At 29.4% G+C, this 57,671-nt stretch carries 56 protein-coding genes (1 of these 56 running past the window's edge); 13 read left to right on the plus strand and 43 right to left on the minus strand.

The genetic code is table 11. The features are described from left to right. Window positions 1-80: 80 nt before the first annotated feature. Genes ACFQ0S_RS03440 through idi form a run of 3 tightly spaced genes read right to left on the minus strand, consistent with a single transcriptional unit; the run spans window position 81 to window position 1,489 of the window. On the minus strand, window positions 81-539 hold the full coding sequence (locus ACFQ0S_RS03440; protein ID WP_379819052.1) for a peroxiredoxin: 459 nt from the start codon (window positions 537-539) through the stop codon (window positions 81-83). Next, window positions 539-949, minus strand: coding sequence for a 6-pyruvoyl trahydropterin synthase family protein (locus tag ACFQ0S_RS03445; RefSeq protein ID WP_379753878.1), 411 nt, complete (start codon window positions 947-949; stop codon window positions 539-541). The genes ACFQ0S_RS03440 and ACFQ0S_RS03445 overlap by 1 nt, the downstream gene beginning before the upstream one ends. 12 nt (window positions 950-961) lie before the next feature. Continuing rightward, window positions 962-1,489 carry an isopentenyl-diphosphate Delta-isomerase gene (idi, locus tag ACFQ0S_RS03450; RefSeq protein ID WP_379753881.1) on the minus strand — a complete coding sequence of 176 codons (528 nt, stop codon included), beginning with the start codon at window positions 1,487-1,489 and terminating at the stop codon, window positions 962-964. A 243-nt stretch (window positions 1,490-1,732) separates the two neighbouring features. Here idi and msrB point away from each other — a divergent pair, with 243 nt between their 5' ends. The 4 genes from msrB (at window position 1,733) to ACFQ0S_RS03470 (ending at window position 5,499) form a co-directional block, all read left to right on the plus strand. Then, window positions 1,733-2,293 carry a peptide-methionine (R)-S-oxide reductase MsrB gene (gene msrB / locus ACFQ0S_RS03455; RefSeq protein ID WP_379753884.1) on the plus strand — a complete coding sequence of 187 codons (561 nt, stop codon included), beginning with the start codon at window positions 1,733-1,735 and terminating at the stop codon, window positions 2,291-2,293. A gap of 70 nt (window positions 2,294-2,363) precedes the next feature. Then, window positions 2,364-2,915, plus strand: coding sequence for a peptide-methionine (S)-S-oxide reductase MsrA (gene msrA, locus ACFQ0S_RS03460; protein ID WP_379753888.1), 552 nt, complete (start codon window positions 2,364-2,366; stop codon window positions 2,913-2,915). A 129-nt stretch (window positions 2,916-3,044) separates the two neighbouring features. Then, a complete protein-coding gene (locus ACFQ0S_RS03465; RefSeq protein WP_379753891.1) occupies window positions 3,045-4,490 on the plus strand; it encodes an MBOAT family O-acyltransferase in 1,446 nt (481 codons plus the stop codon). A gap of 4 nt (window positions 4,491-4,494) precedes the next feature. Further along, entirely contained in the window at window positions 4,495-5,499 is a 1,005-nt protein-coding gene (locus ACFQ0S_RS03470) for a hypothetical protein (protein WP_379753893.1), read from the plus strand. 167 nt (window positions 5,500-5,666) lie between these two features. Here the strand turns inward: ACFQ0S_RS03470 and ACFQ0S_RS03475 are convergent, their stop codons facing one another. Beyond that, on the minus strand, window positions 5,667-7,247 hold the full coding sequence (locus ACFQ0S_RS03475; protein ID WP_379753896.1) for an NADP-dependent glyceraldehyde-3-phosphate dehydrogenase: 1,581 nt from the start codon (window positions 7,245-7,247) through the stop codon (window positions 5,667-5,669). 780 nt (window positions 7,248-8,027) lie between these two features. Here ACFQ0S_RS03475 and ACFQ0S_RS03480 point away from each other — a divergent pair. Beyond that, on the plus strand, window positions 8,028-8,810 hold the full coding sequence (locus ACFQ0S_RS03480) for a hypothetical protein (RefSeq protein WP_379753899.1): 783 nt from the start codon (window positions 8,028-8,030) through the stop codon (window positions 8,808-8,810). A gap of 7 nt (window positions 8,811-8,817) precedes the next feature. On the opposite strand, the gene ACFQ0S_RS03485 is transcribed toward ACFQ0S_RS03480, so the two are convergent. Next, window positions 8,818-10,389, minus strand: coding sequence for an NAD(P)/FAD-dependent oxidoreductase (locus ACFQ0S_RS03485; RefSeq protein WP_379753902.1), 1,572 nt, complete (start codon window positions 10,387-10,389; stop codon window positions 8,818-8,820). 158 nt (window positions 10,390-10,547) lie between these two features. Here ACFQ0S_RS03485 and ACFQ0S_RS03490 point away from each other — a divergent pair, with 158 nt between their 5' ends. Then, window positions 10,548-10,790 carry a hypothetical protein gene (locus ACFQ0S_RS03490; protein ID WP_379753905.1) on the plus strand — a complete coding sequence of 81 codons (243 nt, stop codon included), beginning with the start codon at window positions 10,548-10,550 and terminating at the stop codon, window positions 10,788-10,790. A gap of 6 nt (window positions 10,791-10,796) precedes the next feature. Here ACFQ0S_RS03490 and recQ read toward each other — a convergent pair whose 3' ends face one another. After that, window positions 10,797-12,992, minus strand: a complete 2,196-nt coding sequence (recQ, locus tag ACFQ0S_RS03495; protein WP_379753908.1) for a DNA helicase RecQ — start codon at window positions 12,990-12,992, stop codon at window positions 10,797-10,799. Between the two features lie 86 nt (window positions 12,993-13,078). Between recQ and ACFQ0S_RS03500 the strand changes: the two genes are divergently transcribed. From ACFQ0S_RS03500 to lptB, 4 genes are read left to right on the plus strand one after another with little or no spacing between them, the layout of a single operon-like run. Then, on the plus strand, window positions 13,079-14,044 hold the full coding sequence (locus ACFQ0S_RS03500; protein WP_379753911.1) for a KpsF/GutQ family sugar-phosphate isomerase: 966 nt from the start codon (window positions 13,079-13,081) through the stop codon (window positions 14,042-14,044). Beyond that, complete coding sequence (gene tatC, locus ACFQ0S_RS03505; protein WP_379753914.1) at window positions 14,044-14,856, plus strand: twin-arginine translocase subunit TatC; 813 nt, start codon at window positions 14,044-14,046, stop codon at window positions 14,854-14,856. Before ACFQ0S_RS03500 ends, tatC begins: the two co-directional genes overlap by 1 nt. Next, complete coding sequence (locus ACFQ0S_RS03510) at window positions 14,849-15,196, plus strand: carboxymuconolactone decarboxylase family protein (RefSeq protein WP_151106544.1); 348 nt, start codon at window positions 14,849-14,851, stop codon at window positions 15,194-15,196. Before tatC ends, ACFQ0S_RS03510 begins: the two co-directional genes overlap by 8 nt. A gap of 54 nt (window positions 15,197-15,250) precedes the next feature. Then, window positions 15,251-15,991: an LPS export ABC transporter ATP-binding protein gene (gene lptB, locus ACFQ0S_RS03515; RefSeq protein WP_379753918.1), complete on the plus strand. Its 741-nt coding sequence runs from the start codon at window positions 15,251-15,253 to the stop codon at window positions 15,989-15,991. A gap of 118 nt (window positions 15,992-16,109) precedes the next feature. Here lptB and ACFQ0S_RS03520 read toward each other — a convergent pair whose 3' ends face one another. Together ACFQ0S_RS03520 and ACFQ0S_RS03525 are read right to left on the minus strand one after the other, a co-directional pair. Next, window positions 16,110-16,973: a glycoside hydrolase family 25 protein gene (locus tag ACFQ0S_RS03520; protein ID WP_379753921.1), complete on the minus strand. Its 864-nt coding sequence runs from the start codon at window positions 16,971-16,973 to the stop codon at window positions 16,110-16,112. A 10-nt stretch (window positions 16,974-16,983) separates the two neighbouring features. Then, complete coding sequence (locus ACFQ0S_RS03525) at window positions 16,984-17,700, minus strand: CDP-alcohol phosphatidyltransferase family protein (RefSeq protein WP_379753924.1); 717 nt, start codon at window positions 17,698-17,700, stop codon at window positions 16,984-16,986. A 190-nt stretch (window positions 17,701-17,890) separates the two neighbouring features. On the opposite strand from ACFQ0S_RS03525, the gene ACFQ0S_RS03530 reads away from it, so the two are divergent. After that, on the plus strand, window positions 17,891-18,958 hold the full coding sequence (locus ACFQ0S_RS03530; RefSeq protein WP_449267403.1) for a putative type IX sorting system protein PorV2: 1,068 nt from the start codon (window positions 17,891-17,893) through the stop codon (window positions 18,956-18,958). A gap of 15 nt (window positions 18,959-18,973) precedes the next feature. Continuing rightward, window positions 18,974-20,101 (plus strand): lipoprotein N-acyltransferase Lnb domain-containing protein, encoded by a 1,128-nt coding sequence (locus ACFQ0S_RS03535; protein ID WP_379753927.1) that lies wholly within the window; start codon window positions 18,974-18,976, stop codon window positions 20,099-20,101. Here ACFQ0S_RS03535 and ACFQ0S_RS03540 read toward each other — a convergent pair. The 24 genes from ACFQ0S_RS03540 to ACFQ0S_RS03655 form a co-directional block, all read right to left on the minus strand. After that, the gene (locus ACFQ0S_RS03540; RefSeq protein WP_379753930.1) at window positions 20,081-21,478 is read right to left on the minus strand and encodes an exopolysaccharide biosynthesis polyprenyl glycosylphosphotransferase; all 1,398 of its coding nucleotides are present in this window, start codon (window positions 21,476-21,478) and stop codon (window positions 20,081-20,083) included. The two genes, ACFQ0S_RS03535 and ACFQ0S_RS03540, sit on opposite strands and share 21 nt — an antisense overlap. Before the next feature lie 54 nt (window positions 21,479-21,532). After that, on the minus strand, window positions 21,533-22,546 hold the full coding sequence (locus ACFQ0S_RS03545; RefSeq protein WP_379753933.1) for a glycosyltransferase family 4 protein: 1,014 nt from the start codon (window positions 22,544-22,546) through the stop codon (window positions 21,533-21,535). Beyond that, window positions 22,515-23,870, minus strand: a complete 1,356-nt coding sequence (locus tag ACFQ0S_RS03550) for an O-antigen ligase family protein (protein WP_379753936.1) — start codon at window positions 23,868-23,870, stop codon at window positions 22,515-22,517. The genes ACFQ0S_RS03545 and ACFQ0S_RS03550 overlap by 32 nt, the downstream gene beginning before the upstream one ends. Window positions 23,871-23,872: 2 nt before the next feature. Continuing rightward, window positions 23,873-24,946, minus strand: a complete 1,074-nt coding sequence (locus ACFQ0S_RS03555) for a glycosyltransferase (protein ID WP_379753939.1) — start codon at window positions 24,944-24,946, stop codon at window positions 23,873-23,875. Then, window positions 24,943-26,061, minus strand: a complete 1,119-nt coding sequence (locus ACFQ0S_RS03560; protein ID WP_379753942.1) for a glycosyltransferase — start codon at window positions 26,059-26,061, stop codon at window positions 24,943-24,945. Before ACFQ0S_RS03560 ends, ACFQ0S_RS03555 begins: the two co-directional genes overlap by 4 nt. Further along, window positions 26,061-26,576: a serine O-acetyltransferase gene (locus ACFQ0S_RS03565; RefSeq protein WP_379753945.1), complete on the minus strand. Its 516-nt coding sequence runs from the start codon at window positions 26,574-26,576 to the stop codon at window positions 26,061-26,063. Before ACFQ0S_RS03565 ends, ACFQ0S_RS03560 begins: the two co-directional genes overlap by 1 nt. A gap of 40 nt (window positions 26,577-26,616) precedes the next feature. Next, entirely contained in the window at window positions 26,617-27,765 is a 1,149-nt protein-coding gene (locus ACFQ0S_RS03570) for a glycosyltransferase family 4 protein (RefSeq protein ID WP_379753948.1), read from the minus strand. Next, complete coding sequence (locus ACFQ0S_RS03575; RefSeq protein ID WP_379753951.1) at window positions 27,750-29,159, minus strand: hypothetical protein; 1,410 nt, start codon at window positions 29,157-29,159, stop codon at window positions 27,750-27,752. The genes ACFQ0S_RS03570 and ACFQ0S_RS03575 overlap by 16 nt, the downstream gene beginning before the upstream one ends. A 264-nt stretch (window positions 29,160-29,423) precedes the next feature. Next, entirely contained in the window at window positions 29,424-30,257 is an 834-nt protein-coding gene (locus tag ACFQ0S_RS03580; protein WP_379753954.1) for a GNAT family N-acetyltransferase, read from the minus strand. Continuing rightward, the gene (locus ACFQ0S_RS03585; protein WP_379753957.1) at window positions 30,254-31,174 is read right to left on the minus strand and encodes a polysaccharide deacetylase family protein; all 921 of its coding nucleotides are present in this window, start codon (window positions 31,172-31,174) and stop codon (window positions 30,254-30,256) included. Before ACFQ0S_RS03585 ends, ACFQ0S_RS03580 begins: the two co-directional genes overlap by 4 nt. 21 nt (window positions 31,175-31,195) lie before the next feature. Continuing rightward, window positions 31,196-32,320 (minus strand): UDP-N-acetylglucosamine 2-epimerase, encoded by a 1,125-nt coding sequence (neuC, locus tag ACFQ0S_RS03590; RefSeq protein ID WP_379753960.1) that lies wholly within the window; start codon window positions 32,318-32,320, stop codon window positions 31,196-31,198. Next, window positions 32,317-33,297, minus strand: coding sequence for a glycosyltransferase (locus ACFQ0S_RS03595; RefSeq protein ID WP_379753963.1), 981 nt, complete (start codon window positions 33,295-33,297; stop codon window positions 32,317-32,319). The genes neuC and ACFQ0S_RS03595 overlap by 4 nt, the downstream gene beginning before the upstream one ends. 9 nt (window positions 33,298-33,306) lie before the next feature. Next, complete coding sequence (locus ACFQ0S_RS03600) at window positions 33,307-33,954, minus strand: acetyltransferase (RefSeq protein ID WP_379753966.1); 648 nt, start codon at window positions 33,952-33,954, stop codon at window positions 33,307-33,309. Continuing rightward, on the minus strand, window positions 33,951-35,024 hold the full coding sequence (locus ACFQ0S_RS03605; RefSeq protein ID WP_379753969.1) for a DegT/DnrJ/EryC1/StrS family aminotransferase: 1,074 nt from the start codon (window positions 35,022-35,024) through the stop codon (window positions 33,951-33,953). Before ACFQ0S_RS03605 ends, ACFQ0S_RS03600 begins: the two co-directional genes overlap by 4 nt. Before the next feature lie 3 nt (window positions 35,025-35,027). Beyond that, a complete protein-coding gene (locus tag ACFQ0S_RS03610; RefSeq protein WP_379753972.1) occupies window positions 35,028-36,071 on the minus strand; it encodes an N-acetylneuraminate synthase family protein in 1,044 nt (347 codons plus the stop codon). A gap of 12 nt (window positions 36,072-36,083) precedes the next feature. After that, window positions 36,084-36,749, minus strand: a complete 666-nt coding sequence (locus ACFQ0S_RS03615) for an acylneuraminate cytidylyltransferase family protein (RefSeq protein WP_379753975.1) — start codon at window positions 36,747-36,749, stop codon at window positions 36,084-36,086. Continuing rightward, entirely contained in the window at window positions 36,749-37,774 is a 1,026-nt protein-coding gene (locus ACFQ0S_RS03620) for a glycosyltransferase family A protein (protein WP_379753978.1), read from the minus strand. The genes ACFQ0S_RS03615 and ACFQ0S_RS03620 overlap by 1 nt, the downstream gene beginning before the upstream one ends. 123 nt (window positions 37,775-37,897) lie before the next feature. Then, window positions 37,898-38,761: a glycosyltransferase family 2 protein gene (locus ACFQ0S_RS03625; protein ID WP_379753981.1), complete on the minus strand. Its 864-nt coding sequence runs from the start codon at window positions 38,759-38,761 to the stop codon at window positions 37,898-37,900. Beyond that, the gene (locus tag ACFQ0S_RS03630) at window positions 38,746-39,534 is read right to left on the minus strand and encodes a glycosyltransferase family 2 protein (RefSeq protein WP_379753984.1); all 789 of its coding nucleotides are present in this window, start codon (window positions 39,532-39,534) and stop codon (window positions 38,746-38,748) included. Before ACFQ0S_RS03630 ends, ACFQ0S_RS03625 begins: the two co-directional genes overlap by 16 nt. A gap of 42 nt (window positions 39,535-39,576) precedes the next feature. After that, a complete protein-coding gene (locus ACFQ0S_RS03635) occupies window positions 39,577-40,797 on the minus strand; it encodes a glycosyltransferase (RefSeq protein ID WP_379753987.1) in 1,221 nt (406 codons plus the stop codon). After that, window positions 40,794-41,543: a glycosyltransferase gene (locus tag ACFQ0S_RS03640; RefSeq protein ID WP_379753990.1), complete on the minus strand. Its 750-nt coding sequence runs from the start codon at window positions 41,541-41,543 to the stop codon at window positions 40,794-40,796. The genes ACFQ0S_RS03635 and ACFQ0S_RS03640 overlap by 4 nt, the downstream gene beginning before the upstream one ends. Beyond that, entirely contained in the window at window positions 41,544-42,275 is a 732-nt protein-coding gene (locus ACFQ0S_RS03645) for an FkbM family methyltransferase (RefSeq protein WP_379753992.1), read from the minus strand. Continuing rightward, the gene (locus ACFQ0S_RS03650; RefSeq protein WP_379753995.1) at window positions 42,272-43,567 is read right to left on the minus strand and encodes an ABC transporter ATP-binding protein; all 1,296 of its coding nucleotides are present in this window, start codon (window positions 43,565-43,567) and stop codon (window positions 42,272-42,274) included. The genes ACFQ0S_RS03645 and ACFQ0S_RS03650 overlap by 4 nt, the downstream gene beginning before the upstream one ends. 9 nt (window positions 43,568-43,576) lie before the next feature. Further along, window positions 43,577-44,446 (minus strand): ABC transporter permease, encoded by an 870-nt coding sequence (locus ACFQ0S_RS03655; protein ID WP_379753998.1) that lies wholly within the window; start codon window positions 44,444-44,446, stop codon window positions 43,577-43,579. Window positions 44,447-44,671: 225 nt separating this feature from the next. On the opposite strand from ACFQ0S_RS03655, the gene ACFQ0S_RS03660 reads away from it, so the two are divergent. Next, the gene (locus ACFQ0S_RS03660) at window positions 44,672-45,409 is read left to right on the plus strand and encodes a tyrosine-protein phosphatase (RefSeq protein WP_379754001.1); all 738 of its coding nucleotides are present in this window, start codon (window positions 44,672-44,674) and stop codon (window positions 45,407-45,409) included. 102 nt (window positions 45,410-45,511) lie between these two features. Here the strand turns inward: ACFQ0S_RS03660 and ACFQ0S_RS03665 are convergent, their stop codons facing one another. The 11 genes from ACFQ0S_RS03665 to ACFQ0S_RS03715 form a co-directional block, all read right to left on the minus strand. After that, window positions 45,512-47,902 (minus strand): GumC family protein, encoded by a 2,391-nt coding sequence (locus ACFQ0S_RS03665; RefSeq protein WP_379754004.1) that lies wholly within the window; start codon window positions 47,900-47,902, stop codon window positions 45,512-45,514. A gap of 6 nt (window positions 47,903-47,908) precedes the next feature. Beyond that, a complete protein-coding gene (locus tag ACFQ0S_RS03670; RefSeq protein WP_379754007.1) occupies window positions 47,909-48,667 on the minus strand; it encodes a polysaccharide biosynthesis/export family protein in 759 nt (252 codons plus the stop codon). Window positions 48,668-48,778: 111 nt separating this feature from the next. Further along, complete coding sequence (locus tag ACFQ0S_RS03675) at window positions 48,779-50,644, minus strand: polysaccharide biosynthesis protein (RefSeq protein ID WP_379819056.1); 1,866 nt, start codon at window positions 50,642-50,644, stop codon at window positions 48,779-48,781. A gap of 157 nt (window positions 50,645-50,801) precedes the next feature. Then, window positions 50,802-51,947, minus strand: coding sequence for a DegT/DnrJ/EryC1/StrS family aminotransferase (locus ACFQ0S_RS03680; RefSeq protein ID WP_379754013.1), 1,146 nt, complete (start codon window positions 51,945-51,947; stop codon window positions 50,802-50,804). A 70-nt stretch (window positions 51,948-52,017) separates the two neighbouring features. Then, window positions 52,018-52,584, minus strand: coding sequence for a sugar transferase (locus tag ACFQ0S_RS03685; RefSeq protein ID WP_379754016.1), 567 nt, complete (start codon window positions 52,582-52,584; stop codon window positions 52,018-52,020). Between the two features lie 21 nt (window positions 52,585-52,605). Next, window positions 52,606-53,415, minus strand: a complete 810-nt coding sequence (locus tag ACFQ0S_RS03690; protein ID WP_379754019.1) for an NAD-dependent epimerase/dehydratase family protein — start codon at window positions 53,413-53,415, stop codon at window positions 52,606-52,608. A gap of 3 nt (window positions 53,416-53,418) precedes the next feature. Then, window positions 53,419-54,465, minus strand: coding sequence for an ATP-grasp domain-containing protein (locus ACFQ0S_RS03695; protein ID WP_379754022.1), 1,047 nt, complete (start codon window positions 54,463-54,465; stop codon window positions 53,419-53,421). Next, the gene (locus tag ACFQ0S_RS03700; protein ID WP_379754025.1) at window positions 54,462-55,091 is read right to left on the minus strand and encodes a sugar transferase; all 630 of its coding nucleotides are present in this window, start codon (window positions 55,089-55,091) and stop codon (window positions 54,462-54,464) included. The genes ACFQ0S_RS03695 and ACFQ0S_RS03700 overlap by 4 nt, the downstream gene beginning before the upstream one ends. 42 nt (window positions 55,092-55,133) lie before the next feature. Continuing rightward, window positions 55,134-56,294, minus strand: a complete 1,161-nt coding sequence (locus ACFQ0S_RS03705; RefSeq protein WP_379754028.1) for a glycosyltransferase family 4 protein — start codon at window positions 56,292-56,294, stop codon at window positions 55,134-55,136. Window positions 56,295-56,299: 5 nt separating this feature from the next. After that, the gene (locus tag ACFQ0S_RS03710; protein WP_379754031.1) at window positions 56,300-57,223 is read right to left on the minus strand and encodes a hypothetical protein; all 924 of its coding nucleotides are present in this window, start codon (window positions 57,221-57,223) and stop codon (window positions 56,300-56,302) included. A gap of 210 nt (window positions 57,224-57,433) precedes the next feature. Beyond that, window positions 57,434-57,671, minus strand: partial view of a polysaccharide deacetylase family protein gene (locus tag ACFQ0S_RS03715; RefSeq protein WP_379754034.1) — the 3' end only. The gene runs 719 nt beyond the window's last position; the window shows 238 of its 957 coding nt (coding positions 720-957); its start codon lies beyond the right edge, outside the window — the gene reads right to left on this strand; it ends in the stop codon at window positions 57,434-57,436.

The raw sequence follows: 57,671 nt of genomic DNA on the forward strand, positions 1-57,671 counted from the left end.
CGATTTCAAGATACTGAATTTCAGTATCTTGAGCAATATCTAATCAATATTTTTTACTTCAAATAATTACACCCAACGGGTTATACTATTTTTTTTATTGAAGCTAATGCTTTAGGAATATGTTTGGTAGCCATCAAACTATTATCAAAAATCAATTTTATGATACCATTTTTATCCGCTACATAAGTGACTCTACCGGGAAGTAACCCAAATAATCCCGAAGGAACTCCAAAAAGATTTCTGATTTTTTTATTAGAATCGGATAAAAGTATAAATGGCAATTTATACTGTTTTGCAAATTTTTGATGAGAAGCAACAGTGTCACTGCTAACCCCAATAACCTCAGCGCCTAAATCAGTAAAATCTTCATATTGATCTCTAAACGAACACGCTTGAGCGGTGCAACCTGGAGTATCGTCTTTAGGATAAAAATAAATTACTACAGGCTTTTTTCCAATTATAGATTGGCTTTCAAAAACAGTTCCGTTAGTGTTTATTGCCGTAAAATCAGGAATTCTATCTCCTACTTTAAGTACCATTATTCTCCTTTGTAGGTTACAAAATTTCGAGGTGTTTCATAAAGAACAACTTCTAATTCGAATTCTGATTTTATTTTTTTTCTAATTTTATTCCAAATTACAACTACAATATTTTCAGCTGTTGGATTTAGATTTTCAAATTCAAGAACATCAAGATTTAGGTTTTTATGGTCGAATGGGATTTCAACATCTTCTTTAATAATATCCGTTAAGAATTTTACATCCATAACATATCCCGTTTCTTTATCAATTTCGCCAGTTACACTAACGATTAGTTCATAGTTGTGACCGTGAAAATTAGGATTGTTGCATTTCCCAAAAATCAAATCATTTTGTTCAAAAGTCCAATCTTTTCTATACAATCGATGGGCAGCATTGAAATGAGCTTTTCTAGATATCGTTACTTTCATTAAAAGGTAGGTTTATAGTTTGTGGTCTTCAATAAAATGATAAAATTCGTCAAATATTATTTTGAACCAAACGGTGTAAATATCTGGATTCAAAATCATATCATCCTTTACATCTTGAATTTTCATCCATTTCCAATTTTCTACTTCTTCAGGATTTATAATTGGGCTATCGTTAAAATACCCAATCATTACATGATCGAGTTCATGTTCAGTCAATCCGTTGTCAAAAGGAGCTTTGTAAATAAAATGAAAAAGTTCTTTTAGTTCGGTTTTAAATCCCATTTCTTCAAACAATCTTCTTGTTCCCGCTTCTATATTTGTTTCACCATTTCGTTGGTGGCTGCAACACGTATTGGTCCATAACAATGGAGAATGGTATTTTTGATGTGCTCTTTGTTGCAACATGATTTCGTTATCCTTATTTAAAATAAAAACTGAAAATGCACGATGCAATATGGCTTTTTCATGAGCCTCTAATTTTGGCATTAGCCCAATTTGCTCATCAAGTTCGTTCACTAATATGACTTCTTCTTCTTTCATGATAATTTGTGATTGTCAAAAATACAAAAAAAGAAATGGTCTTTGAGTCCTTTTTTAATTTGTGAAAAGTTTAACTAGTGTTTGACAATCAATTAAAGGCATAGTCTTCTTAATTTTATAATTGATTTTTATAATAGTTAATAAACGTTAATGTTTATTTAAAAGCTGTTATTTTGTAAACTAGCATACATTTCGGAGCGTAATTCACCTGTACATTTGTAGTAAAATTAAAAACTAATATTTATGAAAAAAAGGGTGCTCATAATAACTATATTATCATCGTTGCCTTTGCTGATTTTTCAAGCATGCGGTCAAAATCAAATTAAAAAAGTAGAATCAATAAAATCTAATCCTATGGAAAATAAAATAAGTAAATCAGGAAATCCGTATTATTCTAGAACAAGTACTGAAAATGTAATTGTTTCTGATGCGGAATGGAAAAAAATATTACCTGAAGATTTGTATCAAGTGGCACGCAAAGCAAATACAGAAAGAGCTTTTACAGGTACGCTTTGGAATTCAGAAACTAAAGGAACCTATTATTGTGCAGTTTGTGGCAACAAATTATTTAGATCGAACCAAAAATTTGTAAGCAGTTGTGGTTGGCCTAGTTTTTTTGAACAAGAAAACAAATCAAGCATCGTTTTTAAAGACGACAACTCTTATGGAATGCAAAGAATTGAAGCGCTTTGCGGAAGATGTGACAGTCATTTAGGTCATCTTTTTGATGATGGTCCAGAACCTACTGGAAAAAGATATTGCATGAATGCTGTTTCTTTAGAATTTGACCCCGACACCAAATAAGATGAAAAATTTAATAATCCTTTGCATTATAGCAACAAGTATGTTTGGGCAAAAAACAGAAAAAAACAAAATGAAAACAGAACCTAATCTAGAAACCATAGTAATTGGCGGTGGTTGCTATTGGTGTGTTGAAGCTGTTTACGAAAATCTTATGGGAGTAAAATCGGTTGTCTCAGGATTTTCAGGAGGTACTGTTAAAAATCCAACTTATGACGAAGTTTCTTCCGGAAGAACTGGAGCTGCTGAAGTTGTTCAAATTACTTATGATGCTAACATTACAAATTTAAACGAAATTTTTAAAGTCTTTTTTACCGTTCACGATCCAACTACTTTAAACAAACAAGGTGCCGATGTTGGCACACAATACCGTTCAGTAATATTCTATAAAGATGAAAATCAGAAATTAGCCGCCCAAACCATTATAAATGCTTTGAAAAAGGCAAAAGTATATAAAAGTCCTATCGTTACCATATTAGAACCTTTTTCAAGATTTTATAAAGCAGAAGAATACCACCAAAATTATTATGAAAATAATAAAAATCAACCCTATTGTCAAATGGTTATTCAACCAAAAATTAAAAAGTTTGAAAAAGTTTTTAAAGACCGATTGAAAAGGAAATAGTTTTTCACAAAACCCGAAAATTACTTTCGGGTTTTTTTATGATAGTTTTGTCTTTATGAAACTAAATAATACATTTACAAAATAGGTTTCTTTAAATAAATATAAAAACTACAGTTAAAGTCTTTAAATATGCTTTTTAACTCCCCCACTTTTGGTATATTTTTTCTTTTAGTATTTATACTTTATTGGTTTCTAAACAAAGGCAGTCTTAAAAAACAAAATATATTACTTCTTTTGTCTAGTTATTTCTTTTATGCTTGCTGGGATTGGCGATTCTTGTTTCTTATCATTTTCTCAACTCTTTTAGATTACTATACAGGTATAAAAATATCCGAAGCCAGAAATCAAAATTATAAAAAGACCTGGCTTTGGCTTAGTATATCAATCAACCTTGGCTTTCTAATTGTATTTAAATATTATAATTTTTTTACTAGTTCTTTTGCTGAAGTTGTTTCTTATTTTGGATTTAAAGTAAATGCATTTACATTGAATTTAATATTACCTATTGGAATTTCATTTTATACTTTTCATGGATTATCCTATGTAATTGATATTTATAAAGAACGAATAAAACCCGAAAAAGATGTTGTTGATTATTCTGTTTTTGTCGGATTTTTTCCTCTTTTAGTTGCAGGACCAATAGAAAGGGCTACTCATTTACTGCCTCAAATCAAGAAAAAAAGGAATTTTAATTATGATTTAGCAGTAAATGGATTAAAACAAATAATATGGGGATTGGTTAAGAAAGTTGTTATTGCAGATCAATGTGCCGAATTAGCAAACCAAACATTTAATAATCCTACAAATTATTCAGGGAGCACATTATTATTAGGAGCTGTATTTTTTGCATTTCAAATCTATGGAGACTTTTCTGGATATTCTGATATCGCTTTAGGAACATCAAAACTTTTAGGAATTCAACTGCTGAATAATTTTGCGTTTCCTTATTTTTCGAGAGATATTGCTGAATTTTGGAGGCGTTGGCACATTTCGCTCTCATCATGGTTCAGAGACTATTTATATATTCCTTTAGGTGGAAGTCATGTTGAAACTAAAATAAAAATCAGAAATATTTTAATCGTATTTCTGGTTAGCGGTTTCTGGCATGGAGCAAACTTGACATTTCTAGTCTGGGGATTACTTAACGCAATTTATATTATTCCGTCTATATTTTTTAAAACAAACAGAATACATCTTGATGTTGTAGCTAAAGGAAAAGCTCTGCCTAGTCTGAAAGAATTAATAGCAATGTGTTTTACATTTAGTTTAACTGTTTTTGCCTGGATTTTCTTCAGATCAATTAATTTGGAACAGGCTTTTATAATTATTTCTAATATTTTTTCATCTAGTCTATTTATAATTCCTGAATTTCAAAGTGATATTACAAAACCCACAATTTTTCTAATAGTGCTATTTATGTTCATTGAATGGCTAGGAAGAGAAGAACAATTTGCAATAGCTAAATTAGGTTTGAAACTGCCTAGACTCATAAGATGGGGGTTATATTATGTATTAATAATTACAGTTTTATATTACTCGGGTTCAAAACAACAATTTATTTATTTTCAATTTTAATACTATGAAGCCCTTTATAAAAAATATATTATATTTTCTTTTATTGGGATTTATACCCATGGCTATTTTAACTTTTGGTTATGTTTACTTTGATCCATTTAAAGTAGTAAAATCTTATTCAAATTATTCCTATCCTTATGTAGTTCCTAACAAAGATTATATATCTACAGAAATGTTTCTAAAAAACAACTCTATACAAGATTATAACTCATTTGTATTCGGAAGTTCCAGAACTAATGCGTTTAGGCCTAGTGTGTGGTCAAATTATTTACCTATTGATTCTAAGCCTTTTGTTTTTGATGCATCAAAAGAGACGATTTATGGCATTTATACAAAACTTAAGTTTTTAGATTCACTAAAAACTACTAATTTAAAAAATGTATTAATTATATTGTGTAGAGATTATTCATTTGATTATGAAAAAAATTCTGAAGGTCATTTATTTATAAAACATCCTATAACCTCAAAAAAAAACAATATTGCTTTTCATTTTGAATTCTATAAAGCGTATTTAGATCCGAAATTCCTTTATTGCTTGTATGATTATACGCTTACCAAAAACTATAAATCATATATGAAAGGCTATATTGAATTTAGAAAAATTACTTATGACACCCTAACAAATGAAACCAACATTATTGATAAAGAACAGGAAATAACTCAAAACCCAAATGCCTATTATGCAAAAAGAGCAAGTGTTTTCTATGAAAGAGTAGGAGAAAAAACGGATACAATTAAAAGAATAAACAAGACAAATTATTTTATGCTCAAAGAAATCAAACGAATTCTAGATAAAAATAAAACAAAATATAAAATCGTTTTAAGCCCGCTCTATGAACAGATAAAATTCAATTCTAATGATTTATTTATTCTAAAATCTATTTTTAAAAATAATATCTATGACTTTTCAGGAAAAAATTATTTTACTCAAAAAAAAATAAATTATTATGAAGCAAGCCATTATAGACCATCAGTTGGAGATAGTATTTTAAAAATTATTTACAAATAATCCAGAGCTAAAAAAATTGAAATCTGAATTCATTAATTCAATTGTTTCTAATCCATTTTTTTTCTAAACCAACTTTTGTCTTTTTTTTAAAGTAATATAAAAAAGTTTTCTAAAATAAAAAAGCCATAAACGTTTCCGCTTATGGCTTTATAAAATTCTATTATAAATTATAAGATATAATCAGTATTGATAAAATTAGATTCTTTACTATTCAATAACGCTTGTAAAATTTCATTATTGTAGTCATTGTCTTTTGAAGCTACAAAAGTTCGAATAGAAAATGAACGTAAAGCATCGTGAATACTTAAGGTACCTACAGCAGAATCTTTTCTTCCTGTAAAAGGAAAAACGTCTGGCCCCCTTTGACAAGAACTATTTAAGTTTACGCGTGAAACAAGATTAACCAAGGTGTCAATTAGAGGCGCAATAGTTTTAATGTTTTTACCAAACAAACTTACTTGCTGTCCGTAATTAGACTCCGCCATGTCATTTAATGGCTCCTGAATATCTTTAAAAGTCATTATTGGAACAACTGGACCAAACTGCTCTTCATGATACACTCTCATGTTTTTATTCACTGGATATAGAACAGCTGGGAAAATAAAATTGTCAGAATGTTGACCTCCTTTTACATTAATTACTTTTGCTCCATGTTTGGTAGCATCGTCTATCAATTCTTGAATGTAAGCTGGTTTCTCTTTTTCTGGCAATGGAGTTAACGACACCCCTTTCTCCCATGGATTACCAAAAGTTAAACCGTCTACTTTTGCAGCAAAACGCTTGTTAAATTCGTCAGCTATTGACTCATGAACATATAAAACTTTTAATGCCGTACAACGCTGTCCATTAAAAGATAACGATCCTGTAATACATTCCTGAATAGCCAAATCTAGATCGGCATCTGGAAGAATAATTGCTGGATTTTTGGCTTCTAATCCTAATATCAAACGCAATCTGTTTTTATTTGGATGCTGATCTTGCAACGCAATTGCAGATTTACTATTTCCAATTAAAGCTAATATATCTACTTTTCCAGATTTCATAACTGGAGACGCTACTTCACGACCTCTACCATACAAAATATTAATTACTCCTTTAGGAAAACTGGTTTTAAACGCTTCTAATAAAGGTGATATTAATAAAACACCATGCTTTGCTGGTTTAAAAATTACAGGATTTCCCATAATTAATGCAGGAATCAATAAAGAGAAAGTTTCGTTTAATGGATAATTATATGGCCCAAGACATAGTACAACTCCTAATGGTCCTCTTCTTACCATAGCGTTTATTCCTTGCACTTTAGAGAAATGTGCACTTCTCGCATTTAATTCTTTATAACTATCTATGGTATCATAAATATATTCAACGGTTCTGTCAAATTCTTTTTCAGAATCTCCTAACGATTTTCCTATTTCCCACATCAGTAGTTTTACTACTTCAGCACGAGTGGTTTTCATTTGAATTACGAACTTTTCCATGCATTTAATACGATCAGCCACTTTCATCGTTGGCCACAATCCTTGACCATTATTAAATGCAGCATCGGCAGCAGCAACTGCTTCTAAAGCCTCCGTTTCACCCATAAATGGAATAGAACCTAATAAAGTTGGTTCGTATTTTTCAGTAGATGAAATTGTAGAGAATACTGGCGTTGTTTGCCCTGTCCATTTTTTTAGTTCGCCATTTACTAAATAGGTATCTTGAACAATTGGTGTTTTAATTTGAAATTCTTCTGGTATCGAAATCATTGTTAAAAATTTTTGCTAAAAATACAACTTTAAACATATAAATAGATGTCTTTTTTATGAGAATTTACTATATCGTTGTAGTTTTAAATTGTTAAATATTTGTATTAATTCAATTAAATGTGTAAAAAAAGAGGTTAAAATAAATAATGTGTGACAAAAATATAATTTAAATTGAGAATTAAATAAATGTGTTATTCTGCAGCTAAACTCTCAAAATAAGCCAACAAGCGTGATATAATTCCTCTTTTATTTGAAAGATAATCTTTTTCATTATAAGACTTTCTAATGCCCTAAATATCGAAACAAAAAAACATTTAAAACAAACTGTAACACTTCCTATAAAATCTAAAATATCTAAATTTTTCATCTATTTTTTAATTTTAAGTTAAAGAAGATTAACAAACTAACTATTGTTGGAGGACAAAGACCAATAAAAACTGTCTTTTGGAAATTTCCTTCAACTAAATAAATATATTCAGAAATGAAAATTAAAAGTATTACTACCATCAAGGTAAATATTTCCGATTTTTTAAATTTGTTAAACATAATTTGTTTTTTTAAAATTATCTCTTAACAGTTGTTAATCATTTAATTAACAATGTTTTTGTAAATTTACAAATAAAATTACATTTTGTTTACTTTTTTTTAATTTTTATTAAACAAAAAAATATGTCCAAATCAAAAAACGTGTTGTTTTTATTTTACAATTATTTTTTATCTGAAAAGTTAAAAAAAAAGAGCGAGGTCGTAATTGTTTACATTGCCATAATAAGCTTTCTAATGCATTTATTACTAATTGGTTTAGTAAATTTAAATGTTATCTCAGTAAATGATCAATCAAAATTGTTGACCAATCCGATTTCAGCAATTTATACGCCATTTTCATTTATCCTTATATATGAAGTGTATTTATTGCTATATTATTTACCCAGATCAACTTCAATATACATTGGGAAACAGTATGAAATAATTTCGTTAATTGTAATTCGAAGAATTTTTAAAGATTTATCTAATTTAGAATTTTCAACAAACTGGTTTTCAATAAAAAATGACATCTTATTTTCAGGTGATTTAGTTGCCATATTAATTATGTTTTTATTAATCTTTCTTTTTTATAAATTGGTAAAAGACGGGAGTATGAGTGAAATAGAAATAAAGAAACCCGAAATACTACAATTTATTGACTTAAAAAAGGCCATTGCTACCCTTTTGGTGCCCTTTTTTTTAATATTATCCATTTATAGTCTCGGTCATTGGATGTATGAAAGCTTCTTTTCTTTTAGTAAAATTGTCACTGATATAAAGGACATCAACAAAATATTCTTTGATGACTTTTTTACAATACTAATACTTGTTGATGTTTTACTCCTATTATTTTCTTTTTTACATTCAGACAAGTTCAATAAAGTAATTAGGAATTCAGGATTTATTATTTCAACTATCCTAATAAAACTATCTTTTGGTACGGAAGGAATATTAAATATTGTTCTTATTGTTGCAGCAATTGCATTTGGAGTAATTATTTTAAAAATACATAATTTATACGAAAAAATCGAAAAATAATTACTTTCTAACTTCTAAAAAGTTTTAACGTCTCTGCAATTTTCAAAGCACACTTCTCCCCATCAATAGCTGCCGAAATTATGCCTCCTGCGTAACCCGCGCCCTCACCACAAGGATATAATCCTTTTATTTGAACATGTTCTAAAGTTTCTGAATCTCTAGGAATTCGAACTGGTGATGAAGTCCTGCTTTCTGGTGCATGAAGTATAGCTTCGTTTGTTAAATACCCTCGCATCGATTTTCCAAATTCAGAAAAACCTTCTCGCAAAATTTGCGTTAAAAAACTTGGGAAAACTTGTCCCATTTCTACCGAAGTGGTTCCTGGAACATAAGAAGTTTTTGGAATAGAATTCGAGACTTTATTTTGGGTAAAATCGACCATTCGTTGCGCGGGTACTTTTTGAGTTTCTCCTGCCAAATTCCATGATTTTTGCTCAATAGTTTTTTGAAATTCCATTCCAGCTAATGCGCCATATTTAGCAAAAGGTTTAAAATCTTCTAGCTTTAATTCAATAACAATTCCTGAATTGGCAGTTGCTTGATCTCGTTTAGAAGGAGACCAACCATTTGTAACAACTTCTCCAGGACTTGTAGCACAAGGAGCGATTACGCCACCCGGACACATACAAAACGAATACATTCCACGACCGTTGACTTGTTTTACAATAGAATATGGAGCTGGCGGAAGCAACTCGCCTCTATAATCACAACTATACTGTATACTATCTATTAAGGATTGAGGGTGTTCTGCTCTTATTCCCAAAGCAAATGGTTTGGCTTCGATAAAAACCTTCTTTCTGTCTAATAATTCAAAAATATCACGAGCAGAATGTCCTGTTGCCAATATTATTTTTGAAGCAATAATTGTATCTCCATTTTGGGTAACAATTCCTTGAACTTCATTGTTTTTTATTAAAATATCTGTTAGACGGGTTTCAAATAGCACCTTCCCTCCCATTTCGATGATTTTTTCTCGAATATCCTGAATAATTTGAGGTAATTTATTCGTTCCTATATGTGGATGAGCTTCAATTAAAATATCTTCTGAAGCTCCAAATGCAACTAACAATTCTAGAATTCTAGTAACATCTCCTCGTTTTTTAGATCGGGTATACAGTTTTCCGTCAGAGTAGGTTCCTGCGCCTCCTTCTCCAAAGCAATAATTCGAATCTTCGTTAACAATATGATCTACATTAATAGCTTTTAAATCACGACGACGCCCACGAACATCCTTTCCCCGTTCAATTACTATTGGTTTCAAACCTAATTCAATTAATTGCAAGGCAGCAAAAAGTCCCGCTGGGCCAGCACCAACAATAATTACTTCTTGAGCATTGGTAACGTTCTTATAATCAGGAAGTTGTATTTTTTGTTCTATAAATACTTCGTTTTGCAAAAAAACCAATACCTTTAAATTGATTTTTATTGCTTTTTGACGAGCATCTACCGAACGTTTTTGAATAGTAATATGTTGAATTTCATTTGAAGTAACTTTTATTTGCTTAGCCAAATAGTCTTTAAGCAGTGACTCGTTTGACGCAATTTCTGGAGATACTTGAATAAGAAGTTCTTTCGGCATTTTATTTTTTTAATTCTTGATTTAGCAAATCGATTATTCGAATGATACTATCAGTATACAAAAGTACTATTTTGAATTGAATTTTGATTATTGAATTTAGAAACCATTTTCAAATTAGACTTTGTATCTTAGCAAATAAAAATCTTTTAAAACTAATAATGTCTAGAAAAATAAAATTAATATGGGATTTTCGCGGACCTGTTTCGGCAAAAACAGCTGAGCATCACGAAATTCATTTAAAACAGTATATCGAATCAGAGAAGTTACCAATAAATATAACTGGTTTTAAAATCTATGACGAAATGCATGCTATTACTTTTATGGTTGTAACCGATGAAAACATGATTCTGGTTCGTGACGCTTTGAAACCTCATCGTGGAGAACTATTTGAAGAAAAATAAACTACGTTAATTTGCCACTTCACTTATAAACTTAATTCGCATTAAACGCAATTCATCAATATCATAATCGCCATCAAATTCCTTTAGCGCTTCTTCTATATTGTCCGATTCTGATTCCATAAAAAAATCATGAATTTCTTCTTGTTGGTCATCATCTAAAATATCGTCTACCCAATATTTGATATTCAATTTAGTACCTGCATTTACAATCTGCTCCATTTCTTTTATAAGAGCATCCATATTCATGCCTTTAGCGGAAGCAATATCTTCTAAAGATAGTTTCCTATCGATATTTTGAATGATATATAACTTATTTGCCGAATTAGCTCCGGTTGATTTTACTACCAAATCGTCCGGACGAATAACATCATTATCTTCTACATAACGACTTATTAATTCTACAAATTCCTTACCATATTTCTTGGCTTTTCCCTCTCCAACTCCATGAATATTTCCCAATTCATCTAAAGAAATTGGATATTTTAAAGCCATATCTTCTAATGACGGATCTTGAAAAACCACAAAAGGAGGAACTCCTAATTTTTTGGCTACTTTTTTTCTTAAATCACGCAACATCGACATTAAAACCTCATCAGCTGTACCTGAAGATTTTGCTGCCGTTACTATAGCTTCATCTTCGGTTTCGTTATACTCATGATCTTCTGACATCATAAATGAAACAGGATTCTTTATAAAATCTAATCCTTTTTCGGTTACTTTGACAATTCCGTAGGTTTCAATATCTTTAGATAATAATCCGTCTACCAAAACCTGACGTATTAAAGCCATCCAATACCGCTCTTCGAAGTTTTTGCCTGAACCAAAAAACGGGTGCGTATCGGTTCTATACGCTTTAATCATTGCATTTACGCGACCAATTAAAGTATAAACGATTTCTTTTGATTTGTATAAATGCTTGGTATCGCGAACAACTTCTAATAATTTAACCACTTGATCTTTGGCTTCAACTTTAGTTTTAGGATTGCGAACATTATCGTCCATATCGGCACCATCTCCCGTTTCGCTATCAAATTCTTCTCCAAAATAATGCAACAGGAATTTTCTTCTTGACATAGAAGTTTCAGCATAAGCTACAACCTCTTGCAACAATGCAAAACCAATTTCTTGTTCAGCAACTGGTTTTCCCGACATGAATTTTTCTAATTTCTCGACATCTTTATAAGAATAATAAGCTAAACAATGACCTTCACCACCATCACGTCCGCCACGACCCGTTTCTTGATAATAACTTTCTAATGATTTCGGAATGTCATGATGAATTACGAAACGAACGTCTGGTTTGTCAATTCCCATACCAAATGCTATAGTAGCAACAACAACTTCAACGTCTTCCATAAGAAACATATCTTGATGTTTTGCTCTTGTTTTAGCATCAAGTCCAGCATGATAAGGCACAGCACTAATTCCGTTTACTTGCAAAACTTCGGCAATAGCCTCCACTTTTTTACGACTTAAGCAATATATAATGCCAGATTTTCCTTTATGCTGTTTGATAAAACGGATAATATCCGATTCTACATTTTTAGTTTTAGTTCGTACTTCATAAAAAAGATTGGGCCTGTTAAACGAAGCTTTAAAAGTAGTTGCATCAGACATGTCTAAGTTTTTTAGAATATCTTCTTGCACTTTTGGCGTAGCAGTAGCGGTCAAGCCAATAACTGGAACGTCGCCTAATAACTTAATAATATTTTTAAGGTTTCTGTATTCTGGTCTAAAATCATGCCCCCACTCTGAGATGCAATGCGCCTCATCGATAGCTACAAATGATATTGGCACATTTTGAAGAAAGTTAACATACTCTTCTTTAGTTAACGATTCTGGAGCAACATATAAAAGTTTGGTTAAACCTGATGTAATGTCTTTTTTAACCTGAGTGATTTCTGTTTTGGTAAGCGATGAATTAAGTACATGAGCGATTCCGTTTTCTGATGATAAGCTTCTAATAGCATCGACTTGATTTTTCATTAAGGCAATTAAAGGAGAAACCACAATTGCTGTTCCTTCTTGTACTAACGCTGGTAATTGGTAGCATAACGATTTTCCACCACCTGTTGGCATAATTACGAAAGTATTTTCTTTTGCCAATATCGCTTTTATAACCTGTTCTTGTAAACCTTTAAATTGGTTAAAACCAAAATATTTTTTTAGTTCTTTGTGTATGTCAATTTCGTTTGAATTCATTCTTTGTTAATGGTATTTTGTATAAATTTGCAACACATAAAGATACTAATTTCTTTTACACTTACAAATTTTATAACAATTCTGTTTTGATAACTAAAGAAAATATATTGGCTACAGCCAAAAAAACTATTTTATCTGAAAGCCAATCGATAGCGAAACTTGCTGATTTTCTTGATGAAAGCTTTATTAATGCAACCAAAACTATATTTGATTGTAAAGGCAGATTGATTGTAACCGGAATAGGAAAAAGTGCCATTATTGCCCAAAAAATTGTAGCAACAATGAACTCAACAGGAACGCCATCGCTATTTCTTCATGCCTCAGAGGCTATTCATGGTGATTTAGGAATGGTTCAAAGAGACGATGTTGTCATTTGCATTTCAAAAAGCGGCAATAGTCCTGAGATAAAAATTCTAATCCCTATTTTAAAAAATTTCGGAAATACCTTAATTGCCATCACAGGAAACATGACTTCCTTTTTAGCAAAAAATTCCGATTGTGTTTTAAATACCACTATTGACTCCGAATCGTGTCCTAATAATCTTGCGCCTACTAATAGCACTACCGCTCAGTTGGTAATGGGTGATGCTCTTGCTGTTTGTTTAATGGAATTGAGGCATTTTAAACCCGAAGATTTTGCAAAATATCATCCTGGAGGGGCATTAGGCAAAAAATTATTGCTTAAAGTATCTGCGATGCTAGTCAATTCTTTAAAACCAATGGTAAGCCCAGACTCTTCTATTAAAAAAGTGATTTTCGAAATTTCTGAAAAACGTTTAGGAGTTACAGCAGTTATCGACGACAATAAAGTAGTAGGGATTATTACTGATGGAGATATTAGAAGAATGCTAAGTTACAGAGATTCTTTTGCTGATTTGACCGCTAAAGATATTATGACAAGAAATCCAAAAATGATACAATCGACTGATATGGTTGTTGATGCATTTAATATCATGGAAGATTTTTCTATCACGCAACTTGTAGTTGTAGATAATGGTGAATACAAAGGCGTATTGCATTTGCATGATATTTTAAAAGAAGGTATTCTATAATGGCAAAAAAGCAATTAAAAGAAATGTCATTTTTAGATCATCTTGAAGACTTAAGATGGTTGCTCATTAGAATTACTATAGGAGTATTAGTAGTTTCTTGTTTATCGTATTTTATTATTGATTATGTATTTGACCAAATTATTTTTGGTCCCATTCATCCTGATTTTATAACCTACCGATTATTTTGTGAACTAACCACTTATCTCGGTGCAGATGACGGAGGAATGTGTGTCAAAGAAATGCCATTTATTATTCAGAGTACCGAAATGGGGGGTCAATTTTCTATATTTATTTGGACCTGTATTACGGCAGGATTCATACTTGGTTTTCCCTATATTTTATGGGAAATCTGGAAATTTATAAGTCCCGCTTTGTATGAAAAAGAAAAGAAAAACGCCGTTTGGTTTATTTTAACCGCTTCGATATTGTTTTTTACTGGTGTTTTGTTTGGCTATTATTTGATATTACCCTTATCTGTTAACTTTTTTGGAGGTTTTAATGTGAGTAGCGTTATTAAAAACGAATTCAATGTTGATAATTATATAGGTATGGTAAAAACGTCAGTGATTTCTTGCGGATTAATTTTTGAATTGCCCATCGTAATTTATTTCCTGACTAAAATTGGACTTGTAACTGCACAAACTTTAAGACAATACCGAAGATATGCTATCGTTATTATTCTAATTGTTGCAGCCATAATCACACCACCTGATATATTAAGTCAAATAATTGTATCTATACCACTTTTAGTGCTGTATGAAATAAGTATTTTTATCGCCGTGTTTGTAAATAGAAAAGAGAAAAATGTCTGATTTAGTAAAAGAATTCAATGATTATCGTTCTAAAATGAACGAAAAATTAGTAGCTGATAACAATAAAATCGTAAAGCGAATTTTTAATCTCGATACAAATGCTTACGCAGAAGGCGCTCTTGATGTAAAAACCAAAGAATTACTAGGATTAGTAGCTTCAGCCGTTTTACGATGTGACGATTGTGTAAAATATCATTTAGAAAATTGTCACAAAGAAGGCATCTCAAAAGAAGAAATGATGGAAGCCATGGGAATTGCAACTCTTGTCGGCGGAACTATAGTTGTACCTCATTTGCGTCGCGCTTACGAATTTTGGGAAGCTTTAGAAAATAAAGCGTAAAAAAATACAATTTCTAAAAAAATTGAATAACGAATTTTGAACCACGGACATAAAATGATATTAAGAGCAGAAAATTTAGTCAAAACTTATAAAGGAAGAAGCGTTGTAAAAGGCATTTCGGTAGAAGTGAATCAAGGAGAAATTGTGGGACTTTTAGGACCAAATGGAGCCGGAAAAACGACTTCATTTTATATGATTGTAGGATTGGTGAAACCTAATGCAGGAAATATTTATCTCGACGATTTAAATATTACCGATTTTCCTATGTACAAAAGAGCGCAACAAGGCATTGGTTATTTGGCTCAAGAAGCGTCAGTTTTTAGAAAATTGAGTATTGAAGACAATATTTTGAGCGTTTTGCAATTGACGAATCATACCAAAGCTGAACAAGAAGCTAAAATGGAATCGCTTATTGATGAGTTTAGTTTGCAACATATTAGAACTAATCGTGGCGACTTGCTTTCTGGTGGGGAACGCCGTAGAACTGAAATTGCGCGTTGTCTAGCAACCGATCCAAAGTTTATTCTTTTAGACGAGCCTTTTGCTGGTGTAGACCCTGTTGCTGTTGAAGATATTCAGAGAATTGTAGCACAGTTAAAAAACAAAAACATTGGTATTTTGATTACTGACCACAATGTTCAAGAAACCTTAGCTATTACTGATAAAACGTATCTAATGTTTGAGGGTGGTATTCTAAAAGCTGGAGTTCCAGAAGAATTGGTAGCCGACGAAATGGTACGACGTGTCTATTTAGGTCAGAATTTTGAATTGAGAAAGAAAAAATTGGAGTTTTAATTCATATTTTAGAAGTTATTTTTTCAAACCATTAAGACATTTAAGGGTCAATAAGAATAAGGCAGAACTAAATTTTAATGATTTAATTTTTCGGCTTTTCACAAAACCCTAAGAGAAACTAATTTTTAGTAAGATACCTTAACATTTTTGGGCTTCCGTTGTAAATAGAAACGTCTACATTGCCATTAATTCCTGAAACGGTTGCTTTTTCAGTAAATTGCCAAAAAAGCCAATCATCCTTAATATCTTCAACAAAAAAATTGTAATTGGCAATCCAAAACGTATACTCGGTAAATTCGTCTTTTAGGAATTCATTGTAATAATTTTCTCCAGTATAAATAATAGGTTTCACTTTATAATGCGCGTCTACTTTTTCGAGCCAGCGTTTTAATCCCACTTTCAAACTATCAATAGATTGATTTTTGGGTAACTTTTCAATATCTAAAACAGGAGGCAAATCGCCTTTTTGAAGTGTTACGTTTTTAATGAAAATTTCTGCTTGTTCTAATGAGTTTTCATTAGGACGATAATAATGATAGGCCCCGCGAATGATTTTATTGTTTTTGGCTCCAAGCCAATTGTCTTCAAACTCCGAATCGACTTTGTCTTTTCCTACGGTGGCACGAATAAAAACAAAGCCTATTGGAAATGTATTTTCTAAATCACGTACTGCCGACCAATTGATATTGCCTTGATATTGAGAAACATCAAGACCTGCAACTTTATGCTCATATTTACTTAAAAGCTGAAAATTCCGAACATCCGACAATCGTTTTTCTTCTTTATTATTGGCGATTTTATCAGATTTAAAACTAAAATAATAGGCTAAACCATTTCTGTAATGATAGGCAACTACGAAAAGAAAAAGTGTAAAAAGAACTCCTAAAACAAAACTACCTCTGGTACCTTTCCAAAAAGAAGTTTTCTTTTTTGAGGTGGATTTTTTTCTTACAGGAGCTTTCCTAACAACTGGTTTTCGCATTCCAATACAACTATTTTTTTGAAAATTTATTATTGATTACCGATAACAAAACATAGGTTACTATTACCAACGGAATGGCTAGAAACTTCAAGAAAATCAAAAACAAAATTGATAGGGATAGAAATACAATTTGAATTTTATTGTCTACAAAATTGAACTTTTTAATTTTTAAAGCAAATAATGGAATTTCAGCATTTAAAATATAGGCGCTAAACAAGGTTGTTAATAATAAGAACCACTGATTGGTTAAAGCTTCAATTACAAACAACGAATCTGTATTTTGTAAAACCAAAGGCAAACTCAGAATAAATAAGGAATTTGCTGGCGTTGGCAAGCCAATAAAGGAGTCGGTTTGTCGTGTATCAATATTAAAATTAGCCAATCTGTAACAGGAACCCAAAGCAATGATAAAACCCAAATACGGAAAAAGTTGCATGTAACTTGTTTGTGAAGTAGTTGAGTTATCAATCATTAATTGATACATAACTAATCCAGGTACAACTCCACTAGTAATCATATCTGCTAATGAATCTAATTGCAATCCCAAAGGACTCGAAACCTTAAACAATCTCGCAAAAAAACCATCAAAAAAATCAAGGAAAATTCCTAGAGCCGCAAAAGCGAAAGTCATTTCGAAATGACGATGAAAAGCAAATACTAGAGCAATGCATCCGCAAAACAGATTTAGAAGAGTAATTGTATTTGGAATTTGAGCTTTAATATTCATTGTTTAGACCGTTTAGCTTTCAAAAAATACAAATTTAACACAATAAGTTAAAGAGAAGTACGTTTTTTATTTGATATTTTAATTTGGGTAAAATTCTTTCCAATTAATTTATATCACCAAAGAAATAACCTCGTTAAAAAAGTATATTTTTGACAAAAATAAACCACAGTGTTTATAAAACTCATTGATTTTGAAAAAAAGGGCTTTGTATTTATTCATCTTAGTATATTCCGTAACGCATTCGCAGGCCGTTAGGAAATATTCGAATGAGTTTATGAATATTGGTGTAGATGCAGCCGCGTTAGGAATGGCAAATGCTGTTACTGCTAACACTAACGATGTAAATTCGGGCTATTGGAATCCTGCAGGACTAATAGGAATTGAAGATAAACAAATATCGCTTATGCATGCAAGCTACTTTGCGAACATTGCGCAATATGATTTTGCTGCTTATGCTACAGCCATTGATGATGAAAGTGCATGGGGAATTTCTATGATTCGTTTTGGAGTTGATGATATTTTAAACACCACACAATTAATTGATTCTGAAGGAAACATAGATTACAATAGAGTTAGTAAATTTTCGACTGCTGATTATGGATTTACTTTTTCGTATGCTAGAAAATTAAAATTGCAAGGTTTTCAATACGGTGTAAATGCAAAAATCATAAGAAGAATAATTGGAGACTTTGCTAATTCTTGGGGTTTTGGTGTAGATGTTGGACTACAGTTTCAACGTAACGATTGGAAATTTGGATTAATGCTTCGAGATATTACAACAACTTATAACATTTGGAATATTAATGAGAAGGAATATGCTAAGGTTCAGAATGCAATTCCGGGTCAAAATCAAGATTTACCTGAAAGTACTGAAATTACATTACCAAAAGCACAATTTGGAATGTCAAAAAAATTCGAATTCCACAACGAAACGAGTCTTTTGGCTAGCGCCAATTTAAACATGGAATTTGCTAAAACCAATGATGTTTTTGCAACCGATTTTGTAAGTATTGCTCCCACTATAGGATTTGAATATGGCTACACCGATTTGGTGTTTTTGAGAACAGGATTTGGAAATTTTCAAAATGCAGTACAAATTGATAATTCGACAAGTTTAAGCTTTCAACCCAATATTGGTTTGGGGTTTAAATACAAAGGCATTCAAATTGATTATGCTTTAACTGACATTGGAAACCAAAGTGCAGCTTTGTATTCAAATGTTTTTTCTTTAAAAGTTGATTTAGGAATTTTTAGATAATCAAAAACGATTTCAATGGTCAAGAAGTTCCTTTTTTTTATTTCTCTTTTTGTTGCTGTAAATGGGTATTCTCAGTTAACACCTATAACAAAAAATACAAGAGTTAGCGTTCTAACTGTTGGCACAGCAGATGAATCTCATTCGTTATACGGTCATACTGCCATAAGAATTAATGACAATACTACTGGTTTTGATTTTATTTACAATTATGGAATGTTTGATTTTCAGACTGAAAATTTTGTGTTGAAGTTTGTAAAAGGCGATATGCAATATTTCGCAGCGGCTTATCCTTACTCTGATTTTGAATACAGTTATCGAATTGAAAACCGTTCCATTTTTGAACAAGTTTTAAATCTATCGTTAGAAGAAAAAGAAAAATTATTTGAGAAATTGGGTGCTTCTTTGAATCCCAATACAAAATTTTATACTTATAAATTTATTGATAGAAACTGTACCACTAAAGTTGTGGATGTTTTAAATGAAGTATTACAAAAAAAACCTATTGTTAATAGAATTAGTGATAATAAAAAAACATATAGAACTGTTTTGTATCCGTATGCAATAGACCATTTTTATCAAAAATTAGGCATTAATATTATTTTTGGAAGCAAGGTAGACCAGCAAGCTTCAAAAATTTTCTTGCCTTTTGATTTATACGAAAATCTTAAAAATACAACTTACAGAGGTAAACCTTTAGTAACGGAATCAAAAACTTTATTTAATGCGAATAGAACTAGACCCGGATTTTCCTTTCTTGATAGTATTTACTCCTTAATTGGTATTCTTTTATTATTTATTATTTTCAAAAGCGAAAAAATTACTCTTTTCTTTTTTGGTGTATTAGGATTTTTAGGATTGTTTTTTATTTGGGCGGGATTGTATTCTTTTCACGAAGAGTTGTTGTGGAATTATAATGTTTTTCTTTTTAATCCTTTGTATTTATTTTTAATTTATTTTATTGTAAAAAACAATCTGAAATGGATTAAAATTACAAGTATTTTATGTTTAGGATTTTTAGTAATTTACTTACTTTATATGCTAAATAAAGTTCATTTACCAATTGTTTTACCAATAGTTGTCACTTCTGTTTTTTTACTTGTAAAAGTCAGTCAAAAAAAGAATTTATTGCCCTCGGTAAAATAAAATTGTGCTTATCGTTTTAAAAACAATATTAATGTCTAAAAAGATACTTCTGTGTTTAATGTAATATAAATCGTATTGTAATTTTATCAAACTATCATCAATAGTTTCTCCGTAAGAATAATTTACTTGTGCCCAACCTGTTAATCCTGGTTTTATTACATGTCTAGTTTCATAGAAAGGCATTACGTTAGCGATTTCTTTTACAAATACAGGTCGTTCAGGTCGAGGTCCAATAACTGCCATTTCGCCTTTTAATATGTTTATAAACTGAGGGAATTCGTCAATTCTGGATTTCCTTAAAAATTTTCCAAATGATGTAGCTCTAAAGTCATTTATAGTTGCGAAAACTGCGCCGTTAGATTCAGAATTTTTTTTCATAGTTCTAAACTTTAAAATCTTAAAAACTTTACCATTTATGCCTACCCTCTCCTGAGTATAGAAAAGTTCGCCTCTATTTCCAATACAATTACCTAATAAAATAAACGGCACTAATAAAATTCCTATTACTAAGCCAATTAACGAAATTAAAATTTCTAAAATTCGAACAACAAATAAATATAGATGATTCTGATTGCTTCTACTAAAAGGGAAAAACCTATAAAAATCTCTTGCAACATACTGAACAGGTATGCGTTGTGTAATGCTTTCATATACTTGAGTATATTCTCTTATGATATAACCATTCTCTAATAGATGAATCAATTTATTATATAAACTTATTGTAATTCCGTCCGTTTTTTGAGAAGCAATAACAACTTCAGAGACTGAATTTTCTATAACAAATTGTTGCAATTTTTCGAGGTTAATATTCTTTATAAAATCACTCTTATCATTTTTATTATCATTGGTACTATCAGAATTGATATACCCCATAACTTTATAGTGAGGATCTGCATTTTCTAAGCCCAATACAAGCTCTTTTAACTGGTCTTTATCGCAAATTAAAATTACTTTCTTTGTGAATCGATTAGAAGCCAAAAACAGTACGTATGTCATTCTCCATAAAAACAAAGAAAGAAAAATTGCCACATAAAAAATTACAATTTGTATTCTATTTGTTGGTAAAACCGGAGTATATATTGGTGTAAGTAAGTAAATTAAAACTGTGGTAGATGCTGTTAAAACAATACTTTTAATTACTTGAAATTGGTTATTCGCGACTTGTAAATTGTACATTTCAAATACTGTTCCAAATACAGTCAGATAAATCCCTAAAACAATTGTCCATAAATAATTGGTTTTTGCAATTTTGAAATAATTAAAATCAAAAACCATGCTAACAAAATACAAAGCAAGCATTACAGAAAGCACATCAAAAAGTCTCAGCAAGACCTTTCGTTCTGAAATTTCGAAATGTATTTTTTTATTGATAACCATTTAAATTTTAATAGTCTTTTATTGTGCAAATGTATACAAAGTTGTTACACTAAATCAAGAAAGCACTTGCAACCATTTATTTTTTACTAAACTCCAATCGAATTGTTGTACTAAATCATGAGCATTAGCGACTAATTTATTTCTTAATTCATCATTAATTATAAGTTCTTTAATACTTTTTGCCATTGCATGAATATCATTATCAGCTACAAGCAAAGCCGTTTCCCTATCTTTTAACAAAAAAGGTATTCCACCAACATTTGTAGATATTACTGGTAAACCCAATGCCATTGCTTCAATGACACTAATAGGTGTATTATCAAAATGAGTTGTATTCAAAAATATATCATATTGTTCTGAATATTTAACCCACTTATTTTTTGATAATTTCCCTGCAAATTCTACGTTTAAATTTTTATGATTTGCTATTTTTTTAAGATTTGGTTTCATATTATCTTTATCAGGACCAACCATGCATAACTTTGCAGTTGGAAACTCTTTATTTATTTCAGCCAATACACTTAAAGCCATTTCTGGATTATATATTTCATGTAATGACCTGACCCATAATAAATTTGGCGCGCAACTGTTTCTTTTAGTAAAAGTATAATTTTGAATTTCAACAGTATTTGGAATGCAAATTAATTCCGCATAACCTCTATTTTTAAATGCTTCTAATAAATATTCTGATGGTGCAATATTCATATAAGCATATTTAAAAATCATTTTACTTAAAATTGGGCTTTTTATAAGTCTACTGGGTAAATCTCCACCATGAAGTTTAGGTATATATTTTATGCGATAAAACCTGCACAATTGACTTATTATAAATGCATACCAAAAATTATAGGTACTGTAAGTATCGATTAAAACATAATCAACTTTTTTTCTGTGTTGAATGGTTCTGAAAATCATTTCAGAAAGACGCAAAACTTTATTTTTTTTTGAGGAAGCATAAATTAATACATAACCTTCCCTTTCCAGCAATAGTCCTAATGTTTCTATAGAAGTAACCGTTGCATTATGCTTGGAAAGCTTATTCCCTATGTACAATAGGCTTTTTTTCATTGATGACAACTTTTAAAAGAGATAATGAATATATAAATGCTGGAGCAGCCAAACGCATGGCTGCATGATTTATAGTTAAAATCCAAAAAACTATAAAACACAATAGATAAATATTATGATTATTATCCAAATATAAAAATAAAGGAGTTGCAAATAAAATCATTAAAGCTAAAATACCCAATGAACCATGTTCAGCAAGTGTTCGAGTTATTTCATCATGAGATACAACAAGAAACCCCATTCTTTCTGCACGGAGCTCTGCGGTTTTTCCAACACCAACACCAAAAAAAGGATACTTAAAAAACGTTTCGAGCTCATCTTGAGCCAATTCTCCCCTTCCTGTAAATTGATCCTTTTTTTGTCTTCCTCTTGAGTCTTGATTGGCATATCGTTTATCAATTAAACCACTTGTTTGTAAAGATGAATAAACCCATACAGAGACCATTGTAATGGTGATAGCTATTAAAAGATAATTCATTTTTATTTTTGCTCCAGAATTAATATTAAAGTAGGTAATTAATATTAAAATTATCAACATAAAAAAACCAGTCATCATTCCCCCTCGTGAAAAAGTCACTAATCCTCTGTAAGAAATATCAAAAGCTACTATCAAATTAACAATAAAAAGCAATTTAGAATTTGAAAAATATATTAATCTAGATACAAAAACAAACATACCTAAACCCAAAATAGTAGCTACCTGATTAGGCCCAAATCCTCCTGATGTATCAAAATTAGACCCTGTACTAGTAGTACTCGTAATAACGTCTCTGATGCTTGGTGTATATAATGTAAGATATATTACTGTAGATATTATTGGCAACCCCACAAGTAAAAGGATTTCATTTATTTGTTTAAAAGTAACTTTTCTAGTATAGCAATATAAAGAAGATATCCCTAAACAGATTGGTCCTGAGGTGTTAAATGAAATTCTATTTTGTAAATCTTGAGTATATTTAAGAGAATAAAGTGCAATACACATACCTGGTAACAATAAAATTAAATAAATCCAATAAGCTGCAGCATCTTTTGAAACTCCTTTGTAATACATACCAATTACCATAAATATTATTACACCATATTTTGAAAACTCATAATTAATATTACCTCCAGTCATTCTTAAAACAACCTCGCTACCAACAATATAGGCTGATGCATATAAAACTTCATTATTTTTATTTTGTGAATTAATAACAAAATAAATACCTCCGAGGAGAATTGTGTATCCATATACTTTTGGAAAGAATGGAATGTAATATATTGCAAAACCAATGGCTATATGAGCTACAATTAATAATAAATACCTTTTTTCTGATTCTTCCATTTTTATATTTCTTGTAACCAATTAATATATTCTCTTATAATTGCAGATTCAGAATTATTATTAACAATTGTTCTATAAAACGCATTTCCAAAATTTACTCTTAATGCAGGTTTTTCAATCAAAGTAATCAATGATTCATAAAATAACTCATCACTTTCAGATGGAATACTAAAACCATTTACACCGTCTTCAATAATTAATGGAATCTCTCCTACTTTAGTGACAATAACTGCCATCTTATTCAATCCATATTCCAACAAAGAGACAGGTAATCCTTCAGATTTTGAAGTAAGTATAGCTATGTCCGTTTGATTTAGAATATTCACAATATCATTTCTAGTACCATATAGATAAACACTTTTCTCTAATTGATTAGAAGAAATCGAAGTTTTTAACTTTTTAGAGTATTTATCTTCAAAATCTTTTCCCACTAAATGAAAAGTCCAATCGGGATTTGTGATTTGCAATTTTTTTGCCACCCGAAGAAGCAGGAAATGGTTCTTTTGATCTCTTAAATTAGCTAAACAAGTTATTCTTTTTCCTTCATTACCCCTTAGCTTAGTTTCTTTAGCATAACTATTTTCATTTTTAGTAAAATTAGGAAGATAAATTACATTTTTACAATTTAATTCCTTTATTGCCCAGTTTTTAAGTTGATGATTCACCGCAATAATACCTTTGAAAAAAAAGGAAGAAATTTTTAAGAGAACCCATTTCTGTGAACTTAAAAACTGACTTAATCCATTATGATCGTGCCATATAATTTGGATTTTTGGATACAAAACTTTAACTAATATTGCAATGAAGTAAGAACTACTATGAGGCTGAAGTATTTCAACATCATTTTTTTTGCAATATGCCTTTAATCTAAAAACAGCATTAATATCTACCGTACTTTTTCGATTTAAAAAAAAATAATTGACATTGTTTTCAATCTTACTTTTTAAATCTCCTTCCTTCCTAGTAGCCACTAATCCTGAAAAATTAATTTCATTTGAAAGTGCATTAGCAAAATTTATGGCCATTCGTTCAGCACCTCCAACTTCTAGAGAATCAATAATTTGAACTATTCTCATGGATTTAATAAATTTTTAATCTCCGTTTCAAACAAATCTAAAGTGTATTTTCTTGACCATAGAATACTTTTTCTAACTTTACTATCGTATGCTTCTTGATTATTTAGAATAGCTATTATTTGTTCTAAATCGTCATTAAAATTCATTTTTAATAGTAATCCTCTATTACCGTTATCTAACATGTTTTCTATACAAGAGACTCTTGTAGTAATTGGCAAACATCCCCAAAACATAGATTCTGCAACTACTTTTGGCCAACCTTCACTTTGTGAGGGTAAAATCATAAAATGGCTTTCTTGATACACTTTTTTAATACTTTCCTGAGAATGATTCCCTTTTAGGTGAATAAATTTTTCTAAATTATTCTGAAAAATATATTCTTTTAAACTATCTGCTTCTTCTCCATTTCCATATATAGATAAATTAACTTTATACCCTCTCTCTTTTATTTTTTCTACAAGTTTTACAGCATATAAAGGTTGTTTGCCTGTAGATAAAGTTCCTACAAAAATAAACGAAATTAAATTTTCAAAATTTCTTGTAGCAATAGGTAATTTTTCTTTCTCCCAATAGGAAGCTGTAAAAAACGGTTTAATATTTTTAGAACTACTTTCCCATTCACCATATACTAAAACTTGCATATTTTTTGTTAAAAATGTATTATTTAAAATCCATTTTTGCAATCTATAACTTAAAGGCTGTTTCGATTTTGGGTCCCAATTTCCTGCATATTTTGTTGTTTTCTTCTTTTTAGGGAAGAAAATTTGAACTATAGCCCCCATTAAACCAATATTTCCAGGGCAACGTAAATGAATATGGTCTGCCCAAATCATTGATTGAAATATTTTATAAAAATTAAAAAAAGAATTTAAAAATGCTTTAATGAAATTATTGAATGATTTAACATTAAATTCCTTAGCAAAAAATATTTTTGATATTGGGAAATTAATTTTTGAAATCAACAATCCATTATCTTCCTTCCAAACAGGGCAAAAAAAGGCAATTTCATCTGAATATTTTGCCCAAATTTCTAATTCCTTTACATAAGGACTATATGCATTATACAAATTGTTCTTTTGTACCAATGGAGAAGATGATATTACGATTAGTTTCATTATATATAACCTTTAGAACCTCTGTCAGATACTATATAAGCTGGAACGCCAAGAATAGTGCAATTAGACTTAACATCCGTATTTACTAAAGAACAAGCGCCTATTAATACATTATCTTCTATTACTATTTTTCCTGCAACTACGCTATTTGCACCTATATATACGTTATTACCAATTATTGGAACTCCTCTTTTATCTCCTAATCCAGAAACTCCAATAGTAACCCCTTGAGAGATATTACAATCATTTCCGATAACTGCATCAGAATTAATAATTATTCCGCCAAAATGTCCAATATAAAAAGAATGCCCAATTTTTACCGAAGCTGGTATGGAAATCCCAGTAAGTATTTCAATTATTTTTTGCCATGAATACATAAATAACATAAATATATGCCGAAAAGGCTGTATTTTAATTTTTTCATTGAAAAAATGAGCAATTCTATATTGAAAGATAGCCCAAAAAGCCTGAGTAAAAAATAAAATTACAATGAAATTTGATCCATATTTTTTCATTTTTTTATAATCAGAATAGATTAAATGAAATGTAGTCATATTATTTTTCTGAAATTGAATTGTAGAATTCAACATTTTTTTTTACAATTATGTTCAAATCATACTTATTAATAACAAATTCTCTTGCTTTTTTCCCTATTAGTACAGATTTTTCTTTATTTGAAAGAACCCATATTATTTTTTCTGCTATTTCATTTGGATTTAGCGGGTCACAAAGCAGGCCTGTTTCAAAGTTTGAAATTGTTTCTATTCCTGGTCCTAATTTTGTAAAAACTACTGTTTTTTCCATTGCCATGGCTTCTGGCGCAACTAAACCTTGGGTTTCCATGTGAGATGGAAAAACACAAACCGCAGCTTCTGCATATTTTATGGGAATTAATTCATACGAAATTGCCCCGTGAAAATGAATTGCATTGGCTGTTTTTCCTAGTTGTAGTAATTCATTTTTTTTTAATTTTTCTATATATGAACTTCCATCCGGGAAAAACCAATCTCTACCATAAATTTCTAATGTTGCTTTTGGAAAACGTTCCTGTACTATTGGAAAAGCTTGTATGAGCTGTCTAATTCCTTTTTTTTCGCAAACTGTTCCTGCAAAAACAATTCTATCTTCAATAATTTGTAAATCTAATGGTCGAAATAATTTTGTATTAATTGGGTAATTTATTAAAACTGTTTTTTTGTTGTTGTAACTCAAATATTTCTCAGTATGCGTCTTTACATATTGAGAAACTGCAATAAAACCATCTGCTTTAGAAAATGATTTTTTTTCCTGAAATCCTTTCCATTTATTTATACCTCTATTCTCAGCCTCGCTAAAAAAATGATGTCCGCCATGCAAACGAATTACATATTTTATGCCAACTGTTTTTTTTATAAATGCAAGCCCAAGTTCTGAGGTTTCTATAATATCAATTGGGTATTTCTGGTGAATTTCTTCGATTTTAGAGTTAATTTGTTTAGAATTGAACCACCAGGAAATTCCTTTAATAAAATTTTTCTTTAAACGAAAAATTCTTATACCTGATTCATTAGTTTCCTCGTTATTAGAAGTATAATTTATTCCAACCACACTTACATCTATACCTTTTTCAACTAATTTTTCAGCAATGGTCTTTACAAAACTTCCTATTCCACCATGAGAAAAACCAGGTTTAGGATATTCGTGCGTAATTATACAGATGTGCATGCTTTTTCTAATTCTATTACTAGTTTCATACTGTTTTCATTTAATGGATGTTCTACAATTATTTCCATCCACTGGGTTCTATCTTTTCCTATTTGGTTTGGCTCTTGAATTGCTTTTATGATCTTAACCGCAATTTCAAACTTATTATCAATCCAGCCAACAGCTTCAAGGGTATTCATACTTCTAAAATGCTGAAACTTATAAACCTCTTTTACTGGTAATTTAGAATTTAATTCTGGATCATAATTAAAATACAATCCAGGTTTATTCAATACTGCAAAATCATGCGCCATGGTACTTCCGAGATTTACAACAACATCTGAATGCAGAACCGTATTTACCAACAAATATAAATCATTATAACTTGGAAAAATATTTATAAAATTAACATCTCCCTCTGATTCAGTTCGCCAATCTGGATTTACTACAAAAACCAATTTCTTATATTTTTCTAAAATAGTATTAAACCGACCAGATTTATCAAAAGGATTTATACGGAAAAGTATTTGTGGACGAACAACTGAATCTACTTTACTAATTTCTTCACATAAATCTTCTAAATAATTAGGATCATAAGGCGAAGAAGAATCGTTAGACGAAAAACAAATTGTTTTTTTGTTGACATCTAAATTATATTTATTAAAGAACTCAGCTTTGGCTTGATGTAATTTTTTATCAAAATAAAACTCAAATTGTGGTGTTCCAACAACTTTTATTTGATTTTTATTTATTTCTGGATACAGTAAATTAAGTTCATTTTTCATAAGCTCTGACCAAACAAAATAGTTGTCGTAACTAGAAATCAATCTTGCTTTTGGTACATTATCCCAAGAATAAATGACTGTTGCCGTTTTAATACCCTTGCTTTTAGCATAATTTATTATTGGAGCATTAATAATAGAACGTTGGTGTAAATTCAACACAATATCAGGTTTAATTCGGTTTATTTCGATGGATAATTGTTTTGCCACATTAGTATTTAGCATTAAATTATCATATTTTTTTTCAAGAAAAAGTATTAAATTATATGATTTAGAAACAAAAAAACCTAAAAACTCCGATAAATTTAAAAGAAATTTGCGTTTAAAACCTTTCTGATTCCTATTCCAAAAGTATAGAATAGATTTGTTTTCAAGCTTTCTAATATTGATTAGAAGTCTAGCATAAACTACAATTTCCCTTATAATTCTTGCGATAAAAGGTTCGGTAAAATAAGCAATAAAGTTAAATTCTTTTATGTCTTGAGTAACTGATTTTATCTCAGCTATAGCTGCATTCGGAATTTGATGAAAAACATAAATTTCAAATCCTTTTTGGGTTAATTTGCTTACAAAATCGGAATACAAGTAATTTCTTACGACAACCCCATCAGGTATAATTAAAATGATTCTCATATGTTCTATCTAATTATTTTTGAGCTATAAATTATTATTTCTTTTGCTGATACAAACTTGATTTGACAGCTCATTATTATCTTTTGAAAAATTACTCAAACTAAAGTTAATTGTGGTTTCTGATGGAAACAATTGGTTGCGAAAATTGGATTTTTAAATCAAAAGATTTTTCCTCTTAAAAATTTGAGTTCTCAAAACGAAAAATAGTAACAACTGATTCACAATCAACTGCAACAGATAAATTATATTTTGAATTTGACATAGTTATAAACTTCCAATTCTTCCATGATCAGAAAAAGAGCGATGCACAATGAATTCCTTATTTAATGGTTGCTCAGATAGAAATGTAATATCGCAAAAGTAGCCTTTTTCTAAAGGGTTCAATCGCCAAGGAACAAAGCATTTATAATCTAAAACCCAACCTTTTTTCTCTAAATCTTTAGTTTTTAAATCATTCCAAGAAGTAATATAATCCATCCAGTTATAACCTATTTGCCAAGCTTGAGATTCAATTTGATTCACATCAGTTATATCAACAACTCTCAAACCTCCAACATTTTCTTGGCTTACAGCTCTGGACCCATCTTCTAAAATTATTCCTTTTAATGATGGCTGCTGAAAGTAATGTGTGTCTTTAATTATTAAATTACTTACATTGACAACTGTTGGTTTACATACGTTTTCTGTGCTTATTTCATTTAAACTTGGATTTATTTTTACATATCTTACTAAATCATAGTATCTAATCCAACGCATGTTTTTATACAACCCCAAACCAGCTTCATTGGCCGCAGTCGCAGCTAAAGGATAATAATTTCTTGCCAATTCATATAACTTTCCTAAGATACCTTTTCCTCTGCATTCTTCGTCTAGATATACATTGATAATCCAAGCAACACCGCCACCAAAATTGGCACCTACGTGACCAACAATACTTCCGTTTTCATTTAGACAAATTAACGACCTTCCGTATTGTTTTTCTCCGTACTGCCAATTCCAAAATTCTTTATTTTGTAGTGGATGATTGGACCTATAAACTCTGGTAAAAAAGATAAATAATTTATCCCAATCTTCAATGGTTGCTTCTCTAGTTATCATACTACTTTATAATTTTTTCCACCTGGCATATCGTTACAATCAAATCTATTTAATAACAAACAATTACTGTCTTGAGTGTTGATGCCACGAGTGGTTGTGAAACCATATTTATAGCCAGCTTTTATTGCGATTCTGGCAACTTCGCTTGTGCTTGCTTCTGGCGAACCATAAGGATAAGCAACGGTTTCTATTTTGGTATTTGTTAGCTTTTCAAAATACAACTTTGAGTTTTCTAATTCAAATGTAATTTCATCTTCATTCATCAAACCAATAGGAAAATGATTGTGGGTGTGACTTCCTAAAAAACCTTTTTTACTCAAATGAACAATTTCTTTTTCATTCATGTATAATTCATTCAATACCTCATTTTCGTTAAAATAATTATCAAAAATAACTTTAATAATCTTTTCTTGAATTGTAAAATCCATTTTGAAGTTTAGAAGAAATTTTAATACTGCGGTTTCTTTATCATCATAAATATAAATACTTTGCGCTTTCTCAACAATAGCATCTGAAATCGTATTTAAATCATTCTGATGGCTTATTTTTGATAAGAATTCTTTTGGCGAGAGCATTGATCTTAACAAATGAATTTTATGAACTGTACTAACTTTCTTATCTTGATAATTTCTAGAATTTGCAAATAAAATTACGGGAATATTTAATTCTTCTAGTACTGGTACAGCACAATTGTATTGTTCTTTCAAGCCATCATCAAAGGTGATTAAATAATAATTATCTTTTGACTTTAAAATTTCATCGCCATTCAAAATTAAATCAATAGAACTTATAAAATCGCCTTTGCCTTTTAATAAAATCAATTGATTTTTAAATAAATCGGGGGTAACACCAAAAATACTAGGATAATTGGCGTTAAAATTTTCTCTGATATAATGATAATTACTTATTGTAAGCATATAAATTCAACAATTAATATTCTACAAATCCCTAAATTGCTTCTGATGATTAACGTTCCAAATACTAGAATTTTTTAAAGATTCTAAAAACAATTGGGCACTATTTCCTTCTCCAAAATCAGAATTTGCATTTTGAATTTTATGAGAATCTATACTATTTAATGCACTTAAAATACTGTTTTCAGCATAGTCAATATTGATAATATCGGCATGAACGGCTCTATTTTGTTGGCGCGTTCCTATATTAATAATTGGAATTCCGTAATAAGGAGCCTCACGAATTCCTGCACTACTATTACCAATAATAAATTGTGCATTCTTGAGCAGAGTTAAAAAATATTCAAATCGAAGTGATGGAAAAACTCTAAAACGTGAATTCATTTTAAATTCTTGATAACTATCTATGATGTACTTACTTCCTAAATCGTTATTGGGATAAATAATAATATAATTGCGATAATCTTCTAACAATGCATTTACAAAATTATCTGTATATTCTTTCATCTCATTGACTTCAGTTGTAACAGGATGAAACATTACGATTCCGAATTGCTTAAATGGAATTTGATAATATTCTTTTACTTTTTCTAAACTAGGCAATGCATCTGAAAACATAATATCAATATCAGGCGAACCAATAGTATAAATTGATGAATCCATTTCGCCCATTTGAAGTAATCGTTTTGCCGCTTCTTTATTTGAAACAAAATGAATATGACTTAGTTTAGTTACACTATGACGAATGAGTTCATCAACAGTTCCAGATAATTCACCTCCTTCTATATGAGCAACAAGAATATTATTTAATGACCCTACAATAGCTCCAGCTAAGGTTTCTACTCTATCACCATGAACCACAATCAAATCAGGTTGCACATTTTTACAATAAGATGACAAACCCTCAATGGTTTTTGCTAAAGTTAAATCCATGGTGGTTTCGTGCGTATTATTTTCAAAAGAGTGCACATTTTTAAAATTGCATCTTTCAATTTCAATAAGTGTAAATCCATACTCTTTTTGCAAATGCATTCCGGTAACAAAAACAAATACTTCAAAATTTTGATGTGAGTCAATAATTGTTATGAGCGATTTTATTTTTCCGAAATCGGCACGAGTTCCTGTTAGAAATAGGATTTTTTTAGTCACTTGACAATATTTTTTATTATTCCAAATCCTAAAATTGAAAGTATAAATTTCATAATTATTGTAGGCGTAGTTTTCTTGATAAACGTTTTAAAATCGCAATAATCAAAATAATCAATTAGTTTAATATTTGATATCAACTTAATTACATTGGAATAGTTCTTTTCATTAAAAGCTTTAGTAATTAAACCTTTATTAAAATTACACAGAACTACTGCTAACAATTTTTTATTTAATGAATATCTATTTATAAAAAATTTTCTGCAGTTGTAAGTATCCTTTGAAGTAAGTAAACCTTTATCAATTCCAACAGGGTGGCTTGCACTATTTTGTAAAATTCTATAAACGGTTGTAATGTCGGCCAAGAATCCAAATTTACTGTTTTGTGCACATTCCAATATGATTCTAGTATCTCCTATAATAGTATTATTTAAAAGTTCATTATGCAATAACTTTAATGTCTTTTTAAATAATTTTGCTTCAATCATCACTGTACAGAACTCAATATATTTAGATTTTAATAATTCTGAAATGACAACAGATTTATCAGAAAAGTGTTTTGTATTGATATCAATAAAAGTGTTTTGACTTTGATTAAAATGTTTAAGACCGGTATAGACTAGTCCAATTTCTTGATCACTTAAAAATAAATCTAATTGTTTTTGAATTTTAAATTTATCAACCCAATAGTCGTCTCCCTCACATAAAGCAATATAACTGCCATTACATTGTGAACTTGCATCAATAAAATTAGGCATAATTCCCAAATTTGCATCTCTTGACAAATATATTATGGAAGAAGATTTAGGATGTGTTTTAATTATTTCTTTGATAATTAAATCGGTTTTATCTGGAGAACAATCATTTGCAATAATAAATTCTAATTCAAAATTTCCTTCTTGCATTAATACACCTTGAATGGCTTGTTCAATATATTTTTCATGCCTATAGGTGATCATAATTACACTTACTTTCAACATTGTTACTAATTAAAAAATTAATGGTTTTAGTTCTTTTTTTATTACAGCTGGAATTCCTACAACTAAGGAGTTATCAGGAACATCTTTTGTAACAACAGAACCAGCTCCTACAATGACATTTTTTCCTATTTTTATTTTTGGTAAAACCGTTGCATTTGTACCTAAAATTGAATAATCTCCAATAACACAATTCCCAGAAACATGAACACCAGGTGACATTTCTACAAAATTTCCTATGTTGCAATCGTGACCAATTGTACAGTTTAAGTTTATCAAAACACCTTTTTTAATTGTAATATCATTTGTTATGACTGTTCCTGTCATTATATTACAACCCTCATCAATTGAATTTCCATAATGACCAATATTGGTATTTGGACTTATTGTAGAAACAAATATTCCACCAATTGAAGAGAAAGTATCGTATATTTTTTTTCTTAAAACTGGGTTTCCAATGCCTATAGTGAAATTATTATTTATGTTTTTAAAATGCGCTTCGGCTTCACTTAGGCTTTTTAAAATTGGGAACAAATCATACATTTTATTTGGTAAATCGGAATTTACATCATCATAAAAAACAAGATTATCAAGTTGATTAAGTTGATGTAAAACTTCTAAAACTTCTTTTGCAAAACCTTTCGCTCCAATTAAAATCATAAACAATTATTTATTATGTTTATTATTCTTTCCACATCTTTTATATCCAATTCATTATATAAAGGTAAACATAAAATTCTTGAAGCTATATCTTCTGAAATTGGCATTATAGCACAATTTACATAGTTTATTTTATTTAAGGAAGGGTAAAAATAACGTCTTGGCATTATTTTATTATCTAATAATACTTGCTGACAAGATAATAAAAGTTTCTCGTTTTTAAAAAGTATAGGATAATAAGCGTAATTCCATTTTGTGTTTTCTCTAATTTTTATAGTTTTTAGTATATTAAAATTTAAATTTTCATTATAAGTTTCAACAATTACTTTTCTATTACTAATTATTTCATCCAAATATTTAAAAACAGACAAGCCCATTGCTGCTTGAAGTTCTGATATTTTAGCATTTATTCCCAAACCATAAAATTCTAAAGGGCCATTATGTCCAAAATTATGACTATAAAATAATTGATGTTGCAGTTCTTTATTTTTTGCAAAAAGAGCTCCACCTTCACCAGTATGAAACAATTTTGTTGCATGAAAACTGCAAGTACTTATATCACCAAAATCAAAAATAGATTGATTTTTGTATTCTACACCAAAACTATGCGCTGCATCGTAAATAACTTTTAGATTATATTTTTTTGCTATACTTTCTATTTTTTCAACATTGCATGGATTTCCAAAAACATGAGTTGCTAATATTGCTGATGTTTTATCAGTAATTGCATCTTCAATTTTATTTTCATCAATTGTTAAATATTCGGGATGAATATCTACAAAAACAGGAGTGCAATTCTCCCAAATAATTGATGCAGTTGTTGCAACATAACTAAATGGAGTTGTAATAACTTCACCATTATTTGCCAATAGTTTTAATGCAATTTGAATGGGAATCGTACCATTATTGGTTACCAGAATATGTTCTACTTTTAAAAATTCTCTTAATTTTTCTTCTAGTTCTAGAACTAATTCTCCTCTATTCGTGAGCCATACATTACTCCATATTCTTTCAAGAAAATCATTATACTCATCTAAAGGAGGTAAAAAGGCTCTAGTTACATTTATCATATATTAATTAAAATCTTCAAAAGTTAATTGTTCATCATCATCAATATCTCTAGTAGCCACTTTTTTAATTAAATCATTAAAATGTTCCGCCAAAATTTTTCCAGTTCCAGGTCGTTTCACCCATATATTTTCTTTAGTTAATTTCTCGCCTTTTTTAATTTTAGCAATCGAGCATACCGTTGCAAAAGCAAAATCGATAGTTACTTGTTCTTCCTTTGCAGGTTCTTTAGTTCCGCCACGCATTTGCCAAATTTCATTTGAACTTACTATTAAATCAGTACAAGCTCTTTCATCCATACTACAAACAATATCAGGTCCGGTTCGTTGCATATGGTCCGTAAAATGTCGTTCTAAAATACTAGCTCCAAGCGCAACAGCTCCCAAGCAAGCATTATTATTTAGTGTATGATCTGAAAGTCCGAAAACTTTATCAGGAAAAGCATTATGCATTTGTATCATTGCTCCAAAACGAACTAAATGAATTGGTGTTGGATATAAATTTGTTGTGTGTAATAATGCAACTGGAATATTGTGTTTGTCAAAAATGGTAACTGCTTTTTGAACACTTTCAATTGAATTCATTCCAGTACTTAAAATTACAGGTTTTCCAAACGAACAAATGTGCTCTAAAAGTGGATAATTATTGCATTCTCCCGAACCAATTTTATAGGCAGGAATATCAAATTTCTTCAAACGTTCTGCTGCAGCTCGAGAAAAAGGAGTAGAAATAAAAATCATGTCTTTACTTTCGACATAGTTTTTTAGTTCAAATTCATCTGCTTCATTCAAAGAACAACGTTCCATTATTTCATAAATTGAAACATCGGCATTACCTGGGATTACTTTTTTGGCAGCACCGCTCATTTCATCTGCTACAATGTGAGTTTGATGTTTTACCACTTCAACTCCAGCACGTTTGGCAGCATCAACCATTTGTTTGGCAATTGCTAATGAACCTTCATGGTTGATACCGATTTCTGCGATTACTAATGGTGGATAATCAGTTCCAATTTTTCTTCCTGCAATTTCTATATAGTTTGGCTTCATTTTTTTTAACAATTAAAAATTAAAATGATTTAATATATAGTGAGCATAATCCAAATCATTTTGTGTATCGATATCAACATGAGCAAAAATATGATTTACAACAAACGGAAAAGCATTTTCTGAAATTATTTTATTATCTTGAATTGACTTGGCTTTACTTATATATAATAATCCATTTTCAAAAAATAGCGGCTCTAAATCTTGACTTCGTTGCCCAATTTCATAATTAAATGGAATAAATTTAGAATTGACAATTTTTCCGAATTTTTGATGGTTTTGTGAAACTGTAAATAAGCTATCGGAGCTAGTTTCTTTAAATGTATTATAACATTCTTTTAGCAAACTTTCTGGTCGAAGTGGATTAGTAGGTTGTAATAAAACTACATTTTCAACTTCATCTTTTATTGATTGTAAAACATGTTGCAACGTGGTAATTGTAGGTTCTAAATCACCTGAAATTACTATTGGTCTATCGATTACTTTAGCTCCAAACTGAAGTGCTATTTCTTTAATTTTTTCATCATCGGTAGAAACATAAATATCATCAATAATTTCACTATTGGCTTGGGCATATAAAATACTATGAACCAACAACGGGTAATTTCCTAATAAGAGAATATTTTTGTTAGGCAATCTTTTAGATCCTCCACGAGCTGGAATAATAGCGATTGTTTTCATTAATATTGTTGTGCCTCTGTTTTTGTTAATCCTTTCAACTGCAAAAACAATTTCCAAATATTTTTCTGGTAATTTATCCTGTAAAAAAGTTTGTTTTTGAACAAATTAATAAAATAATTGGTTGAATTGGGTTGTAAAAAAGGTGCTTCTAATTGAAATTTCATCATTTCAGTAGACTCGTTGACTGCATTCAAATCAACCATCCATTTCTCGTTAGTATTGCCCATATGAAAGGCATAATTATTTGCTGTAGTCAATCGCCAATGACCATTTTTAACGACCGGATAATCAAGAAGTAAATTTTCGCTATCGCCACCTAAAGCAAATGCTGTACTTTGGAAAGGTAACTTTCTAAAAATATCGCCTCGATAAGTTGCCACAAAATGACCTGAACCAATAACCGCTTTGAAATTGTTGCTTTCGAGGGTCAAATATTTTTGCAAGTGAATGTCTTTAAAATAATTTTCATTACCCACACTTATGCCAAATTTCTGCATAGAATTTGGGTTTTCGACTTTGGTAAACTTTAGTTTTTTTGAAAAATAATTGTCAAAAATTACATTAGCTGTTAGGTGTTTTACCATTTTCGAATTGGGAACCAAACCAACCAAACCTGCTTTTGTAAAATGAGTAAATACGTGATAAGTTTCTTTTTGCCAATCTTTTAAAAACATTACATCAGCATCAGCAACTGTTATTAATTGGAAGTTATGTCCCGAAATTCCTTTAATAATTGCATTGATCTTACCAATATTATGAACGGTAATTAACTCATTTATTTTCTTTTTATGTAGCAAATCGTTCAGAAACAAAACCACTTCATCACAACTACCATTATTTACTATAGTAATAAAGGTTTTATTGTGCGAATTTGCAAAAAGAGAGTTTAATGAGTATTTTAAAATACTAAAACTATCTTTAAAATAGCCCTCAAAATTGGGTAAATATATAGGAATAACGATTTGATGAAAATAATTATTTTCAACTATTGCATTATCTTTATTTGGATTAAAACCTATTCGCATAATAATTATGGAGCTTAATATTTTCACTGAGAAACTAAATCTCTTGAGAACTTTTATTTTACTAGTTTAAAAATGAATAATTTATAGTTAGTTTATTATTTTATTCTTTTTAACCCATAACCCTTAATATTTATCCAAATTCATGACATAATAAAACGGATTCAAATACAACTTCCAATTACTAACCTTCATGTTTTTGTTATAAAATACTTTTTTTTTATGAATTCCGACTTTCGCAAGCTGGAGAGCAATTTTGTACAAAGTAAATGGATTTTTAACACCCATTTTTATAAAATTTGAGAATATTTTTGACTCTAAACCTATATATTTCTCATTTTTTTTTGATAGTCTGTTTGAATCATCATTGTCTCTATACATCGATAGTGGTTCATTAACATAATAAATATTAAAAAAATAAAACATTCTTTGATAAAAATCTACGTCTTCACCAACCTTTATTGTTTCATCAAATAAAATTTTATCAAATACTTGTTTTCTAAATAATGGTGTTGGTGATTTTACAACCCATACACCTAAAGCATTCCAAAAAACATTACCCGATCTTTTATGTGTTTTTTCTTTACTAGAACCTATTATTTCTCCAGTTAGATTATCGTTCCCATCAATCACTGAGGCTGACGAATGGACACAATATATATCTTTTTTTTGTAATAAAATAGCAACTTGAACTTCTATTTTATGTGGCAAAAATAAATCATCATCGTCTAAAAATGCTATATAAATTCCTTTTGCTTTTTTAATTCCATAATTTCTAGCAGATGCAAGACCTCCATTATTCTTAAAATAATACTTACAATTATTAAATTTATTACAAATTTTTTCAGCATAATTTATTTTAGAACCATCGTCTACAACAATAATTTCAATGTTTTTATAAGTTTGATTATCTATAGAAATTAAAGTTCTTTCAATAAACTCATCTCTATTGTATGTTGTAACAATAACACTTACTAACGGTTGCGACATATGAGTTTTATTTTATTTAAAATCCTACTAAAAATGCCTTTAACGGTTTCTCTTTTTGCTTGATTTAATTGATGTTGCAAACTTATCATTGCTTTAAAATCATCATAAAACACACCATAATATTCTTTAAAAACAGTATTATCTTCTTCATTCTTCTTAAAAGTATAAATAGAATCGTTACTTATTCCAGACATATTAAATACCGTTAAAAAATAGTTTACATGTTTAAATACAAATAGATTACTTAAAAAACATTTAATATAAAAAGCTCTATCGGCCACTATTTTATAGCGTTCGTCATAATATCCCATTTCATCAAAAACATGACTTTTAAAAAAAGTGCTTTGATGCGGTAAAGAAGATTTTATAAAGAATAAAGGAGTTAAAACATCAGGATACACTTTACCACCTCTATCAAATTTATAATCTCCGTAAATGATATCGCCCTCAAAATCGGGTGACGAAATAAAATCTTGTAAAGCTGAAGAACCATTTAAAACATCGCCACTATTAAGAAATAACAAATAAGTCCCATTGGCAACTTTAATTCCTTTATTCATAGCGTTAAATATTCCTGAATCTTTTTCGCTTACCCAATAGTTTATTCTTTCATTATTATTTTGTATTAGTTCAATACTCTTATCGGATGAGCCACCATCAATTATTATGTATTCAAAATCTTGAAACGTTTGATTAACTACTGAATTAATAGTTTTTTTTAAACCATTTACATCATTTAAATTTATAGTTATAATTGATAAAAGTGGTTTCATTTGGTTACTCAATTTATATTATTTAGTTTTATTTGAATTTAATTACCCAAGAAAAGAATGGTAAACTTTATAGTAGGAATCTGCTTGTTTTTTTAATCCAAAATTGTTTTTAGCATAAGCTCTTATTGTTTCTTTATGATATTCGTTTACAGAATTTTGTAGTTCAATAATTGCTTGTGAAAGTGCAAAACCTGTTAAATCATTTGCTAAAACACCTGTAACATTTCTAACCGTATGTTCTGCAACTCCTCCTATTTTAAATCCAACTATAGGCGTACCACAAGCAAAGGATTCCAACATAACATTTGGCAAATTGTCCTCCCTACTTGGCAAAACAAAAACATCAGCCAGAGCAAAACATGCCGCCATTTCGACATTTGAATTAATTTCACCCAAAGATATAATTTTAAAACCTGTAATTTCTGGAACATCTCCTTTTCCAATCATTAAGATTGTAGTCTTTTTATTTTTCATAAAGCTTAAAGATTCTAGCAACAAATCAAATCCTTTTCTTTTTATATCAATACTTTCAGAAACAAAAAGAATCACAAATTCATCTGCATTAATGGCATACTTTTTCTTCAATAATACTTTATCTTGTATTTTAAAAAGATCAAAATCAATGGCATTTGGAATTTCGATTTTAAAAAAATTAGGGAAAACATTACTATTAACAACTTCCTGTAACATCCATTTTGAAGGCGAAACAATTGTACATCTTTTTATATTTTGAAAGGAAGCTTTCTTTATTTGTTGAATTTTTGCATCAAATGAAGAAGCCACATTTTGATTGTTAAATTCATCATTTAGGTAATGAAAAATTCCTCTAAACGGATTCATATCATGAAAAGTCCAGACAATTGGTTTATCACAATTTTTAAAAAAACTTGGATAATCAATAATTCCGTCAATCCAATGAAGGTTAATTATATCTGCCTCTTTAAAAAGTGGATGTTCATGAATTTTATAATTTGAAAATGGTAATGTTGCCATTTCAAATTTCATTTTCAAAGCCAATTTATTTAATTCTCTTTCAAAGAAAATTTTCTTGGAAGGGTAAATTTTGTTTCTTATTTTTTTCAATAACGAATGCTTTTTGTATTCAAAAAAAGAATCCTTAATAATTTCATTATCAAAATTAATAGTTTGATTAATTGATAAAAATGCAGATGAAACCCCATATTCAATCAATGCTTTATGAAGACGAAGAGTAGCGATTCCTGCGCCACCTCTAGAAGAAGTTGTTACGTGAAGTACCTTCATAATCTTGACTTTAGAACATGATATATTTTACGAGAAAACTCCTTAAAATACCTCCTGAAGTAAATGTACGAATATCCAAAAAAAACGTAATCAAATATAACAGTGAGACAATTTTTAATCAATTGCATTATTGTAACTTCTTGGCTTTTTTTCCAAGAATGATCCCAAAGATGAACAGCAACGCTGTTTTCTCCTACATATAGTGTAAAGTCATTATCCTTATTTTCATATGTCAACGCGTAAAAATATTCAGGAGGAAAAATCACTTCATTTTCAAGAACAGTTTTTTCATTAATCATCGGACTAAAAGTGTGCGTAATAATTGGAGGTGAAAAAACATTAAATTCCGTCTGATTATAATAGTCAAGCATATGTTTTAAAAATCTATGTTTTTCTATTACACCAAACATTCCAAAAGCAACTCTACCTTGAACTTCATTACTGATAAAAAAATCATAGTAGAGCAATTGGTTTATCGGTTTAAGCAACAACATATCAGTATCCATATAGATACCACCGTGTTCAAATAAAACTTTTGCTCTAATATAATCAGCAATAAAAGCATACTTTTTTTTACGCAAAGAATCCTTATAAAATTTGTTAGAATATACTTTTGAATTCTCTTCATTCCATTCTATAATTTCAAAATCTGGGCAAAATTTTTTCCAACTTACAATACAATCTAGAGTAAGTTGAGATTTTGGATTAGGACCAAACCAGCAATAATGAATTACTTTTGGAATCAATTATAGTAATTTAACTTTTTTAAGATTAATACCAATAGTATCTCCATATTCATTGAAAGTAAGATAACCCTTATTTCTTAGCAATATTATTAATTTTTTTTGTTCTTCTATTTCTAGATTAACCGATTCGTATTTAATAATTGAAGGTTTAATTATATTAAAATCAATCATTTTTATAATTTCATAATCAAAACCTTCTGTATCAACTTGAAGATAATCGAGGTTTTTATTTGATAAATGTTGATTAATAATATTCATAAGATGATCTGCATCAACTTCTTCTTTTAAAATATGCTTGCTATCTATAAATGTTTTTTTATGATGTTCAGGATCTAATGAAGCAATACCTTTTACCCAGTCTGGATATTTTTCGATTGCTAATGGAGAAATTTTATTTATAACAACCCTATTAAGAAAAGGATGTACGGCTTTGTTTATTTTTATAATTTTATTGAAATTACCATAATTGGCAACTAATTCAGAAAAATAATCTTTAACCGGCTCTATTACAATTCCTTGAGAATCTCTTAGCACAATAAAATCAAATAAAAAATCAAAACTAACACCATCGTTTGCGCCAACCTGAATAAAATTGAATTTTTCATTTTTTTGAAAATTTATTTCTAAAATATTTTTGCTTGAAAAGCATTTCTTTTTTAAATAAAATCCTCTACCAAAAACACTTAAAATTTTAAAAAAGTAAATTACTATACAGTTAATTAAATAAATCATATCGTTTCTATACTTATTTTTTTATGAAAAATTTTATTCCATGAAAAATCTAATTTCCTTCCTGATCCATAAACATCTTCACCTATTAACTTAAATCGTATTGCATTTTCTATGATTTCATAATTTGGACCTTGATCGCCAAAATAAAGATTAATCCAATAATCATCTGAAGCAAATAAAGGAAACTCATCAATGATTATATACCCTACGCCATTTCCTTTTTTTACTTTTATAGTTTTACCAATATGTTTATTATTTAATCCTATATATGAAACCTGGTTCGAATCTTTAATTACTATTCCTAATTCACCTTCATAAAAATCTCTTGATGATTCGAAATATAATTTCAATTCAAACTTAGAACCAGTGAAGATAACATCACTTAGTTGCCCATCACAGTATAATTCTGCACTAAGCAAACCATATTTTGAATTAACCTTATCTTGATGATTTTGAAAATCATAAATTCCAATAACTTTATTTTCTATATGAAAATAATTAGACATAAAATATCGTGAAACTGATTCTTCTACACTTCCAGTAAAAACAGCTTCTCCATTTTCCAAAACAATTCCACTTTGACATAAACTCTTTACAGCTGCCATATTATGACTTACAAAAAGTACGGTTCTCCCTTCTCCTTTACTAATATCTCCCATTTTACTGAGACATTTTTTTTGAAACTCTGCATCACCAACTGATAATACCTCATCTACAATTAGAATTTCACTTTCTAAATGTGCTGCGACAGCAAAAGCTAGACGAACATACATACCTGAAGAATATCGCTTTACAGGAGTATCTATATAACGTTCTACTCCTGAAAAATCTATGATTTCATCTAGTTTTCGAGTAATTTCATTTTTACTCATACCAAGAATTGCGCCATTCAGATAGATATTCTCTCTTCCTGTTAATTCTGGATGAAACCCAGTTCCTACCTCTAACAAAGATGCAATTCTACCTTTCGTTTTAACACCTCCTGTTGTTGGAGCAGTAACTCTAGATAAAATTTTCAACAACGTTGATTTTCCTGCTCCGTTTTTACCTATTATTCCTAGAACTTCTCCTCTTTCAACTTCAAAATTAATATCTTGTAAAGCCCACACATAATCACTACTACCAGCTATACTTCTATCATTAGTATCACCTATTTTTAAATAAGGGTTTTCTTTACCACGAATTTGATGCCACCAACGATTTAAATCATGACTAATAGTACCTGTACCGACTTGTCCTAATCGGTATTGTTTAGAAATATTTTCGGCTTTTAAAATTATATTTTTACTCATAGAAATCTTTTATACAGTATCTATAAAGCTCTTTTCCGTTTTATTAAAAACTAATAATCCGACAAAGAAAACTATTACAGTTACTACTAATGTATATAGTAATCCCAATAGCGTTATTTTTCCAACATTAAGTAGCATAAAACGTGTAGATTCAATAACATAAGCTAATGGATTATATTTAACCACCCAAGCATAATTTGGAATTTTAGCAGCAATTAATGCTATTGGATACATTACTGCAGACAAGTACATCAACAATTGTACTCCAAAACTAACTAAATAACTAAAATCTCTATATTTAGTAACTAGTGAGGAAATAAACATTCCAAGTCCCAGACCTAAAAAACCCATTATAATAATCAATAATGGAAATAGAATAGTATATTCATTTAAACTAATTCCTGCTCCTTTTATATAGAAATAAATATAGAAACCTATAAAAATAGTAAATTGGATTCCAAATTTTAATAAATTAGAAATTACAATTGAAATTGGCATAATTACTCTAGGAAAATAAACCTTCCCAAAGATTGATGCATTTTTTTTAAATGTATCTGAAGTATCGTTTAGACAAGCTGTAAAGTAATTCCAAACTGTAATTCCAGCCAAATTAAACAAAAAGGGAGGAACACTTCCAGTATCTATACCCGCTACATTATTAAAAATAATTGTAAAAATTAATGAGGTGAATAAGGGCTGAATTAGATACCATAATGGCCCTAATATGGTTTGTTTATAAACAGTTACAACGTCTCTTTTAACAAAAAGTAATAATAAATCTCTATATTGCCAAACTTCTTTAAGGTTTAGATCTAAAAATTTATTTTTAGGTTTTATTTCAAATAACCACTCCTCATCGGAATCTTCTTTATGATTCATTTTTATTGATTAAAAACTGGACAACTACTTTTAATTTATAAACTTCTTGCAATTTTAATCCTCTATCGCAATAGCTCAAAGGTACTATTTTTAAGATTATAGGAAACTTTTTTTAATATATCAGTAATAGCGTTTATTTTAAATACATTTAGACAAATAGATTTTGATTTTTAGAAATATGATTAGAATGATTCAAAAATCCTTTGTTTTGGTTATTTTTGCATTATGCTAAGACTATTTAAACCAAAAATAATACTTAAAGATTTAATTCCTGATAATTATATTGATATTCATTCTCATATTTTACCAGGAATTGATGATGGTGCTCAAACTTTCGAGGATACGCTTTTTCTAATTTCAGAGATGAAAAAATTAGGGTTCCAAGAATGCATTACAACGCCACATATTATGAAAAATGTTTGGGAAAATACAAAAACTGGGATTGAAAATAGTTTAAATAGAACCATTTTAGACATAGAAAATAAAGAAACAAATATCCCTTTAAAAGCAGCAGCTGAATATTTGATAGATTCCAATTTTGCTGATTTATTTCAGAATGAACCTTTATTAGTTTTAAAAGATAATTATGTTTTGGTAGAGTTATCGTATATCAATGCCCCGATACAACTTTATGAAATACTTTTTGATTTGCAAGTTGCGGGATATAAGCCGGTTTTAGCACACCCAGAGCGCTACAGCTTTTTTTATCATAATTTAAACGAATATCAAAAACTGAAACATGCTGGTTGTTTATTTCAACTCAACTTATTGTCAACTATTGGATATTATGGTATTGAAGCTACTAAAATTTCTGAAAAATTACTACAAAAAGGAATGATTGATTTTGTAGGCTCTGACATTCATCATAAAAATCATATAGATGGATTTTCTAGAAAAATTTTACTAAAAGATTCACAACCACTTAAAGAAGCTATAGAAAGAAATCAATTTTTTAGATTTTAAGTTTTATGCCGTTAGAAATTAAAAAACCGTCTAAATTATAATATAAGACAGTTGTTTAATTAATTATAATTGCAACTTTTTATGTTTTAAAATATTTACAAACTAGATATTAAATTTTTTATTTAAAAATTCTTTAATTTTAGATTTTTTAAATACATCTTCTCCATAGCCATAGCCATAACCATAACCATATCCGTACTTATACCTATAACTCAGATTAACTCCAACGTTATTTAAGACATAAGCTATATTTTTAAGTTTTCCCTTTTGTTTCAATTCAAGAGAATATTGCAATAACTTCTTTTCCGTAAAATCTGCTCGTACTACAAATAAAGTAACATCAGCAAATTGAGATATTGTAAGAGAATCTGTAACCAACAATGTTGGTGCAGTATCAATTACTATATAGTCGTACTCTTTTTTTGCTTCGTCTAAAAGTAACTCCAAACGTCCATTAGACAAAAGTTCAGCAGGATTGGGTGGGATAATACCTGAGAAAATTAGGTCAAGGTCTGGACTATCAAATTTCCCAGCAACTTTTAAGCTTCTCCAGTCTATTGATATATCATACAAATAATTAGAAAGACCAATATGGTTTTTATCCATATCAGTATAATTATGAAATTGAGGGTTTCTTAAGTCGGCACCAATTACCAAAACTTTTTTACCTAAAGTAGCGAAAGCCATTCCTAAATTTATTGAAGTAAAAGTTTTTCCTTCACCCTTAATAGTTGATGTTACAAATAAAACTGGTGCTTGTTTATCAATCTTTATTGGCAATAAATATCCAATATTAGTTCTTAAAATTCTGAAAGACTCTGCAAGAACAGATCTGTCATTGTCTAACATTACTTTTAGGTCATCACCAATAAAAGGGACTTCAGATACGATTGGAATATCCCTCACTATTCTTAATAACTCTTGTTTATTATGAATTTTATTATCTAAAAAGTTTTTAACAAAAACAAATAGAAATGGTATCAACAATCCTATTATCAAAGACCCTAAGTAGATCAAATCCTTTTTTGGTGAAATTGCTGTAGAATTTGAAGAAGCATAATCAACTACCTTTATGGAAGGTCCAGTAACAGCTACGTTTATTGCGGCTTCTTCTCTTTTTTGTAATAAAAGAATATACAATGCCTCTTTTATACTTTGTTGCCTCTCAATGCTTCTTATAAATTTTTCATAAAGAGGTAACTTATTAAATTTTTCTAAATATTGTTGGTATAAAACTTTACTTTTTTCTAATGAAACTAATAATTCTGACTGATAGTTTTTTAAGGACTTAAACATATCATTTTTAAGAATGTCTAATTGGTCGTTAATCATCTTTATTCTAGGATTATTCTCACCTGCGCTAAATAAAAGTCTTTCTCTTTCAAAAATTAACGAGTTATAATTTCCAAATAATTGATTAATTATTGCACTAGAAATCCCCATTTCTAATGGAAAAGATTCGAATTTTTTATGTGACTTAAGAGTTGATTCAATATACTTAGTTAACTCAATTTGATTGTTTACATTAGTTATTAAATCTCTTGCAGCTTCTATGTCTTTAGAAGCTGATGATATATCAGTATCTACATTTGTAAGTCCGTTAACTTGTTTATATTTTTCTTTATCGGTTTCGATTGAATCTAACTGACTCCCAAGAAAATTAAATCTATTATTTACAAAATCTATAGTTCGTTGTGAGACTAATTGTCTGTCTTTAATACCGTCTAAATCAAATTGTTTTACAATTTCATTAAGTGTGGCTTCAACTTTACTACTATTTTCGCCAGTTAATGTTAGATTTAATATATCACTTTGACCGACTCCACTGCCAACATTAATTGCTTTACTAAGATACAAAGCTGTTTGCTTTAGCGGCAATAATTCAAATATAAAAACTTTTCCTAAGAACTCTTTATAATTATATTTAGTTGAAATTTTAAAAGGGATTCCAGATAATATATGAATAGAATTAAACTTTATAACATTAGAATTTAAATTATTCTCATCATCAATTATTATGTATCCATTATTAACAACCTCTATTTTAATTCTAAGAGATTTATTCTGTAATTGTTCGGATGACTTTAACCAATTAACTGTAAATGGGTGATTTGGCCACAACTCTTTGCTAGTAAAATATCCAACTCTATAATATCGCGTTGTTAAATCTAATTTTTTCACAACTCGTTCCATTAACTGGTAGGATTTAATCATTTCTATTTCATTATCCATAGAACGCTTATTGCTTTTACCTCCAAAAATTGAAATCATGTTTTCTGGTAATTTAAATGCAGAAGAGCTGTTGTCTAAGATTTTTATTTGAGTTTTAGATTCAAATATAGGGGTTGTATATCTTAGATATATTTTAGCAATTATAAAAAAGAATAAAACCGAAAATAAGAATAAATACCAATATTTTAAATATTTATTAATTTCTCCAAGTAAATCAAAATCATTTACATTCGCTTGATTTTCAAATTCAAAATTTTCCATAATAAATTAACGGGATAATAAAAGATATAGAGCTAGGGAGGAAGTAAAAACACTCAAAATACTACCTACACTTGTCAACCAACCAGATTGCAATACTGTGGGACCGTTAGGTTTTATGTAAATAACATCATTTTGCTTTAAATAATAATATGGGCTATTTACCAAATCTATTTTAGTAATATCTAGCTTCCTATAGATTCGCTGACCATCTTCTTCACGAATTAGTACAATATCGTTTTTTATACCCGCAGGTGCTATATTTCCTACAGCTTGCAAAATAGTTAATGTGTTGTTAATTCCAAATGAAACTATTGAATTGACATTTGATACACCAACTACAGTTACTCTAGCATTAATAATTCTAACTATCGAATTTGGTTCTTTAACCAATCCTTTATCAATTAAAAGTTTATTAATTGTGGCTTCAACCTGAGTAATTGTTTTTCCAGCAACTTCTACAGGTCCTAGGCGAGGAATAACTACTTTTCCTTCATATGAAACTAAATATCCACTTAATTGATTAGTAACTTCCATAGGTAAGTTATAAGGCTGTACAGCTTCGGGCAATAATTCGTCTATTCTAATACTTAAAATATCGTTGATTTGTATTTTATTTTCAAAATAAAGAATTTTATCTTGCGATCCTATCTTTACATCATTAAAATACTCTACTTCTTTCCTAGTTGTAATTATAGATTTGCAGGATTGTAGCGTTAATGCTAAAAAAATAAAATAAAATATTGATTTAATTATTGCTTTATTCATACTGAAAAAGTTTGTTTTTACTCTAATTATAAATATTGATTAACTTATTTATTTGATGTGTGCGAAGTTACAACTTATAATTTACAAATATTTGAATATATTGTTAAGGGTTTATAATTTGACATCTAAATCAAAGGCGACATATCTAGAATTCATACTTCTAAATTCAGGCACAATTTTTTTCATTTCTATAACTATTTCTTCGTCAGAAAAAAATTGAACTTTATCTAATAAAACTATAACTGTATTATTAATCAATAAATAATCATCATGAATCTCCTGCGCTATTAATATTTTTTCATTATGAGTTGGAAGTGTTTTGGATGTATCGTTCAACAACTCTTCAAAAAGTTTTTCACCAGGTCTTAAACCTATAATTTTGATTTCTATCTCTTTATCTGGAGTAAAGCCAGCCAATCGTATCATTTTTTTGGCTAAATCTATAATTTTAACTGGTTGTCCCATATCAAAAATAAAGATTTCACCTCCATTACCCATAGTTCCAGCTTCTAAAACCAATTGACAGGCCTCAGGAATAGTCATAAAATATCGAATAATCTCTGGATGGGTTATCGTTATTGGCCCACCCTCTTGAATTTGTTTAGCAAACAACGGGACAATTGATCCATTAGACCCAAGCACATTTCCAAACCGAGTAGTAATAAATTTAGTAGCGCTTTCTTGATTTTCTTTTTCTTTATCTAATTTGTCTTGTAGTGTTTGAACATATTTTTCTGCAATTCGTTTACTGGCCCCCATAACGCTACTAGGATTTACAGCTTTATCTGTTGAAACCATTACAAATCGTTCGACTTTATATTTCACTGATAAATCTGCTAAATTTTTTGTCCCTAAAACATTCGTATATATAGCTTGAGAAGGATTTTCCTCCATTAGAGGAACATGTTTATAAGCAGCAGCGTGGTATACAATATCTGGTCTATATTTTTTAAAAACTCTTTCTAAAGCCTCCCTATTTCTAACATCAGCTAATACTGGCCTCATTTTTATATGCTCATTTATTGCATCTATTTCTAGACTTAAACTATGTAAAGGAGTTTCTGCTTGATCTAAAATAATTATTTTAGTAGGTTTAAAACTTAAAATTTGTCTTGTTATTTCGCTTCCTATTGACCCAGCGGCACCTGTTATTAAAATAGTCTTATCATTTATTTGAGAAGATATAGTATTTGTATCTAAAACAATAGGCTTCCTTTCTAGCAAATCTTCTATTTCAAAGCTTTTAACTTTATTTGAAATTTGTTTTTCGTCTTCCCAATCTGTAATTAAAGGAACAGTAAATACTTTAAAATTATATTCTAGACATTCCTCAACAATTGCAACAATTTCTTCTTTAGTCAAACTTTTCTCAGCAATTATTAAAGAGTCGGCCTTCATTGCTCTTAAAATCACATGTATATTTTTATTTTGATTGAGAATAGGGAGGTTTAAAATTCTTTTTCCGGTTTTATTATTGCTAAATTTATCTATAAAGCCTAATAACTTAAATCTTCTAGGTTTTTCAGTTCTTAAAGCATTTGCTACTGAAATTGCATTTGCATCAGAACCATAGATTATTGCATTAGTCAATTTCTTTTTATCTTCAAAATTCATAAACCTTTGAAAAAAAAGTTTAACAACAATTCGAAATAAAAATAAAAGAATAAAGGAAATTATATAACTAATAAATAATCCAGTCGTTAAAAATATTTTATCTCCAAAAACAAAAAAACATGAGTAGTTGATGAATAATAAAACAAAGTAAGAAGCAGTAGTGGACACTAGTAATTTTACTCCATCAATAAAAGTAGAATGCCTTATGATACCAGCATAAGTTCTATAAAATAAAAATGATAAAGCATTAACAAAAACAATTATCAAATAACTTAAATTGAAATTGCGATTATCATAAAACTTAACATTAAGGCTTATTATAATTAAATGGGTTATTACAATTGCAAAAAAAACAATAGCCACATCTATACCATAAATTATCCATCTTGGTAAATATCCAAAGTTTTTGAATCTCTTTTTAAAAAAGCTGTCTTTTGCTGTTTCAAAAATAGAATTTGATTTAGTAGTATTATTCAATATATTTAAATTTATTTAAAATTAACAATTTATACTAAATTAATTATAAATTATTAAAAAAAACATTCAATTTTTCTAAAATTCTATCTCTATCAACCTTATCAAGATTTGATCCAGAAGGGAGACATAAACCATTTTCAAAAAGTTCCTCTGCTACTTTTGAACCATAATAGGGATATTTTTTAAAAACAGGTTGTAAATGCATTGGTTTCCACAATGGTCTAGATTCTATATTTTCTTTTTCGAAAGCTAATCGCAGATCTTCTCTAGTTCTTCCTTCATTTTTGTTAGGATCAACTAAAATTGCACTCAACCAATGATTAGAGAAATAATCTGAATTGGGTTCGCGCAAAACAGTAATTCCGTCAATATTAGTAAAATAATTTGCATAAAAATCATGCATTTCTCTTCTTAATGTAATATGCTTATCTAAAACTTCCATCTGTCCTCTTCCTATTCCTGCACAAATATTACTCAATCTGTAATTATAACCTATTTCAGAATGTTGGTAATGCGGAGCATTATCTCGAGACTGTGTTGCAAAAAAAACAGCTTTCTCTTTTAATTCTTTTGACTTGGCGACTAAAGCTCCTCCTCCTGAAGTTGTTATTATTTTATTACCATTAAATGATAAAACGCCTATATCACCAAAAGTCCCACATTTTCTATCTTTGTAAGTACTACCAAGAGCTTCAGCACTATCTTCAATAATTGGGATTTCATATTTATTAGCAACTGCTCTAATCTCATCCACTTTAAAGGGCATGCCATACAAATGAACTGCAATGATTGCTTTCGGCTTTTTCCCTTTTGAAATTCTTGAAATTATGGCTTCTTCAAGAGCTTTTGGGCACATGTTCCATGTTTCAGGTTCGCTATCAATGAATATAGGGATTGCGCCTTGATATAATATTGGATTTGCAGAAGCTGAAAAAGTAAAACTTTGACAAATTACTTCATCTCCTGATTTTACTCCTAATAAAACTAATCCTAAATGAATAGCAGCTGTCCCTGAACTTAAAGCTGCAACATGGCAATCTGCTTTAAGATATTTTTCTATGTCTTGTTCAAAGCCAATCACATTAGGCCCTAAAGGAGCTACCCAATTGGTTTCAAAAGCTTCATTAACATATTTTTGCTCACTTCCTCCCATGTGAGGTGACGAAAGCCAAATTTTGGGATTACTCATTTATATTAAAAAAATAATTATTAAACTTTTAAAAGTTAAAAATCACAAATATAAGCTTATTTTACGATAGTCATATTGACAAATTAATTACAGTAATTTTTTTTACTGTTTTTAAAATAATTTTCAAATCTAAAATTAATGAATTATCATGAAAATACTGTAAATTCATATTTACTTTATCCCTAAAAATAACCTCATCATTATAATTTTTTGGATTAATTTGTTGCTGTAAAATAGCTTCTTCATTTACATACTTTAATGAGGCCGCACTTGTTATTCCTGGTTTTAACTTTAATATGTCTCTTTCATTACCCACTAATAAATCGTAATATCCTGAAATATCTGGCCTTGGCCCAACAATACTCATATCGCCAATAAAAACGTTAAAAAATTGTGGGAGCTCATCTATTTTAAATTTTCTTAAAAATGTTCCAAATAACGAAATACTCCCATCACTTTTTATAGTTCTTAATTTGAACATCTTAAAAATTTTCCCGAATTGACCAACTCTTTCTTGAATAAAAATTCCATTTGAATTGGTATCAAAACAACAAAAAACAAACAATAAAACTAAAGGAATAAGTAGTAGTAATATTGAAAAAAACGAAAATACAATATCAAAAATACGTTTTGGCATTTATTAATTTTCAAACTAGAATTAAAACAACATTTGTTTTATGCCTTCAGAAATTGTGGTTTGCGGATACCAGTCTAGGTTTTTAAAAGTTTTTATAGGATTAAAATAAAAAGATTTTCCTGTTTCCTCTCCAATAAATACAATATCACATTCAATGTGCTTTTTTATTTCCTGAGCAATTTCTTCATTTGAAACTGAAATTCCTGTGGCTCCCAAATAAATGTTATTACTTTGGTTTAGAGAACATGCAAAACATAGACTTACTGCATCATCAATATATATGTAATCTTGTTTTCTTTCTCCTTTTCCGAATAAAGTTATTTTTTTGATATTTCTTGCAGCATCAATTATCTGCGGTATAAATGACTTATTTGCAATTCCTGGACCGTAAATATATGCCAACCTTACAATTGCAAAATGTTTCATGGCGCTTACAATAAATTCTCCAGATAATTTTGAAAGCGCATATAAGCCTGGATTATTAAAAACAGAATCCTCAGTTATAATTTCATCTGTAATACCATACACATTAGTACTTGATATATATATCATTTTTGAATTAGTAAACTTTAATGAATACTGATACAAATCATCATTTAGTTGTAACATTTCATGATGAGATAGCGCATAATTTCCTGGCAGATAGTATATATAATCTGGTTGAATTTCTGATTCAAAAAGTTGAGCCTTTGTATAAATAGTAGCTAACTTATTTATTTTATTGAAACTTGAATTATAAATTGCAACAACGTCATAGTTTTGAGATAAAAGTTTATCCACTAAAGCACTTCCTAGAAAACCATTTGCTCCAACAACTACGGCTGTTTTCATTATCTATTTTTTTAGACTAAAATTATAAAATTCAGGTTTCAAATTTTCGAATTTTCCTTCATTCTTTAGAGTATTGAATTCTTTTTCGTCCACAAAAACATCTGACCAAGTCCTTAAAACTAAACCGTTTTTGAGTAATGGTTTCTTAATTTCAGTTCCAAAAAGATAATATTTCAACAACTCTTCTACTTCATTAAACCCGAAGAAATGTCTTAAAGGAGTTGTTCCGCTGAAACGTCCATTAATTTCAAAAATAACAGGCTTACCATTTGAAATTCGGAACTGAAAATTTACTGGACCATCAGCATTTAATTTTTCAGCAATTGGAATAATAAACGAATCGTACTTTGAAGTTTCGCCATCTAGGTAAGCTCTGTAGGTATTACCATCTCTTAAATCTCGTTTCATTGTAACTATGGCTTTACACTTCCCTTCCACAACAATACAACCAGAGGTAAACTCTCCTTCTGATTCAGATAAAAACTGTTGGACCACCAAATTACTTTCTGGATGATAAATAGCCATTAATTCTTCGTGGGTTTCTATCTTCATAATTCCTAAAGATCGAGCACCATCGAATGGTTTTGCAAATAATGGAAACCCTAACTTTTCTTCAATTTCCAAGAGTTTGTTTTTGTCGTTTGCCATTACAGAAAATGGGTATGGAAAATTATTTTCCTCTAGAAAAGCTGAAGTTAAAAATTTATTATTCGCAATAGTAATAACTTCTTCACTACTTACCACAACTTTACAATTGTATTTCTGTAAAAAAACATCTTTATGTTTGGCAAAAAAAGGAAGTTCAACATCGGTACCTACCAAAATAGCATCAATTTTATATTGCACGATAATTTCCTCTATTACCTTGCCGTAATTTTCTTCATTTATTTTAGGAACGGTTAAAGCATAATCTCCCAACCAATGTCCCGAAGATCTTGGGTCAGGATCGGCAGTAAATATTTTTTTTGGAAAGTCTGAAACTTGTAGTAACCTTAATATACCTTGCCCTAATAATGCGCCAGCTCCTGTAACTAATACATTTTTAATCATAATTTTTTATTTTTTTCATTATAATATTCTGTAAATGCTGGCATACTTACGTGTCCTTCATTATTACTAATTCCTTCTCTTATAAGCACTTTTTTTATTGTCATAAAAAGTATTTTAAAATCTAATAAAATTGAAAAATGATCTACATACCAAACATCGTATTCAAATTTTTCATCCCATGAAATTGTGTTTCGCCCATTGACCTGAGCCCAACCTGTAATTCCTGGTTTAACTTCATGACGCCTGTTTTCAAAATCACTATATATTTCTAAATAACTAGGAAGTAGTGGTCTTGGACCAATTAAACTCATATCACCTTTTATAACATTTAGTAATTGAGGTATTTCATCTAAAGAAGTTTTTCGCACAAATGACCCCACTCTTGTAAGTCTTTCAGCATCTGAAAGCAAATTACCCTCTTTATCTTTCTTATCGTTCATCGTTTTAAACTTAACGATTTTAAATATCTTACCATTTTTACCAGGACGCAATTGAAAGAAAAAAGGTTTCCCATTATTAGCTATAAACAATAAAAAAGTCACTACTAAAAAAACAGGTGATACTATTATAAAGCCAAGAAATGCTGCACTAAAATCGAAAATTGGTTTAACTATTGATTTATACATTAAATTCTGAATTATTTTTCATTTGGCAAATATAGTTCGTCTTTAAAGTCTTGGGTCAAAAGTACGATATTCTGAAAGAATGGCATCCCAAACAACCTTTTGTTCGTATCTAGAAACAATCATTGCTCGTGAATTCGTTTTCATTTTTGTAGTTAATAAAGTATTTGATAAGATTTTTTTCATGGCTTCAAAAATAGCTAAGTCGTTTTTTACCGGAATTATAAATCCATTCTCTTTTTCTATTATTATTTCATTGCAACCGTTAATATCTGAAACTATGCATGGCAAATTCATGGCTCCCGCCTGCATCACAACATTAGGAAAACCTTCCCGATAACTAGGAAAAACAAGTGTGTCAGATATAGCAAAATAAGGTCTAACATCATTTTTAAAACCTACGGCAAATATTGAGTCATTTGTATTTATTCTATCGACTGTTGCGCTTGACAGTGGGTCTAAATCATTTTCATAATCCCCAACTAAAAGTAACTTTATTTTAGCATTTTCTTTTTGCAACAGCACGAAAGCAAGAACCATTTCATTAATTCCTTTATCACGAACTAAACGGCCCACAAAAATAAAAACAAAATCGTCTGGAAGAATTCCTAATTCGTTTTTTAGATTCAAATTTTGATTTGCAGAAAACAATTCAGAATTAAAATAAGAAGTATCAATTCCGTTAGAACTTCCGTTGGCTAAAACTTTTAATTTACTTGATTTACAAAAATTATTTTCAATTATAATTTCTTTTAATCCAAAAGAGTTAGGATAAACACGATTTGCACATGCATACGTAAATTTCTCTACTACATCTAGTATTTTCCTTTTTGCGCCCCTAGCCTCTAACAATGGTAATCCTGCAACTGTATGCAAACGATATGGAACTCCTGCTAATTTAGAGGCTAACATTCCTACAATTCCAGCTTTTGGAGTATGTGAGTGAACAATTAGAGGCTTTGTTTTTTTTAAGAATAAAAATAACTTTACTACAGCAATTATGTCTTGTATTGGTGTTATTTTTCGAGTCATTTCAAGATGAAAAACAGGTACATCTAGATTTTTTCCTAATTTTTCTAAATTATCTTTTTCTGCTGCAACAGCAATTACATCATAAAACGAACTCATAAAACGTAATTGTCCTGAAAGTAATTTTTCTAAAGAAATGGGAACAGTTGTAATACGAATAATCTTTTCTCTATTCATGATATTTAAGTGCTTTGAATTGCAAACCCCTTCTTGATGATAAAAAGCAATGCAATTATTGTAAAAGGCTGAAACATCATTTTAGTCCTCATAAAAATACCTAAATTAGCATATCGCTCCACATAAAGTATTCCACAAACTAGAGTAAACACTAAAATCCACTTTAACCATTCTGTAAAGATTATTCTATTTCTAAATCTTACTATAAAGTACAAACCAATACTATGAATACTAAGAACAAAAACATTTTCTAGACTTGAAAAAAGAGATAAAATTGAATTTGCATCATAAAATAACGGTCTGAAATAAAAAGAGAACATCTTATAAAACCAATTATAGTCAAGCATTGGCACATAAGAACCCGAATAACGAAAGGATTGTATTGAATACTCATTAAAATAAGTAATACGTTGCCAATCCCAATATCGAATATGGGTCATTTGAAAAACAATATATAGAAGAACAACTAATAGCAAACTGCATATTGTTGTAAAGAACAAACGATTTTTAATCAATATTTTTTTATTAAAAAAATAAACTAGACTCCATGATAAAAGTAACATCAATGCTACATGTGGACGAATAATAAGTATGAGTAAAGCGCCTATAACAAAACTAAATGATTTATACACTTTTATTGTAAATGCATAGAATACAGATGCTAAACCAAAGAAAACTAAAGGTTCTTTTCCTATTCCAGACGTCCAGAAATGTAGGTTTGGCAACACATAGAATACTGGAATTATGTTATATCCTTGAACAAATAACTTTGTTCCTAAGACAATGTGAATCCATTTTATGTAAATAAGAACTCCGCAAAAGCCAACTATACCGTAAAGTACAAATCCAAACCAAAAAGGAAAACCTAATTTTATAAACGGATAATTAATAAAGATAACAAATGAAGTTCCGAATTTAGCAAATGACATCCAAGAATATTTATCTATATCAAAAGTTAAACCCCAATATAATAAAGCGTCAGACTTGCCTCTAATGTCTCGGATTAGGTATGCAAAATATATAAAAAAACAATGGTAAATAAACAGAATTGTTATCCATTGTTTTTGAAATAAAGGTAGTAAAGTGGTAAAGTATTTTTTATTCAAACTTGTAAATTAAAATAATTTATTGTTTTAAAATTAGGATATTCCAAGTTGGAACTCTTCCATTGTTTTGCTTTCCATTCCAAAATTATCTTTACAATAGGTATATACTTCTATAATTGCTTTTAATGTTTTAATGGCTCCTTCAGGGTCTATACCAAAATTATGAGGATGCCACCACAAATGATATACTTCTTCATTTTTTGCAGCATGAATAATCTCATTTTTGATACGGTTTAATCGCAAAGCGTTTATCAATTCTATTTTATGCTGT

Source organism: Flavobacterium myungsuense (assembly GCF_042677265.1).
GTDB lineage: Bacteria > Bacteroidota > Bacteroidia > Flavobacteriales > Flavobacteriaceae > Flavobacterium > Flavobacterium myungsuense.

What these genes read in the sequence shown, in the direction of transcription:
- ACFQ0S_RS03440 (WP_379819052.1), bottom strand. Translation starts at nt 539, where the DNA reads ATGGTACTTAAAGTAGGAGATAGAATTCCTGATTTTACGGCAATAAAC.
- ACFQ0S_RS03445 (WP_379753878.1), bottom strand. Translation starts at nt 949, where the DNA reads ATGAAAGTAACGATATCTAGAAAAGCTCATTTCAATGCTGCCCATCGA.
- idi (WP_379753881.1), bottom strand. Translation starts at nt 1,489, where the DNA reads ATGAAAGAAGAAGAAGTCATATTAGTGAACGAACTTGATGAGCAAATT.
- msrB (WP_379753884.1), top strand. Translation starts at nt 1,733, where the DNA reads ATGAAAAAAAGGGTGCTCATAATAACTATATTATCATCGTTGCCTTTG.
- msrA (WP_379753888.1), top strand. Translation starts at nt 2,364, where the DNA reads ATGAAAACAGAACCTAATCTAGAAACCATAGTAATTGGCGGTGGTTGC.
- ACFQ0S_RS03465 (WP_379753891.1), top strand. Translation starts at nt 3,045, where the DNA reads ATGCTTTTTAACTCCCCCACTTTTGGTATATTTTTTCTTTTAGTATTT.
- ACFQ0S_RS03470 (WP_379753893.1), top strand. Translation starts at nt 4,495, where the DNA reads ATGAAGCCCTTTATAAAAAATATATTATATTTTCTTTTATTGGGATTT.
- ACFQ0S_RS03475 (WP_379753896.1), bottom strand. Translation starts at nt 7,247, where the DNA reads ATGATTTCGATACCAGAAGAATTTCAAATTAAAACACCAATTGTTCAA.
- ACFQ0S_RS03480 (WP_379753899.1), top strand. Translation starts at nt 8,028, where the DNA reads ATGCATTTATTACTAATTGGTTTAGTAAATTTAAATGTTATCTCAGTA.
- ACFQ0S_RS03485 (WP_379753902.1), bottom strand. Translation starts at nt 10,389, where the DNA reads ATGCCGAAAGAACTTCTTATTCAAGTATCTCCAGAAATTGCGTCAAAC.
- ACFQ0S_RS03490 (WP_379753905.1), top strand. Translation starts at nt 10,548, where the DNA reads ATGTCTAGAAAAATAAAATTAATATGGGATTTTCGCGGACCTGTTTCG.
- recQ (WP_379753908.1), bottom strand. Translation starts at nt 12,992, where the DNA reads ATGAATTCAAACGAAATTGACATACACAAAGAACTAAAAAAATATTTT.
- tatC (WP_379753914.1), top strand. Translation starts at nt 14,044, where the DNA reads ATGGCAAAAAAGCAATTAAAAGAAATGTCATTTTTAGATCATCTTGAA.
- ACFQ0S_RS03510 (WP_151106544.1), top strand. Translation starts at nt 14,849, where the DNA reads ATGTCTGATTTAGTAAAAGAATTCAATGATTATCGTTCTAAAATGAAC.
- lptB (WP_379753918.1), top strand. Translation starts at nt 15,251, where the DNA reads ATGATATTAAGAGCAGAAAATTTAGTCAAAACTTATAAAGGAAGAAGC.
- ACFQ0S_RS03520 (WP_379753921.1), bottom strand. Translation starts at nt 16,973, where the DNA reads ATGCGAAAACCAGTTGTTAGGAAAGCTCCTGTAAGAAAAAAATCCACC.
- ACFQ0S_RS03525 (WP_379753924.1), bottom strand. Translation starts at nt 17,700, where the DNA reads ATGAATATTAAAGCTCAAATTCCAAATACAATTACTCTTCTAAATCTG.
- ACFQ0S_RS03535 (WP_379753927.1), top strand. Translation starts at nt 18,974, where the DNA reads ATGGTCAAGAAGTTCCTTTTTTTTATTTCTCTTTTTGTTGCTGTAAAT.
- ACFQ0S_RS03540 (WP_379753930.1), bottom strand. Translation starts at nt 21,478, where the DNA reads ATGGTTATCAATAAAAAAATACATTTCGAAATTTCAGAACGAAAGGTC.
- ACFQ0S_RS03545 (WP_379753933.1), bottom strand. Translation starts at nt 22,546, where the DNA reads ATGAAAAAAAGCCTATTGTACATAGGGAATAAGCTTTCCAAGCATAAT.
- ACFQ0S_RS03550 (WP_379753936.1), bottom strand. Translation starts at nt 23,870, where the DNA reads ATGGAAGAATCAGAAAAAAGGTATTTATTATTAATTGTAGCTCATATA.
- ACFQ0S_RS03555 (WP_379753939.1), bottom strand. Translation starts at nt 24,946, where the DNA reads ATGAGAATAGTTCAAATTATTGATTCTCTAGAAGTTGGAGGTGCTGAA.
- ACFQ0S_RS03560 (WP_379753942.1), bottom strand. Translation starts at nt 26,061, where the DNA reads ATGAAACTAATCGTAATATCATCTTCTCCATTGGTACAAAAGAACAAT.
- ACFQ0S_RS03565 (WP_379753945.1), bottom strand. Translation starts at nt 26,576, where the DNA reads ATGAAAAAATATGGATCAAATTTCATTGTAATTTTATTTTTTACTCAG.
- ACFQ0S_RS03570 (WP_379753948.1), bottom strand. Translation starts at nt 27,765, where the DNA reads ATGCACATCTGTATAATTACGCACGAATATCCTAAACCTGGTTTTTCT.
- ACFQ0S_RS03575 (WP_379753951.1), bottom strand. Translation starts at nt 29,159, where the DNA reads ATGAGAATCATTTTAATTATACCTGATGGGGTTGTCGTAAGAAATTAC.
- ACFQ0S_RS03580 (WP_379753954.1), bottom strand. Translation starts at nt 30,257, where the DNA reads ATGATAACTAGAGAAGCAACCATTGAAGATTGGGATAAATTATTTATC.
- ACFQ0S_RS03585 (WP_379753957.1), bottom strand. Translation starts at nt 31,174, where the DNA reads ATGCTTACAATAAGTAATTATCATTATATCAGAGAAAATTTTAACGCC.
- ACFQ0S_RS03595 (WP_379753963.1), bottom strand. Translation starts at nt 33,297, where the DNA reads ATGTTGAAAGTAAGTGTAATTATGATCACCTATAGGCATGAAAAATAT.
- ACFQ0S_RS03600 (WP_379753966.1), bottom strand. Translation starts at nt 33,954, where the DNA reads ATGATTTTAATTGGAGCGAAAGGTTTTGCAAAAGAAGTTTTAGAAGTT.
- ACFQ0S_RS03605 (WP_379753969.1), bottom strand. Translation starts at nt 35,024, where the DNA reads ATGATAAATGTAACTAGAGCCTTTTTACCTCCTTTAGATGAGTATAAT.
- ACFQ0S_RS03610 (WP_379753972.1), bottom strand. Translation starts at nt 36,071, where the DNA reads ATGAAGCCAAACTATATAGAAATTGCAGGAAGAAAAATTGGAACTGAT.
- ACFQ0S_RS03615 (WP_379753975.1), bottom strand. Translation starts at nt 36,749, where the DNA reads ATGAAAACAATCGCTATTATTCCAGCTCGTGGAGGATCTAAAAGATTG.
- ACFQ0S_RS03620 (WP_379753978.1), bottom strand. Translation starts at nt 37,774, where the DNA reads ATGCGAATAGGTTTTAATCCAAATAAAGATAATGCAATAGTTGAAAAT.
- ACFQ0S_RS03625 (WP_379753981.1), bottom strand. Translation starts at nt 38,761, where the DNA reads ATGTCGCAACCGTTAGTAAGTGTTATTGTTACAACATACAATAGAGAT.
- ACFQ0S_RS03630 (WP_379753984.1), bottom strand. Translation starts at nt 39,534, where the DNA reads ATGAAACCACTTTTATCAATTATAACTATAAATTTAAATGATGTAAAT.
- ACFQ0S_RS03635 (WP_379753987.1), bottom strand. Translation starts at nt 40,797, where the DNA reads ATGAAGGTACTTCACGTAACAACTTCTTCTAGAGGTGGCGCAGGAATC.
- ACFQ0S_RS03645 (WP_379753992.1), bottom strand. Translation starts at nt 42,275, where the DNA reads ATGATTTATTTAATTAACTGTATAGTAATTTACTTTTTTAAAATTTTA.
- ACFQ0S_RS03650 (WP_379753995.1), bottom strand. Translation starts at nt 43,567, where the DNA reads ATGAGTAAAAATATAATTTTAAAAGCCGAAAATATTTCTAAACAATAC.
- ACFQ0S_RS03655 (WP_379753998.1), bottom strand. Translation starts at nt 44,446, where the DNA reads ATGAATCATAAAGAAGATTCCGATGAGGAGTGGTTATTTGAAATAAAA.
- ACFQ0S_RS03660 (WP_379754001.1), top strand. Translation starts at nt 44,672, where the DNA reads ATGCTAAGACTATTTAAACCAAAAATAATACTTAAAGATTTAATTCCT.
- ACFQ0S_RS03665 (WP_379754004.1), bottom strand. Translation starts at nt 47,902, where the DNA reads ATGGAAAATTTTGAATTTGAAAATCAAGCGAATGTAAATGATTTTGAT.
- ACFQ0S_RS03670 (WP_379754007.1), bottom strand. Translation starts at nt 48,667, where the DNA reads ATGAATAAAGCAATAATTAAATCAATATTTTATTTTATTTTTTTAGCA.
- ACFQ0S_RS03680 (WP_379754013.1), bottom strand. Translation starts at nt 51,947, where the DNA reads ATGAGTAATCCCAAAATTTGGCTTTCGTCACCTCACATGGGAGGAAGT.
- ACFQ0S_RS03685 (WP_379754016.1), bottom strand. Translation starts at nt 52,584, where the DNA reads ATGCCAAAACGTATTTTTGATATTGTATTTTCGTTTTTTTCAATATTA.
- ACFQ0S_RS03690 (WP_379754019.1), bottom strand. Translation starts at nt 53,415, where the DNA reads ATGAAAACAGCCGTAGTTGTTGGAGCAAATGGTTTTCTAGGAAGTGCT.
- ACFQ0S_RS03695 (WP_379754022.1), bottom strand. Translation starts at nt 54,465, where the DNA reads ATGATTAAAAATGTATTAGTTACAGGAGCTGGCGCATTATTAGGGCAA.
- ACFQ0S_RS03700 (WP_379754025.1), bottom strand. Translation starts at nt 55,091, where the DNA reads ATGTATAAATCAATAGTTAAACCAATTTTCGATTTTAGTGCAGCATTT.
- ACFQ0S_RS03705 (WP_379754028.1), bottom strand. Translation starts at nt 56,294, where the DNA reads ATGAATAGAGAAAAGATTATTCGTATTACAACTGTTCCCATTTCTTTA.
- ACFQ0S_RS03710 (WP_379754031.1), bottom strand. Translation starts at nt 57,223, where the DNA reads ATGTCATTTGCTAAATTCGGAACTTCATTTGTTATCTTTATTAATTAT.